Here is a 50,245-nt window from a genome sequence, read left to right as displayed (position 1 = left end):
GGTACTCATAGCTCGTATCTTGTTCATGGCTAATCATCTCTGCAATAATTTCTTTTATAGCATTCTTTACAGAGTCCTTACTTTTAAGATTTTCTTTCGCTATTTTTTCTCTCGTATTTTTGATAATTTCCTGTGTCGTTTCTACTCCTAAATCTGCTAATATTAAGATTTCTTCTAGCTCTTCAAAGAAATCATCATCATATACTCCTGAGTAATTAATCAACTGATCTATCTTACCTGAAAAATTATTTTTTGTCTTTACTAAACTTTCTTTTAATTTTGAAAAAAATCCATCCTTTGCCATTATACATTCACCTCATTCTCTAATATATGGCTCATCTCGACAGAGACAATTTTTGAGACGCCATCTTTATTCATAGATATTCCATATAATCTATCTGCTATTTCCATAGTCCCTTTTCTATGAGTAATGGTAATAAACTGATTTTCTTTTGAAACATTATAAAGATACTTTGAAAACCTATCTACATTGCTGTCATCTAGAGCTGCATCGATTTCGTCAAGTATGCAAAAGGGGGTAGGTTTAATATTGATAATCGCAAATAACAATGCGATAGCAGTAAGAGATTTTTCTCCTCCTGACAAAAGACTTATATTTTTTAATTTTTTGCCTGGGGGTTGTACTTCAATGTCGATACCTGTTTCCATAATATTATTGGAATCTTCTAAAATAAGCTTTGCCGTGCCTCCATTAAAAAGTTTCGTAAAGGTACAATCAAACTCTTTCTTAATCAACTCAAATTGCTCCACAAACTGGCCTTCCATATGAACTGTAATTTCCTCGATAATTTCATGTAAAGAATCTTTTGCCTTCGTCAAATCATCTCTTTGTAAGGTCAAAAACTCATATCTCTCTTTGACTTCCTTATATTGTTCTACTGAATCTACATTTACAGAACCTAAATCTTTTATTTGAGTTTTGTAACTCTTTAAAATCTTCATTTCGGCATTTAAGCTTTCAATCTCGTAATAGTACTCTTTGGCCATAGCATAATTAACTTGATAATCTTCAAAAATATTGTTTTCAAGTTGCTCTAGTTCTGCCGTTTTATTTTCCACCTTGTTGACCATCTTATTATAGCTTTCGTTAATGAGCACATTTTCTTTGTTTAGTTCTTTGATCTTTTCCTGCAAATGGTCAATCTGATGATTTTTGTTTTTCTTTTCTTCTGTATGTGATTCCATACTTTCTCTTAACTGACTTTTTGCTTTTTCCAACTGATTTATTTGCCTATTGGCCTCTTCAATAATCTTTTCTAGCTCTTTGTTATCAAGTATTAACTTATCCATTTCCTCTTTATTTAATAATACTTTGTGAGTATTTTCCTCAAGAGTATGGATAAAATCTTCTCTTTGTGTTTGATAATAATTGTACCTTTCTTCCGCTTTTGCTATAGAAAGCTTGATTTGTAGTATCTTTTCATCAAGTTTATCAATCGTTTCTTGTATTTGATCATCTACCTTAAATTGATTTACATCTCCTAAAGATTCCTTTTCGATTTGAGTAGATGCTAGTATTTTTTTTAAATCTTCAATATTTTCTTCTTCCTTTGCTCTCTGATGGTGAATTTCATCTATTTTAATTTGTAGAGAGGATTTATTTTTTAATTCACTACATACTTTATCCTTAAGCTGTTCACAAATTTGTTTTACAAGTTTTTCTTCTGTATGTAATCTATTTAGCTTTTTCTCTAAAGAAGCCATTTCAACTTTTCCTTGCTCTACAAACTCTTTTACACCATTATGTTCCTTTTCACACCTTTTTATTTTTTCCTGTAAACTTTTCATTGAAAATTCTAAATCCATTACTTCTTGTTTTCGCTGTATAATACTAGTGGTCTTATTTTTGTGGGCTCCACCTACAATGGCTCCTCCAGGAAAAAAGATTTCACCATTAAGAGTTATAATTTTGTACTTGTAAAAAGTAAGCTTACTAATCTTTTTTGCTGCAATTATATCTTCTACAATAAGAACTTTGCCAAGTAGATTATAGACAATATTTTTATACTTTTCATCGAACTCAATCAAATTGCTTCCCAAATCAATGAAGCCTTTTTGAGAGACAATTTTAGGTTCTAATTTAAGAACTTGACCCTTTACGATATTTAATGGTAAAAAGGTTGCCCTTCCCCATTTGTTTGTATTTAATATCTTAATACATTCATGAGCAGTATTTTCATTTTCAACAATAAGGTTATGAACGGTACTGCCAAGTGAAGTTTCAATCGCTAGAGCATATCTTTTAGGGACTTCTAAAATATTCCCAACTACATCGTGTAGATGCTCTGACAAAAACGTATTTTTCTTTTTTTCCCTAAGTAGGTTTTTTACACTGTTTTGATAACCTATAAAATCCTCATTGCTATTCATAAGATTATATCTTGAATGAAGCTTATTATATTGGCTTTCATCGAATTTTAACTCTGAAGATAATGCATGAGATTTCTCTTGAGCTTTAACAAGGCGTTCTTTTTTCTCCTTGTATTGCCTTTTTAAGGAGTTCATATCTTCAGAAAGTTTATCTTGTTTTTTCTTTTCCTCTTCTATAGATACACTTGCTTCCTGGATAGAAATACTGCATTCATCTACTCTTCTCTGCAAATCTGCTAGGTGATCTAAAGTATATTTGTCTTTGTTTTCTAAAAGAGCAAGATTACTAATTGTATCAGAAATTTTCTTATCTATTTTGTCAATCAAATTCTTTTTTTCTATATAAATCTGTTGTTGGGATCTTATCAGCAATTCGTTTTGACTTTTTTCTTCTTGTAAAGAACAAATCTGATTTTTCTGTTCTTTAAGTTCTCCATCAATAGAAAAAATACTACGCTTAATAGATTCTATCTTTTGATTCAAAGTATGATTTAGCTCTTGAATTTCCTTATTTAATTTCTCTAAGGAAGAAATCTTATCTTGATTGTTCTCTATTTTTATAGTAGACATTTGAATATCTGTGTTGCTCTTTTGATAGGCCTCGTTTAGGGCAAGGTAGTGTTCATTGACTTTTTTAAGCTCTTCATCAATAAATTCTACTTCCACTCGAAGTTTTTGATAAGCTGTATCTTTAAGGGATATCTCTTCACTCTTCCTAGATAATTCTTCTTGTATGTGGTTTGCATTCTGCTCTAGCTCTTTTAATGCTCTCTGTAATTCATTTACTCGATGTACAAAGAGATTTAATTCTACTCTTTTCAGCTTTTCCCTTCGTTCAAGATATAAAAAGGCCTTTTCTGATTGCTTTTTTAAAGTAGGAATTTGTTTTTCTAATTCAAAGATAATATCTCCTATTCGATATAGATTATCTTGAGTCTTTTCTAGTTTTCTCTGTGACTCTAACTTTCTGTTTTTAAACTTTACAATTCCAGCTGCTTCCTCAATTAAAAGCCTTCGTTCCTGTGAGTTGCTAGAGACAATATGATCAATCTTACCTTGTCCAATAATAGAATAACCTTCCTTGCCTAAACCTGTGTCAGCAAATAAATCTAGAACATCTTTTAGGCGACAAGGAGATTTATTAATATAATACTCGCTTTCTCCAGATCGATAAAGTCTTCTTGTAACACTTATTTCACTATATTCTATTGGAAATGAACCAGAGTGGTTGTCTATGATTAGTGATACCTCTGCAACGCCTAAAGGTTTTCGAGCTTCCGTCCCAGAAAAAATCACATCTTCCATCTTACTGCCTCGAAGGGTCTTTATTTTCTGCTCTCCTAATACCCACTTAATCGCATCAGAAACATTGCTCTTCCCACTTCCATTTGGTCCAACGATAGCTGTTATTCCATCTTTAAATTCTAAATTTGTTTTATCTGCAAAAGATTTAAATCCAAAAATCTCTAGTCTCTTTAAATGCAAAATATCACCTCCTTCGGCGCCTTTGACGATTTAAGGTCATCAGGTGGTAATCAAAACCATTAAATATGAATGCTGAAAGCGGAAATCAACCTTGCCTATAGGCGAGGTGTGTTTTTCTCGACATTCCACATTCCGCTAAAGGTTTTTTGCTGTCCAACCGATCAACCTTTAATACAAAGCAAAGTCGAAGGATCTCGTTTTATTTACATCTTAAGATACTTCTATACGCGAGATACTTCGACTTCCCTCAGCATGTCTGTCATTTCAAATAATAACCAACTTCCAACTATGCACTTTAAATCTTAAACTCTACATCTTATACTTTAAATTACACACTTTATCCAACTATTAATTTTATCACAAAACTCTTTCTTATTTAAGAAATAACTTTTGTTCTCATACTCAATAATCATATCTTCTATCAAACTACGTTCTTCTAGAAATTTGTATTTTATTTTATATTTATTCTCTAATTTGTTTCTATTTTCGCCTTTGTTTCCACTGATTTTAGAGAAATTCTTTGGGTTGGCCCTTATATAAATTTGAGTGTTTTGTAAATTATGTTCTTGAACCAACTCTTCAATCATATACCAGTAGATTCTACTTTCTACCATTTCGCCAAAAGCACTGTGAAAAGGTCCTGCTATTATATTGTCTTCATAGAGTAGCGATTCTGATGCATGTAAACCCATGCGAATGATATCTGTTCCTATTTGTTTAAAGAGAATATATCCAATCATAGTCCATTCTACTGCTTCATCCAAGGACAAAGGCTTATATAGCCCCTCATCAAACATCTCTTCCATTTCTGTCCCTTCAATGACAATTGTAGGGTAAATTCGAAGAGTACTGGGTTTAAGTGGAAGTAAATCTATGCAAGTCTTAATAAACTTGTCCTTTGTATCTTTAGGGAGACCAGGCATAATCTGAAAACCGTAATCGATTTGTACTGTGATTAGGTTTTTTACAGCTATTTGAATGTCTTTCATCGAGTAATAGCGCTTTGCACAATTTAATACCTCTGGATTTGTAGACTGAATGCCTAGTTCTACATGGTCTACTTTATACTCTTTAAGAAGATTGACTTGATTTTCATCCATATAATCAGGCCTGGTAGAAAGACGTATATATTGTATCTTATTATTATGTTTGTATTCTCTAGCTATTTCAAGATACATTTTTTGTTTTGATTGGGGTATAGCTGTGAAACTCCCTCCATAAAAAGCCAATATAATGCTGTATTTACTTCTATCAATAGTCAAAAGAGATGCTTCAATAATATCTTTAATTTCTTCTATACTAGGTGATTTTATTGAACCAGATATCTTTTTCTGATTGCAGAAAACACAGTCATGAGGACAGCCTTCGTGAGGAATAAAAATAGGTATGACCTTTGTCCTATTTTTCATTCACTTCTCCTAAAAAAATCAGACCATTATACGCCGCATGTTGCTCTGCCTCTTTTTTACTGCTTCCTGCTCCCGAACCAATTACTTTTCCATTTAAGAACAATTCAATATTAAAGATTTTATCGTGTTCAGGACCTTCTTCGCTAATCACTACATAATCGATATCATTAGCTGCATTTTGTTGAATATGCTCTTGCAATTTAGTTTTATAATCAAATACCAACTTCCCTTTAACGGAATCATCAATATTATTTTTTAATTTACATAATATAAACTTCCTTGCTTCTTCTAAACCCCCATCAATGAATATCCCTCCAATAATGGCTTCAAAAGTATTGGCTAGAATAGACTTTCGAGTTCGACCCCCTGTGTTTTCTTCGCCCTTACCCATATAAATATAATTTCCCAATTGAAAATCTGATGCAGCCATGGCAAGTGAATCCGTACAAACGATTTTTGCCCTAAGCTTTGTCATTTCACCTTCTGCTCTATTATTGCAGTTTTCATACAAATAATGACTGACAACTAATTCAAGTACTGCATCTCCAAGAAACTCAAGTCTCTCGTTATTTTTTAGCTTGCTCTTATCGTTAATAAAAGAACTGTGAGTTAGAGCATTTTTCAATATGCTTTGATCTTTAAAATGATAATCAATTACTATTTCAATTTTCTCGTCTTTCATATTTCCCCTCCATTTCATAAGACATTTCTATTTATACTATGCGCATGAATTCTCGTATTTATCCTTGATTAACAATGGTTGAACGTGCATCCGCTTTCCGCACTTTTATAGAAAATAAAAGCCCTATATAGGACTTTTACCTGTTTTTGAAGTACTCAACCACGTCTCCAACTGTCTTAATTTGCTCAATTTCTTCGTCTTCTATTTCTAAATCAAATTCATCTTCAAATGACATGACCATTTCTGCTAAATCAAGAGAGTCCGCCCCTAAGTCTTCAATAAAGCTTGCTTCTAATGTGACTAATGACTCATCAATATCGATTTGATCAAGAATTATTTTTTTTACTGTTTCAAAAACATCCATCTTTCACACCTCCCACTATATAAAAATTACACGATTTACTCCTTAATTTCAACTACTTTATTAGAGATTTTCTTCGTTATTTTTTCTTCTTGGTACTTTATAGCTTGTTTTATAGCACTAGTAATGGCTTTTGCATTAGAACTTCCGTGAGCCTTAATGATTCCACCTTTTACGCCCAGCAAAGGAGCTCCGCCTACTTCGGTGTAATCCATTTTTTTCTTAAATTCTTTCAAAGCAGGTTTTAACAATAGTCCACCAATTTTCGCCCTAGTTGAACTCATAATCGTTTCTTTTAAAGCATCCATTAAGAATTGCCCTACACCTTCTGTAGCCTTTAAAATCATATTGCCAGCAAAGCCATCACATACAATGATGTCTACATCACCTTGGAGGATATCTCTAGCCTCTACATTTCCAACAAAATTGATGTTTGTTTCTTTTAGCAATTGATAAGATTCTTTTGTTAGTTCATTTCCCTTTTTTTCTTCCGTCCCAATATTTGCGAGAGCGACCTTTGGGTTTTTTATCCGTAGCAAATCCTCTGCATAAATACTGGCCATAATGGCAAATTGCTGTAAATAAATTGGTTTACAATCTACATTTGCCCCTGAGTCCAGTAAAAGAGAAAATCCCTTTTTGGTAGGCAACATAACAGTAAGAGCTGGCCTTTGTATCCCCTTAATCCTTCCTACTAAGAGGGTTCCTCCAGCAAGTAAAGCACCAGTGCTTCCAGCAGAAACAAGTACAGAGTCTTCTTCTTCCTTTACTCTTCTTAAGCCTATAACTAATGACGACTGCTTTTTTCTACGTATAGCCAACGCAGGATCTTCATTATTAGTTATAATCTCAGAAGCTGGTATAACTTCAATAAGGTCTTTTTGATACGACTCTTTTTGGAGCAACTCATGGATTTTCTCCTCATCTCCGATGATGGTAATCTTCTTTTTAAATTCTTTGCTTGCATCGACGCATCCTTTTACCACAGCATCGGGTGCGTGATCTCCACCCATTCCGTCTACATAGATATTCATATATTCACCTCTTTTTTTTAGTTGGTCGGTTGGTCAGAAAAAGAGTAAAGGTAAAATCCGTAACTCACCTATGAAGGAGCTACAAGCCCACAACATACCACCTGTTTTTAACCAATTTAAAAAAAGGCAGAGAATATTCCCTGCCTTCTTTATACTTCTAATATTCCCTTATCTTTATACGTTCCACAAGATTTACATACTCTATGAGGTAATTTGGTTTCACCACATTTAGGGCATGTACTCATACCTGGAATACTCAATTTGTAGTGAGTTCTTCTCTTATCTCTTCTAGATTTTGATATTCTATTCTTTGGTACAGCCATTTCTACACCTCCTATTCGTCCCCATTTAATAGATTTTTCAGAACAGACAAACGAGGATCTACCTGCTCTTCCTTGCACTTACAAGAAAGAATATTTAAGTTTGTCCCACATTCTGCACAGAGACCATTACAATTTTCAGTGCACAAAGGTTTTATGGGGAGATTAAGTAAGATATTTTCTCTCAACAGTTCTGTCAAATCTATCGTTTCATTCTGCAAAATTCCTTGATCCTCCACTAGATTATAACTTTCCTGTAGGTGTAAATTTAGTGGACAAATAAATTCTTCAATACATCTGGAACATACAAGATGTACCTGCGCCTTTACTTGAAGATCCACCTTAAGGACATTATCCTCAACGTAAAGAATACCTCCTACCTCAATAGAATCATCTTTTGACTCGGGCAAAAGATGATGCATTTGAGTTTTGATATCAATTTTGTCGCTATTCCCTTTTATAAGATGTGAAATATTAATAATCAAAGAATCACCTCTGAACTCGCAGAGTTAATTATATATTCAATATGATACTTTGTCAAGAGAATCAATTCATTTAATTTTCCGCACTATTTGCCAACAATATCCTTGGTATCTCTTGCTATGGCCATTTCTTCATCTGTTGGAATAACGATTACTTTTACCTTTGATTCTGGAGTAGAAATTATGATTTCTTCGCCACGCATTCCATTTTTGTCATCGTCAATTGCAAGTCCTAAATAAGTTAAACCTTCACATATAGCTTTTCTACTTGTAGCTGAATTTTCGCCTAAACCTGCTGTAAATATAATCGCATCAACACCATTCATAGCTGCTACATAAGATCCAATAGCTGTTTTTACTTTGTATATGAATACAGCTATTGCTAATTTTGCTCTTTCATTTCCACCGTCGCCTGCATTTTCAATATCTCTAAAGTCTGAACTCACACCAGAAATACCTAATACACCTGATTTTTTATTCATGATTGTATCTAAGTCATGTGCAGTAAGGTTTTCTTTATCTTGTAAGAACGTTACAATTGATGGGTCAATGTTTCCACATCTTGTTCCCATTGCTAAACCTTCTAATGGAGTAAAGCCCATTGTAGTATCAACTGACTTTCCATTTTTAACAGCTGTTAAACTAGCTCCATTACCTAAATGGCAAGAAACAAGCTTTAATTCTTCTATTGGCTTGTCTAAAATATGAGCTGCTCTACCAGAAACATATTTGTGAGAAGTACCATGGAAGCCATATTTTCTAACTTTGTATTTTTCGTAATATTCATATGGTAATGCATAGGTATATGCTTCTTTAGGCATTGTTTGATGGAAAGCTGTATCAAATACTGCAACCATAGGTACGCCTGGTAGTAAAGCTTGACATGCAGTGATTCCTAATATATTAGCTGGATTGTGTAGTGGTGCAAGTTCAACGCATTTTTCGATAGCTTCAATTACTTTTTCATCGATTAAAACAGATGATGAATAATACTCGCCACCATGAACGATTCTATGTCCTACGGCATCGATTTCATTAAGAGATTTAATTACACCACAGTTTTCATCTACTAATGATTCCATTACTAGATTTAAAGCTTTTTGATGATCACTTAATTTACCGTTTTTGACTACTTTGTCTTTGCCTACAGGAGTATGACTAAAAATGGAGTCTTCTAAACCGATCTTTTCTGCTAACCCTTTTGCTATTACTTCTTCGTTGTTCATGTTAATAAGTTGGTATTTCAATGAAGAACTACCACAGTTAATGACTAAAATGTTCATAATTTAACATCTCCTACTTTAAATTTCTTACACATCATTTATTATTTTATCATAGATTTTTATAATTTCTACAAAATCACTTTAAAAAAACAAAAATATACGTTATTATTTTTATATTACAATTAAAATTGAGGTGTAATTCTTGAAACTACTCAGTATTGTTGCCGAATATAACCCTTTTCATAACGGACACAAATATCATTTATTGAAATCTCTAGAAAAAAGCCATGCTACGCACTCCATGGCCGTTATGAGTGGCAGTTTTCTACAAAGAGGAGAACCAGCATTAGTGGACAAGTGGATTCGCGCTCAAATTGCTGTAAAGAGCGGACTTGACCTTGTTGCAGAATTACCTTTTGTATACTCCTGTCAAAGCGCTGAAATCTTTGCTTATGGAGCTATTACTACTTTAGATTCTTTAAATGTGGTGGATGCAGTTAGCTTTGGATGTGAAGACCCTGATTTAAACAAAATTTTTCAAGTAGCCAAGATATTAGTAGAGGAACCACAAGAATATAAAGAAGTTCTAAAAGAACAGTTAAAGAGTGGGATTTCCTATCCCAAAGGGCGTCAATACGCTGTTGAAGCCTATTTGCAAGGTTCAGGTGATATTTTATCTAATCCTAATAATATTTTAGCCATTGAATACATGAAGTGGCTTTATTCTCTAAAAAGTTCTATAAAGCCTATAGCCATACAGAGAGTCCACGCAGGTTATCACCACGAAAAATCCGTAAACAACTACGCTGGAGCAACGTATATTCGAAATCAAATCCAAAAGACTAATAGCGTAAAAAATATAGAAAACTTACTGCCAAAAGAGACTACAGAACAATTGTCTATATACGAAAAAACAATGATTTATAATTTCTTAAGCCACTATTATACTCTCATTGTAGGTGATTTGCTTAAAACCTCTAAAGAAGATATGAAAGACACTTTCGATGTAAAAGAAGGACTAGAAAATAGAATTTTAAAAGCTTCTATTGGATCTAGTACTATGGATGAACTTCTCGATCAAATCATCAGCAAAAGATACACAAAAACGAGAATCAAGAGAATTCTTATTAACCAACTGCTGAACCACAAAGAGGAGTATGTTTATAAAGTCTTTAAAAATCCTAACTATACGCCTTATTTAAGAGTTTTAGCCTTTAATGATAAGGGAAAAGAAATCCTCCGTGAAATTCGCGAAAAAAGCAACATTCCAATAATTACAAATTTATCAAAAGACATCAAGTCTCTAAATGAAATCCAAAGATACGCTATAGAAAAGGATGTTTTATCTACCAATTACTATTATCTTATGACGAATCCATCAAAACTTAATGAAGACTACAGGAGAAAGCCAGAAATTATATAAGCATGCAGTATCTACTTTTGTTTTAGGTTCTTAGACAAACCATTGGAATTTTGAAGGATTAAAATCTATCGTGCTGTACTATTACAATATAGTTATGTAAGTCTTTTTTTCAAGCGAATAATTTTAAAATGAGTATAATAGAATAATGTATGATAAGATTAAAAATCAAATTTAATTCGAGCTTTCTATTAATATTCGCTACTGTTTTTATGTTAGCAAATTTGATTGTAGAGCCAGAGCTTGCCATTTCATCAGTAATCGGCGGTATTGAGCTGTGGTTCTACAATGTTATGCCGAGTTTATTTCCCTATATGATTTTTAGTAGCATGTTATTTCAATTAAATGTAGCCTATATCTTTCAACGTTTTTTTAACAAGCCTATGGATAAGATTTTTAATGTTTCAGGTAGCGGAATCTTGCCTATTGTTATGGGCTATATTTCCGGATATCCATTAGGGGCTAAACTAATAGCTGATTTGAGAAAGGAAAATGTAACCTCTTTAGAAGAGAGCTACAAACTACTTGCTATGTGCAGCTCTACAGGACCAGCATTTATTATTGGAATCATCGCTACACAAATGTTTGATAATGCTGCGATTATTCCTGTACTACTTATTGCTAATTATTTAGGAAGCATATTAAACACCCTTTTACTAAAGAGATTATATAAGGAGGATATCTCACTCAATACCTTTAAAAGGTGTCAGACAAAGAATGTTTCGAACATTATCAACACAGCAATTGTAGACTCCACACATAATGTAATCAAAATTTGTGGGTATATGGTCTTTTTTAACTTAGTGATTCACTATCTCGATGCCAGAGACATTTTAGATATATTTACAGACTTCTTTTATAAGTATTTAAATGTCTTTTATTTTAGCCCTGAACTAGTTAAGGGTTTATTTTATGGCTTATTTGAAATCACATTAGGTATCGATGGAATTAGTAAGTGCAGTGATCCTTTAATAACAAAAGTAGCCATCACTGCCCTAGTCACAGCTTGGAGTGGTTTTTCTATTCATATGCAAACGAATTCCTTTCTAGTAGAAACAGATCTTAAATATACTAGATTTTTGCTAGGTAAAATAACACAGTCTATCCTCTCTACTATCCTAGCAGTGATAAGTTATAAACTACTTTATCCAACAGCATTAAGCGTATACAATAGTTTTCATATAGGAAGAGCCTTTGAACACTTTAACTATCCAGCCTACTATTTTCAGTCCATTGTTGCGCTCTCCATCACTACCCTTTTACTCCTGGCCTTCCGCAAAAAAAACAGCGACTAATAAAGCCTAAACGCTTTACTAGTTGCTGTTTTCATATAATACAAAGAGTGCCTCAACTATTTAGTAATCAGTCGCCAAACTAAGGTCATGCCTCATAGGACCTAAAAGAAATACATACAAACCGATTGCTGGTCGCTGTAATTAATTGCCTTTTAATTCATTTCGATTTTCTTCAATTTGCCCTATTACGCTATTGAGATTCATTTGAACTTTTCTCAGAATATTATCTGCATACTCATTTGTAGATTGCCTGATTTCTGTAGAAATTTCTTCTGCTCTTTTTCGAATTTCTTCTGCTTCTAGGTATGCAGATTGAGTGATTTGATTTTCATCTACCATATCTCTAATTTTAGATTCTGCATCATTTATAATTCTCTCTGCATCATTTTGAGCTTCAATTAGAATTTTTTTTCGTTCTTCCCTTACATATTGAGCTTCTTTTAAGTCTTCAGGTAAATTTTGCATAATTTCTTGTACAATTTCTAATACTTGCTCAGGATTTACCATTACTTTTGATGACAATGGCAGACTAGATGCTTCTTGTATAATTCTTTCTAATTCGTTTAGCAATGAAATGATCTTCATTTCTTTCTCCTTTCAATCTTATGGATGATATTTTTATGTACATATTCAGGAACCAAATCCTTCATCTCTCCATTAAACATAGCTAACTCTTTTACCGCACTAGAACTCAAATAAGAGTACTCTACTTTGGTAACTAGAAATATGGTTTCAACATGATTGCATAATTTTTTATTCATTAAAGCCATCTGAAATTCATTTTCAAAATCAGACATAGCTCTTAACCCTCTTATGATGATATTAATTTTTTTGCTACACATATAATTTACAAGTAAACCTTCAAAACTATCTACTTCTACATTGGGCAAATGTTCCACAGATTTAGAAATCAAGTCTAACCTTTCTTCTAAAGAAAACATAGCGTTTTTATTCTTATTTACAAGTACTACTACGATTAGTTTCTCAACCATTTTTGATCCACGTTCAATAATGTCAAGATGTCCATTGGTAATGGGATCAAAGCTGCCTGGATATACAGCTACTTTCATTTATCCACCTTCTCGTTTAAGTTTGTTCTTTATAATAGGACATGATTGTAGTTCCGTAAACTCGTTGATCCACTTTTATAAATTGTCCGATTTGTTCTTTGAGTTCCATCCTGTTGTCGTGTTCTGCAATAATAATTCCATCTTCAGCTAAAAGATTGTTTTCACTTATGATTTCGACTAACCTACTAATAATATTTAAATGATAGGGTGGATCCATAAAAATAATATCTGCTTTTACATTCTTATTTACTAAAGAGGTAAGAGCAGAAGACGCATCAACAGGAAGTACGATACCTTTTTCTCCTAATCGAGCTATTTCAAGATTCCTTCTTATAAGCTTAATGCTTTCCCCGTGATTATCTATAAAATAAGCTTGTCTTGCACCTCGGCTTAAGGCTTCAATGCCTATACCTCCCGTGCCTGCAAAGCAATCAATTATTACAGCATCTCTTACATATGGATTAATAATATTAAATAATGTTTCTTTTATACGATCTGTTGTAGGCCTAACTCTTTCGTCATTAGGCGCCAGTAACTTTTTTCCTTTTGCTGTTCCAGTAATTACTCTCATATCTACTCCATCAATTCATTGAGATTTGATCTAATTTATCTTGAAAGGCAATCAAAACCTTTTTTTTAATATATTCTTGCTCCGTTGAATGTAAAATATACTCAACCATTTCATTAACTTCTAGTAAAATACTCTGATGTTTTGACAAATCAGCCAATTTAAAACTTGGCAATCCATGCTGACGAAAACCAAAATAGTCTCCTGGCCCTCGCAACTCTAAATCCCTCTCGGAAATATAAAATCCATCCGTGCTTTGAATCAATACATCCATTCGTTGTTTCGTCTTGTGACTTTTGCTATCCGTCAGTAAAATGCAGTGGGATTGATGTTCTCCTCTACCTACTCGCCCTCGCAACTGATGGAGCTGAGCAAGGCCAAATCTTTCCGCATTTTCAATCAACATAATAGTAGCATTGGGTACATTAATGCCTACCTCAACGACTGTAGTACAAATGAGAACCTTAATTTTGTTTTCGTAAAAAGCTCTCATGACTTCTTCTTTTTCCTCACCACTCATTTTACCATGAAGCAGGCCTATAGGTATATCCCTAAAAGCCCCATTTCTACATTTTTCGTAAACTTCCTCTGCAGAATTCATCTGATCATTAATTTCAATACTAGGACATAAAATATAGGCTTGTCTGCCCTCTGAAATTTCATTTAAGATCATCTTATAAATGCGGGACCTATAACCGGTATTGACGCTGTAAGTCTTTATGGGCTTTCTCCCCGCCGGAAGGGTATTTATCGTAGAAACTTCCAAATCTCCGTATAGAACTAATGAAGTAGTTCGGGGTATAGGCGTTGCACTCATAACGATAATATGAGGATCTTTACCCTTATTTGACAATTGTTTTCTCTGTCTAACACCAAAGCGGTGCTGTTCATCTGTTATGACTAGACCTAGATTTGAAAATTCTACATCTTCTTGCAATACCCCGTGAGTAGCTACTATAAGATTGTACTCTCCAGTAGCAATCTTATGTAAGTACTCTAACCGCTGTTTTGTGGTCTTAAATTTCGTCATAAGACCTACTCTTGCACCTATATTTAACTTGCTAAACAAATCACTTATGTATTCGTAATGTTGCTCTGCCAAGATTGCAGTAGGAACCATCATGACCCCTTGGTATCCATTTAATAAACATATAAATAACATAATAACTGCAACAATAGTCTTTCCGCTTCCTACATCACCTTGGATTAAGCGATTAATCTGTTTGTTCATACGAATATCTTTATATAGTTCCTCTAAGACTTCCTTTTGAGATAAGGTTAGTTGAAAAGGTAAAATATTTAATAACTCCTGAACTTGATTTATTCTATTATCGTCTAGGAAAAAAGGTAATGGATCCTTCTTTGTTTCTTCTTTCATAGAACGAAAAGCAATTTGAATCTCTAAAAATTCATTAAATATCAAGCGATGCCTTGCTCTAGATAAATCTTCACGATTTTTGGCGTAATGAATTTTCTCATAAGCTTCTTTTAGACCCATGAGCTTGTACTTATTTATAAGTTCTTGAGATAGGTAATCCTCTACTGTAATACTCTTATTAAAGACATTTTTAATCGCTTTTCGAATATCTTTATGTGTTAGACCTTTTGTCAAAGAGTATTTTGGGATAAAACTAAATAAATCTTCTGCATGTAGCTCAAAAATCTCTGGCATTTCCATTTGTATATTATGAAAGGACTTCTTTACTTTGCCGTAAAAATAGTAGGTTTTTCCTACAAATACCGTTCGACCTATATAAGGTGAATTATACCATACTACTTCAAAGCTACCCAAATGATCCCCAGCTCTTGCCTTTGTTATACTTAAATTACTCCTGATTTTGCGAGTAACCAGATTGCTTGTTATTGTAGCTTTTATTAGCGACTTATGATTGTCCATCGCCTCTTCTATAGATATTAATTTCGTTCGATCCTCATAAGAAATGGGATAGTATTCAATTAAATCCCCTATTTTATAAATTCCCAGAGTGCGAAATAATTTTTCTTTTGCATTCCCTATTCCCTTTATATCAATAATGGGATCTCTAAGATTCATCGTAAAACCTTCCACTCTTTCATTTCTATCTGTTTTATTCTACTGATAGTATAAAATAATATAAGCTTTGTCCACCGTAATTGCCTTCTATATCAATATCAGAATACTTTTCTTCTAATTCTTCTATTAGATTATTAACATCTTCTTCTTCTATTTCAGCACCGTAATAAAGAGAAAGAAGAGACGTATCCTCATCAATCATATTCTCGATGAGATTTCTAGTTACCTCAAAAACATTTTGACCCACGGCTGTAATATCTTTTTCTAATATGCCAATAATATCGTCTTTTTTGATTTCTAATGAATTAAAAGAGGTGTCGCGAACAGCATAGGTTACTTGACCTGTTTTAACCTCTTGAATAGCTTCATTCATTTGCGAAGTATTTTCTTCTACATCACCTTCTAAATTGAACGCTAAAAGAGCAGAAATCCCTTGTGGTATGCTCTTAGTTGAAATTACAGTTATAGGCACCTGGCTAATTTCCTTAGCTTGGTTTGCAGCTAAGAGTATATTGCTATTATTTGGCAAAATAAAGATATGCTTTGCATTAATATGTTCGATTTTATTTAAGAAGTCTTGAGTGCTTGGATTCATAGTTTGACCACCTTCAATAACTTCGTCTACACCAAGGCTTTTAAACAATTTTTCAAGACCATCTCCTGCGGCTACGCTAATAAAACCGTACTCTTTTTCCTCTCCTTTTATCTTTTGGGAAGGATTATTAGCCACTTGTTCCCTCATATTGTCAATTTTAATTCTTGTCACTGATCCTATTTCTAAAGCCCAGTTTAAAGCTTTATCTGGTTGATCTGTATGAACATGAACTTTTATCTTTTCTTCATCTCCAACAACGATAACAGAATCCCCTATTGATGCCAAATTTTCTTTTAATGTATTTTCTATAGAAGATTCTTCTATTCCGCTTAATATGATAAACTCGGTACAATAACCGAAGGTAATATCTTCTGCAGACATAATATGATCTTCAAACATTTTACTTGTAGATGGTAGTTCATCTGTTGTTTCCATCGGGATGGATTTCCCAGATAGAATTTCATAAGCGCCTTCAATGATACACAATAATCCCTTACCACCAGAATCCACTACGCCTGCCTCTTTAAGCACTGGCAATTGTTCTGGTGTATTGGCTAAGGCACTTTTCCCTTGTTCAATTACTGCTAATAACATCTCGTCCATGTATTTGTATTTGCTAGCATTTTCTACTGCAAATTCAGCCATTTCACGGGCAACAGTTAATATTGTCCCCTCAATAGGTCTCATAACTGCTTTATAGGACATAGCAGACGCTTCTTTCAGCGCATTGGCCAAGCCGAAGGTATTTAAAGTTTTTCGGTTTTCACAGCCCTTTGCAAAACCTCTAAAAAGTTGTGAGAGGATTACTCCCGAGTTTCCTCTAGCTCCCATCAATGCCCCACTAGAAGCCATCTGTGCAATTTTTGATAAATCCTTTTCAGATGCCCTTTTGAGTTCATCTGCTGCATATTGTATGGTTAGAGACATATTGGTCCCCGTATCTCCATCTGGAACAGGAAAAACATTTAAATCGTCTACAATTTTTTTATTCTTTTCTAGATTTACCGCACCATTGATGACAATGGCTTTAAGCATACTTCCGTCTATTTCTTTAATTTGCATTGTAATCCTCCTTACACCCTGACGCTTTCAACAATGACATTGATTTTATCAATCTTAATGCCTGTTTGTTTTTCTACATAATACTTTACTTTATCAATAATATTTTCTGCAACTACTGATATTTTCACACCGTATTCGATTATAACATATAAATCGATGATAAGCTTATTATCTGTTTGTGTGATTTTAACGCCTTTTCTCAGATTTTCCTTTTTTAAAAGTTCTACAAAACCATCTGTAGTTCTTTTAGAGGCCATGCCAACTAAACCATAGCACTCCATTGCTGCCATACCAGCAATCGTCGCTATGACACTTTCTGAAATGTTTATACAGCCGTGTTCATTATAAATTTTTGCAATCATTCGAATTCCTCCTTAAACCTTTAATCATATTCTAATTTAATTTACAATATTATTCAAGTTATTACGTATAGTAAGGTTTACCTACATTTCTACTACTGCATTAAAATATCTTATCTTTTTTAGTAAATTGTAAAAAAATGATTTAAATGTTTTATTGATATTACATGAATCCTTGTGCTATAATAATAGTGCTTTGAAAGTAAGGCACGGATAAGGAGGTAAGAAATATGTCTAAAGTATGTCATGTTTGTGGCAAAGGTCCAGTAGCAGGCAATCAAGTAAGCCATTCTATTAAACATACAAAGAGAGTTTGGAATCCAAACTTACAAAAAATTAGAGCAATGGTTGACGGTTCTCCAAGGAGAGTTTTGGTTTGCACAAGATGTTTGAGATCTAATAAAGTTCAAAGAGCTATGTAATTAAAGAAACTATTTAAAAAAAGAAAATCTTTTTAGATTTTCTTTTTTTATACAAAAATTTTTAGTCGCTAATCTTTAGTCACTAACATTAGGACGCTCCTTTAGGCTCGTAATAGATCTTTCCTATTAAGGAACAATAGTTAAATAGTAATATAACTGTACAATCTATACTTTTAACTTTACCTCTGCAATAAAAGGGAAGCCCATATTAAATATTCACAGACTTCCCTTTTACTTTATTTATGAATTCAAATATCCCCGAAATGCAATTTATCTATTACCTCGCATCTTTCGTTAACGCAAAAACTTATCAAATAGGTGAAGTTTGTACAATACAAATACTAATAAACCAATGAGACTTATTAATATTAAGTACCATACCCAATCTGGAAGCAACAAAACCAACAGTACTACTACTAGACAGTATACAATATAATTAATATAGCATTTATTTATTCTCATTTTTTTCACCATACAATACCCTTTTACTTTATTGTATTTAAAAAGTGGTGAAATGTTCTTAATCACGAGAAATAATTACCAATAATTCTCCATGTTTAATTTCTACTTTTGCAAAATCTTCTTCTATAATATTGCTGATTCCATAGCTACTCGCCTTCACCATAGAATGATTATCTAACGAATAATATAAACCATTCGTTGTAACCCCTTCTACCCCTTCAGAAAAGGGGATTAAAGATAAGGTACTTCCTTTTCTGTTGTAAAGTTCTATTTTATCATTGATAAGATAAATCTCATTTTTTTCATCAATAATCCGTCCATAGACCTTTTGAGATAATAGCTTTTTTAGTAAAGCAATATTTGCCAAACTATGATCTACTCTGTCTCCAAGACAACCAATCATTGTAATATGGGAGTATCTATGATCTATTAGATAGTCGAGGACGATCTCCGTATCTGTAGCATCTTTTTCAACAGGATATTTTATGATTTCTACACCTCTATCTTGTACATCCTGTAAAAGAGATTCTTCTGTAGAGTCAAAATCCCCAATTGCTATATCAGGGTTCAAATTGAGAAGAAGGGCATTTTTTAACCCTCCATCTGCACAAATAATTAAGTCAAAATGATTTTTTAGTACATGAGAATAATAAAATTCTTCATTTTTAATACTGCCATTTGCAATAACCAAAGCTTTCATATTTTACCTCAGTATTTCTTCGTTGCTTTTATTGAGTGCAACATTTCAATATAACTTGAATAACGAGACGAAGCAATCTCACCATTTTCAACGGCTTCCTTAATAGCACAATTTGGCTCCCTGTCATGAACACAAGAATTGAATTTACATTGACCTAAAAGATCAGAAAATTCAGGGAAAGATTCCATTAATTCTTCTAGTTCAATTTCTTGAGCTCCATTAATATTGCTAAAACCTGGAGTATCTGCAATATAGGTATTCTCTTCAAGTTCAAAAAGCTCTACATGACGGGTTGTGTGTTTTCCCCTCTCTATTTTACTGCTAATTTCCCCTGTTTCAGCTTTATTTTGAGGCATAAGGCTATTTAATAGAGAAGACTTGCCCACACCTGAAGCTCCAGAAAAAACATTAATATTACCTCGTAGCATGTCTTTTAACTCCTGTAAACCTGTTTGCTCTTTTACACTGGTAAAAAGAATTTTATAATTGGTATTAATAAAGTGTTCCCTAATTTCTTCTTTTTGTTCCTCATTAATTAATTCGCTTTTATTAAAACATAGTACATTTTTAATATCTAGGTGCTCTGAATACACTAAAATATTGTTGACGAAATGAAGGTTTATCGCCGGTTGTACTACAGCAGATACGACAATATTTTGAGTAATATTACTAATAGGAGGGCGTATTAAGACATTTTTTCTTGGGTATATTTCCTCAATAGCACCTTTTTCATTTTGATCTATAGTAATCTCTACATAATCACCTATATATGGTTTATGCTTATCTTTACGAAAAATGCCCCTTGCCTTGCATTCATATATCTTTTCTTCACTTTTTACATAATAAAACCCGCCAATACCTTTAATAATAATCCCATTCATCTTTTACCTCTTTTTCAAAAACTAATGTTTTCAGCATTGTAAATCGTATTGTTAATTTGAACTTGATAAGACTGTACGCCAATGCCTTTAAGCTCTACAGTTATGGTTTCATTGGATAAATGCGCCTTTTCGTATTGAAGAGTAGATACATTTTTATCATCTATTAAAAATACTTTTACTCGCACTTGCTGGGGCTCTTCTTTATCCTTATCTTTGCCTTTACCATTCTCATCTTCATCTTCATCCGCACCATATAAATAAGACGCGATATTAATACTGATTGATTTTGATTTTACTAATCCCTTGCTGATTGTGAGATTTACGACAGATTTTTTTTGTAATTCTACTCCAGCTTTCGGATCTTGATTTATGACGATATTTTTTTCGTATTTATTGCTGACTTCCTCTTTGATGCTTCCTAAAGTAAGACCTCCGGACAAGAGAATTTCTTTTGCTTCATCTATAGTCTTTCCTACAAGGTCGTTTAATACTGCTGAGTCTTTGCCTTGACTGACATAAAGCTTTATTTCTGCCCCTTCTTTCACTAAAGTCCCAGGAGCTGGAGATTGCTCGTATATCATGCCCTTTTCGTAATCTTCATTGTACTTTCGCTCTATTTCATTGATTACAAAGCCCGTGTTTTCAAGGATCTGTATTCCTTCTACTTCATACTGCTTCGTTACATCAGGCAGTTTTACTTGTTTTACTCCATCACTAATATATAGTACTACTTCTTGACCTTCTTTTAACATCGTGCCTGCCACAGGATCTTGTTCAATTACATGGTCGATTGATACACTAGAACTGTTTTCTCTTTCTAATCTGTAATCGAGCTTATATCCTTGCAATACATCAATTGCTTCTTCCATAGTTTGATTACTTAAGTCTGGAACTTTGACTTCTTCCACATCAAAAGCATTGACCAAAACAAATACCATAATCCCTAGTATAATTGGAATTAATACTATGGCCATTAGTTGTTTCTTTCCCCATTTAAACTTTTCTTTCTTAGGTGTTTCCTTAATATCCTGAGACTTTTTCTCCTCTAATTGTGCATCTCCAATAATCGGCGTTTTTTTGGTTTCATCGGATAAATCAGGCTCATCCATAAATCTGGTAGTAGGATTATTTTGAATGGTTATCAAATCTATTATTAACTCTCTAGCATTGTGATAACGATCCATGGAACTTTTTTTTACGAGCTTGTAAACAATATCTATTAATCCTTCAGGCACATCTTGAATACCCTCTGGAAATCGAATTTCTTCTTGAATATGCTTAATTGCTACAGAAACAGAATTGTCGCTGTCAAAAGGTACCTCCCCTGTAAGCATTTCATATAAGACAATTCCTAAAGAATATAAGTCTGATTTGGCATCTACAAAACCACCCCTAGCCTGCTCTGGTGATATATAATGTACAGAACCCATAGTTTCTTCCACTAAAGTTATTGTAGCACTAGATATGGCTCTTGCAATTCCAAAATCTGTTACCTTTGGTATCATATCTTCATTTAATAAGATATTATGAGGTTTAATGTCTCTGTGTATAATATTGTTCTTATGAGCGTGATCTAAAGCAAAGGCAATTTGTTTAATCAAAAACAAAGCTTCTTTCCAAGGTAATTTCCCTTGCTCCTTAATATAAGCTTTTAAGGTTTTTCCATTAACATATTCCATTACGATATAGTGATTATTATCCTGTACGCCTACATCAAAAACATTTACAATATTATTGTGAGAGAGGCTTGCTGCAGCTTGAGATTCTCTTTTGAATTTATTGATAAATTGCTCATTATCATTAAATTCATTTTTTAATATTTTAACAGCAACTAGTCTATTAAGAAGTTTATCCTTAGCCTTATATACAACAGCCATCCCACCTATGCCAATGACTTCCATCAACTCGTATCGATTTCCTAATAGCTTAGCTGTCATAGGACCACCTCCGGTTTATAGACTATTACAGTGATATTATCATGACCGCCATACTCATTTGCCTTTTGAACCAATACCTCTACTGCCTCTTCACAATTGTGCTTATTGATAATGTCTTTTATCTCTTCAGCTTCTACTTCATTGGTAAGGCCGTCTGTGCAAAGTAAGATGGCATCTCCACTTTTTAACTCACATTGATAGTAATCTACTTCAATTTCTTCATCCGTCCCAATGGCTCTAGTAATAACATTTTTGTTGGGATATGTTTGGGCTTCCTCTCTAGAAATCTCTCCTTGAGAAATAAGTTGCTCTACTAAAGAGTGGTCTCTAGTAAGCTGTAAAATTTCTTTTTCATTTATGATATAAGCTCTGCTGTCTCCTACATGAAAAATATGAACTTGTTGATTCGCTATAATCGATAAACAAAGGGTTGTTCCCATTTTGCTCAAATTCACATCATTACTACCCATTTCATAGATGATTTTGTTGATTTTTTTAATAATCTCTATTACCTCTTGCTCTTGAATTCGTTCTTCATCTATTATATTGGTATTATCAAATTTATCTTTTATTTCTTTTACTAAAGTACTGCTGGCAATTTCACCTGCATTATGTCCACCAAGACCATCTGCTACAGCCAATATGATTACTTTTGCACTAGATTTCTCTAATACGAGGTAGGCATCTTGGTTTTTGGCTCTTAAATTGCCAATATGGCTTTTATAACCAATGTCCATTATTTCACCCCTTAGGTTTTTCAGTATGATTTCTACGCAATTGACCACATGCCGCGTTAATACTCGAGCCTAATTCTCTTCGAATAGTCGTGGGTACACCGATATCATTTAAATAACGGCTGAACCTTATTATATTATCTTTCGAACTTTTTATAAAGTCTCTTTCTTTAATTTCATTTACAGGTATTAAATTCACATGACAATTGAGACCTTTTAATAGAGCTTCTAGTTCCTTCGCATGCTCTATTTTATCATTTACGCCATTGACCATTGAGTATTCAAAGCTTATTCGCCTTCCTGTCTTTTCAATATAAAATTTACAGGCTTTGATTAATTGTTCTAAGGGATATTTTTTGTTTATTGGCATCATTTTTGACCTAATAAAATCATTTGAACCATGTAACGAAATCGATAAATTAATCTGCAAATTTTCTTTTGCTAAATCATATATTTTAGGTACAATACCACAGGTGGAAAGTGAGAGATGTCTTTGACCAATATTTATTCCATTTGAATTATTGACATTATAGATAAATTTTAAAACCTCATCATAATTATCTAAAGGCTCTCCACTGCCCATTAAAACCACATTTGAGATTCGGATTTGAAAATGATTTTCTACAACCATAATTTGATCGATGATCTCACCACTAGTCAAACTCCTCACGATACCCTCTAAAGTGGACGCACAAAATGTACAGCCCATTTTGCAGCCTACCTGGGTGGAAACACATAAGGCGTAGCCGTATTTATATTTCATCAAAACCCCCTCAATGGTGTTTTGATCGTTTAAAGAGAATAAAAACTTATGGGTTTCATCTTTTTCATCTATTAATATTTTTTCAATCTTAATATGTTCAATCGTGTATTTTTCTTTTAATTTTTCTCTTGTATCTTTTGGCAAATTGGTCATATGATCAATAGATGGAGTTCTATGCTTGTATACCCATTCATAAATCTGCTTTCCTCGAAATTTCGCTTCCCCCAGCTCTCTTACTACTTCGTATAATTGATCTTGAGTCAATCCGATAAGATTTGTCATAATCTGTTCCTTTCTAATTTACCTTACTATAGAATACCAAAAAATCATCAATTTCTCCACTAAAACTACAAATATTGTCGAATTGTAAAGAATCTGCGGTGCTTTAGTTGTATGTTGTATGTTGTACGTAAAACCTTTTGAGTTATTAGCTACTAAGGTATCAATATCTAATGCGTTAAATTGGACCTAGTAGTTGCTTAAGTTATCCTGAGGAGCTTGCGAAAGATCCCTACTGCTAAACAACGAAGCGCAATAACTTAAGCTCCTATTAAGCAAAAAAGCGCCATTATGGCGCTTATCAAGTTCTCTTTTGAATTTTTGACATAAAGAATCCATCCCATTGGTCTTCTTTTGGGAAGGTTTGTACAAAGTGCTCATTTAGTAAAATTGTTTCATCAATTCCTTTTAAACTTAATAAAGATGCACTCTGATTATTGTCAATTAAACCATTTACTACTTCTTCATTTTCTCGCCTATTGATAGTACAAGTACTGTATACTAAAATACCACCAGGCTTTAAATAATCAAAGGCATTTTTTATTAAGCTCTTTTGAATCTGTATTATAGCTTTAATATCCTCTTCACTGAGATTCCATTTAATATCTGGTTTTCGCCTTAAAATCCCTAGTCCTGAACAAGGTGCATCTAAAAGTATTTTGTCATACTTTTCCTCGTCTTCAGGATAAAACTTGAGCCCATCTTTTAATTCCAACCGAACATTTTTTAAGCCTAATCTTTTACAATTCTCATCTATGAGCTTAAGCTTGTGATCGTAAATATCTCGAGCAGTCAGCCCAGGAGTATCTTTTATCATTTCCCCTATATGAGTAGTTTTCCCACCTGGAGCACTACACATATCTAAGATTTCTTCACCATGTTTGGGATCTAATAAGTCTACTGTCATCATGGCTGCCTCATCTTGTATGATAAACAGTCCTTCTTGATAACTAGGATTTTTGCTTATATCTGAAAACTGATTTATGATAATAGAATAGTCCCTGAGTTTCCCATCTTCTACACCAATGCCCTCTATAGCCAAAGATTCTTTGAGTTCTTCTTTTGTGGTCTTTAGCCTATTAACGCGAGCAGTTATAGGCGCATTTTTCATGGATTCCTCAAAAAAATTTTCTACTACTTCCATAGGATACTGCTCTTTAAGCATATTCACAAGCCAAATAGGTGCAGAGTATTTAATCGTCATTTTTTCATCTCCTTCAAAATGATGTTGGAGAATCTCCTCTTTATTTCTAAGGATAGAGCGAAGTACGCCATTGACAAACTTATCCGATTTACCCTTAGAGTACTTTTTACTCAAATTGACGCTTTCATTTACTGCTGCAAAATGAGGCACCTTGTCTAAAAAAAATACTTGATAAACCCCAATGCGAAGGATTTCTAAAAGCATTGGGGCAATTTTTTTTAATTTAATCTTACTGTAATTAGAAATAACCCAATCACAGTAACTCCTATGCTTAATCACTCCGTAAACCAGTGTATTAACAAAGGGTTTATCTATTGAAGACAATTTAGAGTCCTTCAAACTCTTTTTTAAAGCGATATTTACAAAGGCTTTGTTGTGATTGATTTCATATAACGTTTTTACTGCTAATTCTCTTGGATAATCTACTTTATAACCCATAAATTAATCTCTAGATCCTTTCAATGCAAGCATTCGTAATAATTGTAAAAAAGACATGATTGTGGCAGCTACATAAGTTAAAGCCGCTGCATTTAAAACTCTTCTTGCCCCTGGACCATCTTCGTCATAAAGAATAACATTTTGATCTAATTGAGCAATAGCGCGCCGACTAGCGTTAAATTCTACAGGCAAGGTGATAATATTAAATAGAATCGCTCCTGTAAAAAATACAATACCTAATTCCATAAGCCCTGTAAAATTAAAGAACAAGCCTATTATAAACAAATACCATGCAGAATTTGATGCAAATGCGGCTACAGGTGCAATAGCGCTACGAAGTTTAAGTGGGGCATAACCTCTATTGTGTTGAATAGCGTGACCTACCTCGTGAGCTGCAATGCTTACAGACGCTACACTTCTGCCATTGTATACTTCATGAGATAATCTCAGGACTTTCTTTCTTGGATCATAGTGGTCGGATAATTTTCCGCCTACTAGTTCTACAGAAACATCTGTTATTCCATTGTTGAGTAATAATTTCCTAGCCGCTTCCCCACCAGTTATTCCTCTACTATTGGCAACTCTCAAATACTTGTTGTAAGTAGACGACACATTCCACTGAGCAAAAGCTGCTAAAATCAATCCAGGAATGAGTATAATCATTGTATAGTCAAAAAAATACGGAAAAATCATTCTAACACCTTCCTTTTGCGTATATACGGTAATCTTATACTTATTCTATACGATATTTCTTAAATCATGCTTAATTTAAGGTGGTAAGGTGGTCAGCAAAACCGTAAAAGACAACAACACTCTAGGTTAGCTCTGTGGGTCAAATGAGAACTTTTTACTTAATAAAACAGCAAGAACGGAATCTTGCCTCTCAATAAAGTAAGAAACGGTGCTTTACACCGCTTGTCCATAAAAGCTACTCCTGATGCCTAGTATGGATTGCTGATTGTTGTCTACTGGTAGCTATTGTATTTCCACTTTCCACTTAGTTTAGAATTGTTCCCATATTAATTGTGTTTCCTTTTAAATAATCATCTACATGCATTTTCTTTTTATTGGGGAATTGGATTTCTTCTAGGAATAGTCCTCCATCTCCTGTTTTTACTAGGAGTCCTCTGCCTTTTACGTATTTTATGATGGTACCTGGAGTGATATCAGAAGACAGTTCTTCTGTGTATCTTTTGGAAGTATGGATTTTTAACCTTTTTCCTTCGTGATTGGTAGAGGCTACAGGCCATGGATTGGTGCCTCTGATAAGATTAAAGATCTCTTCTGAGCTCTTATCCCAGCAAATTTTTCCAGTATTTTTTGTCAGCATCGGTGCATAAGAGCTCTTTTCTTCTTCTTGTTTTGTTCTAGATTCTATTTTCTTTTCTACATAATCTAATGTTTTTAAAATTAGACTCGAACCTAAATCCGCTAATATATCGTAAAGCTCTCCAGCAGTCATATCCTCTTCTATCTTTACTTTTTCCTGGTAAATGATATCTCCTGTATCCATACCCTCGTCCATATACATTGTAGTCACACCAGATTCTTTTTCACCTTTTATTATGGCCCAATTTATAGGTGCAGAACCCCTATAAGCTGGCAATAATGAGGCATGAATATTAATACAACCGTACTTTGGAAACTCAATGAGCTCCCTAGGTAAAAGCTGTCCATATGCCACTGCAATGATTACATCTGGTTGAAGCGCCTTAACTTGATTTACAGCCTCTTTATCTTTAATTCTATTTGGTTGTAAAATAGGGATATTATTCTCTAAAGCCAACTCCTTTACGGAAGAATAAATAACCTTATTGCCCCTGCCTTTAGGCTTGTCAGGCTGTGTGACTACAGCTACTACTTCATGGTCTGATTCTAATATTGATTTTAAAGGTACACGAGCAAAATCAGGAGTACCCATAAATACGATTTTCATACTACGATCACCTCTATAGTTGTTTTATATTAATTGTTACGTTAAGGTTTATTGCTAATGTAGCAGAAAGTAGAATGTGGAAATTTAGTTTACAATTTGTCTATAAACAACACTCCATCTAAATGCTCTACTTCATGGCATATAGCTCTTGCTAGTAGTTCATTACCTACTAGTTCTTGTTTTTTTCCTTGTAAATCTAGATATTGCGCTTTTACCTCATTCGGTCTTTCTACTTCTTCTGTTACATCAGGTACGCTTAAACAACCTTCTGGACCTACTTGTGAACCATTGGTCTCCAGAATTTCTGGATTAATCATAACAATTGGACCTTCTCCAACATCGATTACGACGATCCTTCTAAGTATTCCCACCTGAGGTCCTGCTAAACCTACTCCCTCTGCGTGATACATCGTGTCTAACATATCTCTTGCCAATTCTTTTATGCGAAGATTTACTTCTGTTATCTCCCTCGCTTGTTTGCGTAGTATTGGATCTCCTTCAGTTCTAATATTTCTTAGTGCCATAGCGTCCTCCTATAGTATATTGTTTGGATTAATATCAATGATTAATGTTGATTGTAGTTCAATAATTTCTTTTTCTTTACTTAATTTATTCAAAATAGAATTATACTGCAAAATATAATTGGTCTTAATAATAAAGTACCACCTGTATTTTTTATTGATTTTCTTAATAGGAGAGGCTGTAGGTCGATACATTTCCCTCAAAAGCTCTTCTCCTTCTTCCTCCTGGACTAGCTTGTACAATTTGTCATAGTATTTTAGGCAATCTCGTGAAACTTCCACTTCATCTTCATTGGTAAAACCTATATATATAATATCGGAAAATGGAGGATATTTCATCATCTTTCGATAAGATATCTCCTGATCATAAAAGCCCTTATAATCGTATGCTTGAGACAATGTAATGGCGTAATGATCCGGCTCGTAAGTTTGGACGATGACTTCTCCTAATTTATCTCCTCTGCCTGCTCTACCTGCTACTTGAGTAATTAATTGAAAGGTTCTCTCACTAGCCTTGTAATCTGGTATATTCAAAGTAGAATCCGCTAAGATTACACCTACTAATGTAACATTTTTAAAATCAAAGCCCTTTGTAACCATTTGAGTTCCAAGAAGGATATCTGCTTTGCCTTTTTGAAATAAGTCAATAGTTTCTTCATAAGCTCCTTTTCGTTGCATAGAATCCGTATCCATCCTCAGTATTCTCGCCTGTGGATAGTACTTTCTTAGTTGCATCTCAAGCTTTTGCGTACCAGAGCCCGTGTATTTGATTTTGTCGCTATTGCATTTAGGACAAATAGTCGGTACATGTTCTTTATGTCCGCAATAATGACAAGCCATTTGCTTTATATTATGATGATATGTCATACTGATTTCACAATTAGGGCAGTTTACTGCATATCCACAATTTCTACAAAATACAAATGTAGAATAACCTCTCTTATTCAAAAATAAAATAGTCTGTTCTCCGCGTTTTAAATTTTGCAAAATGCCATTATGAAGCTTCCGGCTAATCACTGTTTTATTCCCAGCGTATAGCTCTTCTTTCATATCAATAATATGAATCTCAGGCATAGGAATAGACTTAACCCTTTCTGGCAGCTCTAATAAATTTACATGTCCATATAAAGCTTCATAATAAGATGAAACACTTGGCGTTGCACTCCCTAAGACGATATGACATCCATGAATATCTTGAAGTTTTTTTGCCACTTCATGGGTATTATATCGAGGACGGTTGTTAGACTTAAAGGTGTTTTCATGTTCTTCATCTAGTATAATTAAACCTAAATCGTCCATAGGAGCAAATACAGCCGAACGTGCGCCTAAGACAATGCGAACTGTTTTATTTTTGATGGCATTCCATTGATCAATTTTCTCTCCATCGCTTAGATGGCTATGAATGATTCCTATATTCTCCTTAAATCGCCCCATAATTCGTCCAATAATTTGAGAGGTAAGAGATATTTCAGGAACAAGGTAAATACAGCTCTTCCCCCTCTTTATCGTTTCCTCTATATACCTTAAATAAACCTCCGTCTTTCCACTTCCCGTAACTCCATGAAGTAAAAAAGTACTAGGTTTTTCATAGCTATTAAATAAATCAAAAGCTTCTTGTTGATGTCTATTTAAAGTATTAGCAGGATACTGATATTCTCGATCTTTATAAGGATTTCGTATATTGATTTCTTTTGACTCCGTGATTAAGCCCTTTTTTATAAGGACATTTAAATTTGCTGTTGTACAAGTTGTTTTCTCCTTAAGCTCTTTAAAACTTACGGGAATTTCTTCTAAACAGCTTAATATCTCTCTTTGTTTTGTAGCATTGCTCTTGATTTGAGCTAAATAGTCTTCTCTATTGCAGTATTTTCCAGAAAGCTTATAATACTTCAACTCTTGCAATGCATTGGCCATGTAATAGGTATTTCTACCATTCTCTTTTTTCTTTTTTATATGTAAATTGCTTGGAACAAAGCAGTTTACAGCTTCCATAAATAGACAATGGTAACTCTTTTGCAGCCAATAACACATTTTTATCTGCCAATCATTTAGTTTTGGGTAGTCTTCAATAACTCCTTCAATATTCTTTAGCCTTTTGTGTTCGCTACTCTCTTTAATGCCTATAACTAAACCATCAATTTTACTATTTTTTACCCCAAAGGGAATAACCACCCTAAGACCTATTTCCATAGGCTCTAAAAAATCAGGTATATAATAATCAAAAGAATAGTCAATATTCCTGTTTATTTGATTGATATAAACTTCTGCTACTCTCATAGATTACCGCCTTTAGTAAAAATCATTTGATTCATCTCTAGTCCGCGACATGCACTCTCACCTTAGAATCTCCTACATCGATTCTGAGGTCGTGCTGTTCGTCAAATAAAAACTTCGTTTTGGCTAGGCTCACTCGTTCACGTAAAAAAATTGCAAGAGCATATGCTATTGCAATCATTTTTCAATTATTGTTCAACCATTACTTGCTATACCAGTCACCTTTGGTGACTTAAAAGATTTATATAGAGCTTAGAACTAATGCGCTAAAGGCGTATTAGTACTTGTACTCTATTAAATCTCTAGCAACTTCTTCTGTTGCAATAGACACTGGGTTTTCGTTGTTGATTTTGACTTCTGGGGTCAATCCCTCTACTAAATGACGTGCTCTCTTTGCTGTTACTAGGATTAAAGAATATTTATTATCTACCTTTTGTAATAAATCATTTATTGCTGGATATCTCATATTATGACCTCCCTATAATTTCATCAATCTTACTTTCTAATCGATTAGAACGACATTTTTCTGCTGTTATAATCGACGCAATTTTATCTGCTGCTACATGAACTTCATCATTGATAACGATATAACTGTAATTCTTAGCATTTCGAATTTCATCATATGCACAGTTCATACGTTTGTTAAGTTGTTCTTCGCTTTCTGTTCCTCGTTCCGTAATCCTTTTTCGAAGCTCAGAAAAGGAGGGCGGAACAACGAAAATATAGATGCCTTCTGGATAATTAGATCGGACTTGAGCAGCACCTTGAATATCTATTTCAAGTATTACGTCAATACCTTCATCCATCATATCTATAACGGATTGGGATGGAGTACCATAGTAATTATCATAAACTTTTGCGTATTCTAAAAATTCATCATTACCGATCATATCAAGGAAACTTTCTTTGGTAATAAAGTAGTAGTTTTTACCTTCTGTTTCTCCTGGTCTTGGATTTCTTGTAGTAGCTGAAACAGAAACAGCTAGATTGGGGTATTTACTTAACAATTTTTTACATACTGTCCCCTTCCCCGCACCTGAAGGTCCTGAAATGACGATAAGTAAGCCTTTTTCTTTAATGTAAAAATTTCTTTCCATTTTTCCCCCTAATTATTCGATGTTCTGTACTTGTTCTCTCATTTTTTCTAGTTCACTCTTCATATCTACAACACAATTTGATATTTCAATATCATTTGCTTTAGAACCTATAGTATTGATTTCTCTATTCATCTCTTGAATAAGAAAATCTAGCTTTCTTCCAACTGGTTCTACTTCTTCTATAATTTTATAAAAGCGATGAATATGACTTTTCAATCTGGTAATCTCTTCATCAATGCTGACGCGATCAGCAAAAATAGCCACTTCACTTAACAACCTACTCTCATCAACCTCTATAGAATTAGTATATTCTTTTATCTTGTCTTCTAAACGGACTCTGTAGTCTTGACTTACTATAGGAGCTCTTTTTTCAGCAATAGACAAGTTTTGATTAATATATGCTAAACGCATTTCAAAATCTTTTTTTAAAGTATCGCCTTCTCTTTCTCTACTATCTACCAGGGCAGATGTAGCACATTTTAATGCTGGAGATACCTTTTGCCAAAGAATATCTAAATCTACTTCATTTTCTGTAGCGGTTATTACATCAGGAAATCTAGAAACTAAACTCAAAGAAACTTCACCTGTAATTTCTAAAAAACTGTTCTTTAATGCTTTTAGGCTCTTTACATACTCTTCAGCAAGCTTGCTGTTTAAAGAAAGAGACTTATCTCCAATAGCACCTCTGTTTAGTTTAATACTTATTTCAACTCTACCTCTAGAAACGCTTTCACTAACGTATTTGCGGATATTTTCTTCAAGCATAGCAATCTGTCTAGGAGTTTTTATAAAAAAGTCCTTATACCTGTGATTTATACTCTTCATTTCGACTATGATTTCAAATTCTTCATCTCGATATTCGCCTCTGCCGAAGCCTGTCATACTTTTCATAAAACCCTCCTAAGTAAATAAACAACTATTATAAAGTGATTTCTCCATCAAATACTTTAATGGCTTCACCAGTCATATATATATCATCTTTGACTTTTATATGCAAGTCTCCACCTGGTAGAGTTGCCCTTATTTCTTGATTTATGAACCCCCTAAGGACTCCTACAGTTGCACTAGCACATGCACCTGTTCCACAAGCCATAGTAAGACCAGCGCCTCTTTCCCATGTAATCACTTTAATATGGTCATGGTCAATAATCTCTACAAAGTTTACATTCGTTTTGCTGATGAATAATGGGTGATTCTCAAAAAATACACCTATCTCTTTTATGGGATAATTTTGTACATCCTCTACAAAAATCACCACATGAGGATTACCCATTGAAAGAGCAGCGTAAGAAATTTCTTGACCATTATAAGATAATCTCTCATTTAATGCATTCTCCTGATCTAAATGGATCGGAATTTTGCTACATTCAAAAATGGGTGCACCCATATTGACTTGCACTTTCATCACTTCGTCTTCTTTTATCTCTAAATAAGTAATTTTTAGCCCAGCAAGAGTTTCCACATAAAGAGGATTTTCTCTTACTATATTATTATCATAAACGTATTTAGCAAAACAGCGAATGCCATTTCCACACATCTCCACTTCTGTGCCATCCGAGTTATAAAAACTCATCTTAATATGATGTGTTTGAGAGGGATTGATTATGATTAAACCGTCTGCGCCAATACCGAACTTTCGATCACATAAAAAGGTGATTTGCTCTTTCGTTAAGGATAGGGCTTCTTTTAAGTTTTCTAAAACGATGAAATCATTACCTAATCCGTGCATTTTCGTAAACTTCATAATAAACAAATCCTTTTTTGATAAAATAACTTTAGTTCTACGTTTTATGTTGTACGTTCTAAGTAAAAACTTTTAGATACGAGCCAATCTGCTGCAGATTGCCTCGACCGCTTCGCGGTCGAGGTCGTTGCACTTGCTCATAGAAATTAATTCATTTTCTCGTGCAAGCACGGAAAATGCTTTAATTTTTGCGAGCCAATCTGCTAATACGAATATTATACCATAAATCTATAAATAAACATCACTTTGACTTTATTTTATATGCCGCAAATCACCTCGACCGCTTGTGCGGTCGAGGTCGTTGCACTTGCTCATAAAAATGAAAATACTTCCTCGTGCAAGCACGGAAAATATTTTCATTTCTGCGAGCCAATCTGCTAATACGCACATTATACCACAATAAAAATTATTGACATAGGTTTTTTTAGTGTATAATGTTTGAAAGAAGAACGAAGAAATGTAAAGGATGATTATAATGCCATTTGACGGAATTACTACTTTTTCGGTAGTTCAAGAACTAAGAGATAAATTGATCCACGGAAAAATCAATAAAATATACCAACCCGAATCTGATGAGATACTATTAAATATAAATAATAGAGGAAACAAGTACAGCTTGCTTATTTCTGCTAATAACAATAACCCTAGGATTCACTTGACAGCGCATACTAAGGGCAATCCTTTAGCGCCTCCTATGTTTTGTATGCTTCTGCGTAAAAACATTCAAAATTCTACTATTTTAGAGATCAATCAATTGGGTTTAGACCGAATTGTTGAAATACGTCTTCGCACCAAAAACGAATTGGGAGATACTGTCACTAAGAGATTAGTAGTCGAGATTATGGGCAGACATAGCAATGTTACACTCATTAATGAACCTGAGGAGGTTATCGTAGACAGCATTAAAAGAGTAGGTAAAAATATTAGCACCTTTAGAGAAGTATTGCCTGGCAGAGTATACAAAGCACCTCCACAGGACAAAAATGAGCCAATTAATGTAAAAAGAGAACCGTTTCTTTCTCTTTTACATGGCTATGCTCAAAACAAAACCCTTTATAAATTTATTATAGATACCTTTATAGGTGTTAGCCCGCCATTATCTCATGAAATATGCCATCGAGCGAAAATAAACAGCGATAGACCTCTATCCGAATTAACAGATGAAAATGAAGATTCCCTATACAATGTATTTAATAATCTTTACAGTCATTTAGAAGATCATTTGCAACCTTTTATGTACACCAATAAAAACAAGAGCAAAGTCTATGATTTTTCTGCTATTGATTACACCTACTACGAGCTCTACCATAAGACGGACTACGCTTCAATATCTGGCCTTTTAGAGGAGTATTATTACTTAAGGGATTCTCTCTCTCGAATTCAAAATAGATCCTCGAGCATGGTGCAAATGCTAAATAATAAACTAGAAAGAGACTATCACAAATTAGACAAGCAAATTAAAGAATTTCAAGATGCGGAAGATGCTGAAATCTATAGAAAATACGGTGAGCTTATTACAAGTCAAATATATTTATTAGAAGGAGGGCAAAAATCTGCTGTTTTATCTGATTATTACACAGGAGAAGAAATCGAAATCCCCCTTTCTGTTCAATTATCACCATCGGAAAATGCTCAAAAATACTTTAAAAAATACAATAAAGGCAAAAGAGCAAAAGAATACTTAAAAGAGCAAATGTCTATTACAAAAGAAGAGATTTATTACCTTGAAAGCCAAATTGACAATATACGAAAATGTACTGAAATAGAAGAGTTTAATGAGATCAAAGAAGATTTGATTGAAAATGGATACTTAAAAGCTCAAGGTCGAAAAAAGTCGAACAAAAAAGAAATCACTGTATCCCAACCTATGAAGTATATCTACGAGGGAGTAGAAATTTACGTAGGAAAGAACAACAAACAAAATGAATATTTGACCACAAAATTTGCAGCAAAGACAGACTTGTGGCTACATGTAAAAGACATGCCTGGCTCTCATGTCATTGTAAAAAAAGATGCAGATAAAGTAGATGACAAACTCCTCTATACAGCAGCCCTTCTAGCCGCCTACTACAGCAAAGGCAAAGAATCCAGTAATATTCCTATAGACTACACAGCTGTAAAATACGTAAAAAAACCTAAGGGGGCTAAGACAGGTATGGTCATTTATACAGATCAGAAGACTCTGTATGTAACGCCGAAAGAGGATGAAGTGCTTAAGATTGATCGGGTAGACTAGGTGGTAAGGTGGTCAAATATGCGACTTACGTCGCAGTGAACAATGAACTTGGAACAATGAAAAACAAACAATTTAGAAGAGTAATAAAACACGCATATTTGCACTGTTCAATTTTTATTGTTCGTTGTTCATTGTTCATTGAAGGGTTTTCCCTTCCAACCTTCCAACTTTCTGCTATATAACGTAGAACTTAGAACGTAGAACTGTTACCGCCTAGCTCCTGCAACACCTTCTCAAAGTACTCAGGTATAGGGCAGCTAAATTCCACATACTCTCCTGTCTCTGGGTGGGTAAAGCCTATGGTGGAGGCGTGGAGGAGCTGACCTTTTGAGTAGAGTTTTTGTCTCTTTAAACCGTAAGTAAGATCTCCTACAACTGGATGGCCAATATAGCTCATATGAACTCTTATTTGATGGGTTCTACCTGTCTCTAGCTTACATTCTATAAGTGTATACTTGCTAAATCGTTTTAATACCTTAAAATGGGTTTTAGCATCTTTCGCATTTCGATCTGTAACGGTCATTTTTTTTCGGTCTTTTATATGCCTTCCTATAGGTGCGTCTACAATACCTGTTTCCTCTTGAATAATTCCCTCTACTAATGCGGTGTATTTTCGCGTAATAGTGTGTTCCTTAAGTTGTACACTCAAAGATTTATGAGCCAAATCACTTTTGGCTACGACCAAAAGGCCTGATGTGTCTTTATCTATTCGGTGTACAATTCCTGGACGAAGGACCCCATTGATATCAGAAAGCTTATCAATATGGTAAAGCAGAGCATTAACAAGGGTATCTTTGTAATTACCTGGAGCAGGGTGAACGACCATACCTTGAGGTTTGTTCACAACCAGGACATGATTATCCTCATATACAATATCAATAGGAATGTTTTGTGGTTCGATTTCTAATAACTCTGGCTCTGGAAGATTTATTAAGACCTCATCTTTTCCCTGCAGCTTATAACTAGCTTTTACTTCTTTGCCATTAACCGTAATTTTACTGTCGTCTATTAGCTTTTTGATATAGGTTCTCGATAGTTGTGAAATATTATCACTTATATACTGATCGATTCGCATACCTTCATCTGATTCTTCTACAATTAACTCAATTTTCTCTTCCATAATACCTCACACATATTTTTTTATGACTATTTTATTTCTTCCTTTTTTTGTGGTACCAGTAAACTCCTCTAAAATAAATCGACCTTTTCCTTTTACGGAAAATAAATCACCAATCTTAGCTATTTGAGAAGATTTTGTCTTCTCTTCATGATTAATCTTTACCCTGCCACCTTTTATCAGATCTGTGGCAGCTTCTCTAGAAATCCCACAAGCACTACTGATAATCGCGTCTAAGCGAAAGGAAGCGATACTTATATTGCCAAATTCAAACTCTGGTTCTTTTACTTCTATTTGACTTATAGGGAGCACTTCAAATTGTATCTTGCGATTACTCAATCTATCAAAATTTACAGCAATAAACTCTGCAATATGCTCCTTAACTACTATTTGAATACACTTTTCATCAATAATAATATCCCCAATAATTTCCCTGGCAATACCTAAACTCATCACCGCGCCTAAAACCATTCTGTGGTGAACTTCAAAATCCACTTCACATTTACATAAAGCTATCGGCCAAGGTATTTCTCCCCCTATCTCTTCTGCAAGCAAGCATAACATCTTTCGCTCGCAAAATTCATGCCCTCCAAAAAAAGAAAAATCTATAGGCTCGTGTTTTAATTCCCCTTCGATACGTCCCTGCTGAGAAGGATCACAAAAATCAAAAAAAGCTAAGCCATCAGATAATCTTTTTGCCTGATAACTTATCTTTTTTACCATAATATCTGTGTTATTATACTTTTGGCTCATAGAAAAATCATCCCCAGTATCAAGCGATAAACCGGTTCCACGATAAAGTCAATGAGTATTATGGCTAATAACGGTGAGAAGTCCATAGGGCCAAAAAGGGTAATTTTTCTTAAAGGCTCTAAAATAGGTTCTGTCATACTGTATATAATCTGAACAATAGGATTATCTCTGTTAGGCCGAATCCAACTAAATATCACATTTACAAATATTAATAAAGATATTAATTGAAACAGGACACTTCCTGCCCGTAACAATGTATAATACATTTAAACACTCCTACTTATCAAATTTCCAGTTTAACAAATCGCTCGTCGCAGAAGAATCAATATTCTCAGCAATAACATCAACCGTGTTCGGTGCAAGAATAAATACGTTTTCACTGATTTTTTGTATGGTACCATCTAATGCGTAAACTGCCCCATTTAAAAAGTCAAAAATCTTTCTACCTTCTTCAAAGTCTGCCTTTTCTAGATTAGCAACTATTGTTTTATTCCTTTTTAAGTTGTCACAAATGACAGGTGCATCATTGAAAAGTACAGGTTCTACTACTAACACTTTTGAATTTTTTTCTGCAGTTGTGGCAGTCGTCATGGCAATCCCCTTATCCTTCTTTGCTTTTGATTTATAAACTGGTCTCTCCTCTACTTCTTCCTCTTCGTATTCTTCTTCAAATTCATCATCTTCGTATTCATCTTCTATTTCTAAACCTAAAAGATTTTTTACTTTTCCCCAAGAATCCTTAGCCATAATATGTAGCCTCCTCTTATATTATACAAAAATACCTCGTCCTATTCTAACTAGGTTAGAACCTTCTTCTATTGCAACCGGACAATCATTTGTCATCCCCATAGACAAAGTCTCAATATTCACATTTTTAAATGCATCTTGATTATCTTTTATTTTATCATATATTTCGCGCATTTTTCTAAAAATGTGACGAGTTTCTTCAATATTTTCAGTAAAAGGTGCCATCGTCATAAAGCCTGCAACAGAGATATTGCTTTCATGGGAGATTTTCTGAAGAAAAGATTCTACTTCTTCTACCGCTATGCCAAACTTGCTATCTTCCATCGATACATTTACCTGAATTAAGATTCTCATGATTAGTTCATGTTTTTTTGCTTGAGTATTGATTTCTTTAGCTAGCTTTACAGAATCTACCGAGTGAATTAAATCTACTTTATCTATAATGTACTTTACTTTATTGGTCTGTAGATGTCCAATTAAATGCCACCTAATATCTCCTTTAATCTTGTCGTATTTATCCAGTAGTTCTTGAACTCGATTTTCACCTAAGTCCTTTATCCCATAGTCTACAACTCTTTGAATTTCCTCTATACTTCTATGCTTTGTAACCGCTACTAGTGTTACATTTTGAGGTATTTCTTTCAAAATTCGATCTAAATTTTTTTCTATATTCATTTTCTTCACCTACGGATTTATGATTAATGTTGCGCCTTCCTTGATGTCTTTATTGTCTGTTTTGTCTAAAAATACGTCTTTACCTTTTTTACGATTGATTTTAACCTCTATATATTCTTTTAAAGACCCCTTACTCATAATAATAATATTATCTTTCCCATCTTTTTGAACAATAGACTTTTTAGGGATAATATATCCCGTGTCAGAATAAGTCACAAGATCAATATCTACTTGCCTCTGAGTATAAAAGTCAGGTGGAAGCTGCTCTTTTAATTGAATTAAGAGCAGCTTTTCTTGTCCATATTCTACGATATCGATGGCATGCCCTTTATAGTTATCTTCATTATAGTGAAAAGAAATCATAGGCATAGCTCTTAAATCTCCAAACTGATTGTTTAAATGATGATAATATGTATTCAGATCTTTAGTCTTAATAGACTCCATGATTTGTTCTTTTACTTTTAACACTTGTTCTTCTTGTCTTAAAAATACTTCTTTAGGCAATATAATAGAGAGATACATATACGTATCGTCTATTATTTTGACAGTTTGTTTATAATTAGAATCATCGTTGCCATTATAATTCTCTAATTCTCTTATGTATTCAGGTGTCAAATACTGCAAGATATTTGCATTTAATAAACTTTCATAGCCATCAGATTGAAAATAAATATACCCTGGGAAGCTGATATTTAATTTTTTAGCTGTAATTTTTGACCCTGTGGTATCGTTTTGAGAACTATACTCTTTTTTTAGTTCAAGGAGGCTTTCTTCATCAGCTCCTAGGTATTGAAAGGACTTTAATATATAGCTTTTTTTCTTGGTTAATTGGTCTTTTTCTGAATTCAATACTTTTAGCTTCTTCTCATTACCAAAATTCTCTGCCCATTTGATATCACTATTAAGCTTTTCAATCTCTTTGTCAATCTTTTCAATATCGTTAGAAAATAAATTCTCCTTTTGATAGGCTTTATTATCTATAAGCCAATTAATGATGTCGATTTCCCTATTAAAGTAATCACTAAAGGAAATACTACTAGAATTAGAGAGCGTTTGATTTAGGCCCACCCTTTGACCCTCTTTAACTTCAAAATCAATCTGTTGATCTAAATGAGCCACTTCTTCGTTTCGTATAACGAGAGCCTGAGTTTCATAGGATTCAGAATATTGTCTTGCATATAGTAACTCAACTTTTTTGCTATTGTGATTGACCCATAATAAAATCACTATGGTCACAATAGCCAATCCCATCCAAACCGTGTTTTGAGATTTTTTCTTTTTATTCGACATAATTTCACCTGTTCTATAAGGAAAATGTAACTTTTTACAAAAAATGTTTTGATTTCTGCGAGCCAATCTGCACAGATTGCCTCGACTGCTTTGCAGTCTCAGTCGTTTGGCACTTGCTCATAGAAATCAATTCATTTTCTCGTGCAAGCACGGAAAATGTTTTGATTTCTGCGAGCCAATCTGCTTTTCGAACATTATAACATATAAAAAAGAACTTGTACAAGGAAAGTACCCCAGTCTAACAATAGTTAAAAGATAATTAAACAATTGTTTGGATGATTAAGAAGATATTTAATTTATTCCCTTTTTAAAGTGATCAAGACTAGTTCGGGTGGATTATTAATTCGTATTGGAATTATGCTATTGCCTAGACCTCTACTTACGACCATTGAAGTTGAGTTTTTACTATATATCCCTTCTGTATACTTTGGAATAAAACCTTGGTTTGGAGCTACTAAAGCACCTATAAGTGGAAGTATAACTTGACCACCGTGCGCATGACCACTAAGAACAAGATCTACCCCGGAATCTTTATATACATTAAATAGTTCAGGTCTATGAGAAAGCAAAATATTAAAATCTGTTTTAACATTTTTGTATAATTTTTTAATACTCTCTATCATATATTTTTGATTATCATTCCAAAGATAAGTACTTTCACTTTGAACTATAGCAGGATCCGCTACCCCCATTAAACCTACTTCGTCTCCTTTATTGGATAATGTTGTATAAGAATTATCAAGAAAATGAACATCTAGCTTTTTCATTTCTTTCATTAGCTCGTTATACTTATCTGATAATTGCTCGTGATTTCCCGTAGCATAATAGGTAGGTACCATAATAGATAATCGTTTAACTAGTTCTGTAGCTGTTTTAATATTGGTATTTCTTCTATCAATTAAATCACCGGTGATTACAATAATATCAGGATTACTCTCTTCAACTAATTTATCTAATAACCCATGAAAGTTTTTATTATGTAAGTCAGATATTTGAAGAATTCTATAACCATTAAAACCTTCTGGTATTTTAGCATTCTTGTACTCGTATTTTGTCACCCTGACATAGTTGTTTTGCCATAGGGCGTATATGATAAAGATTACAATTAAAGCAATCACAAATCCATATATCCTTTTATTTATTTTTATCATAACTTCCCCCATCTACTTATAATCTGCTCTTAGCTACGTTTAAGCACTGCTTTAGCTTGACCCATATCACTTTATTTTTAATGCTTTACGAATTAATGTGTTATATTAAATAACTCTATAAAACCTTATGGGGAAGAACTTCAAAATTTGAGTTCTTCCCCTTTTAATTTGTGGTGATATATTTAGAATATTTTACTTAACAAGAAATATATCACAGATATCCATCTCTAATCCCAACCTCTTGTATAGGGTTCAAAGCAGTCTAAACAAAGCTTTTGCCCATTCATCATTCGAATTTTATGGTCTGCAGCCCCTTCTTGGCATTTATCACATATAATTGTTTGAAAACCACGAGCCTTTTCAGGTACTTGTATTTTTGGATATGTAATTTTAAATACATCTCTATAATTAGCGAGCAGTAAAAATTCTCTTCTTTGTTTTTGATCCATATCTTTATGAAATGGATTAAGTATTAATCGAACGCTTTTGTTCTCCTTTCGATTTAAGAAAGTAAATGCCATTTTCCCAGTTGCCTTGTATATAAGATTTCCTTTGCCCATAGTACATCCTGTAATTACCTGAACGGCATCTACCCCACAGGCATCGTTTTCAGTGATACATAGAAGCTCTTCATCTTGAGAAAAGTTTAATCCCAACTCTTCTATTGCTCCTAAGGCTGCCTTAAATCCAATAGCAAGACCTCCGCATTCATGCCCATGAAAATCAACACATTTTTCCCATAGTTCTTTATTCATTTATATTCCTCCTCGCATAAATAAAAGCTCACAAAAATTACCGCTTATGCTAATAACCCTTCGTGAGCGAATGAAACTTTTTTAAACGTATTTATATTGCTATATTTACCCATTATATCTTGATTAATTTATAAAATCAATCCAACATTCAACAATCTGTCACCATGAAGCAATGTACTTTTACCACTTAAATCCTGAATTACATTTTTGTATTAACAATCATTCAGAAGTTTACAAGATTCTTTTTATCTTGAAAACTATCTTGTTCAAGCACTTTTTTCTCTTGAGGAATGACCACATCTACATTATCAATAGTGTGAATCTTTACTGCTATTCCATAAACGTGTTCAATGCTTTTAGCTGTAATGATACTCTTATCTCCATAATTATAAATCTGTCTATCCTTTAGAAGTACAAACTTATCACAGTACCTTAGGGCTAGATTTAAATCATGGATAACAATTATAACAGCAATTTCACTATCTATACATACTTGTTTAATCAGCCTCATTACTTCATATTGATTGCACAAGTCTAAATTACTCGTCGGTTCATCAAGGAGTAAAACCTTTGGTTCTTGGGCAAGGGCTCTTGCTATCATGACCTTTTGTTGCTCGCCACCACTAAGTTCATCTACAAATTTTGCAGCCATATCCCTAAGATTTAATTTATCAAGGGCAGCTTCTACAATACCTTCATCCTCTGTTTTAGCCCCCCATTTAATATAAGGTTTTCGACCAAGCATTACCATATCGTACACAGTCAATCGACTGCTTTGTGTTCTTTGAGCGACAAAAGCCATATTTTGAGCCACTTTATTTAAAGACATATCTAAAATACTGTTATCGTCGATATAAACAATTCCTTTTTGTGGAGATAAAATACGATTAAGACATTTAAGCAAAGTACTCTTTCCTGCCCCATTATTACCTAGTATGCCAAGGCATTCACTAGGACGTGCTTCAAAAGCGATATCTTTTAAAATCGGGCTAGAGCACTTATAATCAAAATCCAAATCTTTAACGATCATCATTTTTTATTGCCCCCTTTAAATATTAAATAAATAAATAATGGTGCGCCTAAGAAGGATGTAATTGCACCAATAGGCAAAATAACTGGCGACATAATACCTCGTGCCCCCAGATCTCCTAACAAAAGTAAAACTCCTCCCATAAGTGCTGAGCAAGGCAAAAGATAAACATGATTATTTCCTATAAATCTTCGAACAATATGTGGAGCAATAAGACCAATAAAGTTAATAAGACCCACATAGGAAACAATAACCGAAGCCGTTAAAGAACATATGATCATATTTACAATTCTCTCTCGATTGACATTAACACCAAGACTAATAGCTGTCTGTTCTCCACTTTCTAATGCATTGTAGTCCCACCGTTTCAACATAAAAAACAAACATGCCAAAAGCACAACCACTGCCATAATGTAAATTTCTTTCCAGCCAGTACGTCCAAGATCACCAAAAGTCCAAAAGACTACCGAGGTTAATTGTTCTTCACTTGCAAAGTATTGTAAAAGCGTCGCCCCTCCTTGGAACATAGCGCTGAGGGCTACACCCACTAATATCATGGATTCAGGTGTAATCTTCTTAATTCTCGATAAGCCTAAAACAAGCGCAGAAACGCCCATACTACAAATAAAAGCGCACAAACTAATAAGCAGGGAATTAGAAAAGTTAATTCCAGTATTTCCTTGTGTCCCTGCACTTAGTACAATAATAGCAAAGGAGGCGCCAAAGGTAGCTCCTTGAGAAATACCCAGCGTTGAAGCAGAGGCCATAGGGTTGTGAAGAACAGCCTGTAATACACATCCCGTAATACCTAGTCCACACCCACCTAAAATAGCCGTTATCACTCTGGGAAGACGCATGTTTTGAACTACTGTATTCATCTTAGCATCTGCTTTCCCAAAGATTGCTTTCGCAATTTCTACTAAAGACGTTTCATAGGAGCCTGCTCGCAATGCGAGCAAGGCACTTAGAATTAGTGCTAAAGCGAGAAAACATAAAAAGAAAATACTTCTTGTCTTATACTTTTCATAAGCTAGAATATTCGTTTGCTTTTGCTCTACTACCAATTACTTTCACCTATCTTTATTTCCCTAAATTCATACCCATTTTCTCTTAATGTGTCATAGTACTTTGTTCCTAACATCATCTCAAAAATCTCATCTGCTTTTTTTGCTGGATCTATATCTTTAAATTGTTCAGGAAAAATCATCTTTCCAGCATAATAGGTATCAGCTAGAGCCATCTCTGCATTAACTGCATTAAAGCGGAAAGGGATCTGTGAATATACTCGATCCTCTTTTACTGCAGTTAAAGAATTATAATAATCTGCGTTCTTTGCGTAATCTTCATTAATTAATTCTTTGCCACTAAAATCTAAGAATATGATATCTGGGTCCCACTGTAGTACTTTTTCCATATCAATATTAAAGGGACCTTTCTGGCCAGTTTCCTCTGCTAAGTTTTTTGCTCCTACAGCTTCAAAAGGAGCATAGTTAGCCTCTGTTCCATCAAATCCATGGGCACCTTTGAAAGAAACACCTCCTACGTAAACAGTAGGCTTATCTTCCTCTTTAATGTCTTTTACTCGATTGTTAAGATCTTCTTCTATCCCTTTAAAATAGGTAATAAGCTCTTCGGCACGATCTTTTTTATCATATACTTCGCCCATCAATTCAAGAGTATTATAGCAACCTTCATCAAATACAGTATCAATCAAAGGAATGACTATCACAGGTATACCAGTCTTTTTCTGATAAGCATCTGCCCCTACTTTATCAAATGTAGATGCCATAATTACATCTGGACTTAATTTTACAATCTCTTCATCGTAGGTTTCTCCATTGTTCCCAGTAGCCGGCAAAGTCGTAAAAAAATCTTTGTTCACATAATTAAATGGTTTTTCAAGTGCTGGTTCGTGTTCGTGTTCTTCAATGCCCAGGACTAAGTCCGTAGCCTGCATATATGTAGTAAAACGGAGTGTCCCAACGCCAACGCAAACTATAGATTCTACATGTTGGGGTATCTCGACATTTCTACCTGTAGCATCTGTTACAATGCGAAGGCTGTCCTCCACTGTAGATTGGCTTGTTTCCTTTGAAGGTTCTCTATTTTCTTTAGAAGTACAACCTACAAAAACAAATAGTACTAATAAAACAATGGCTATCATTCGCTTCATTATCATCATCCTTCTTTATACTTCCCAATACATAGTGGCAATAGTTGTATTTACTTTTTCTTCAATATGACCATCTTTAGCAATGGACATTAAGTACTTATCAATTTGATCTTCTTCGTCACTAGTCAACTCTCTATAGGATTTCATTCGATTTACATAGAGTTTACTGGCTTCATCAACAGTTCTTTTCTGATCCCAAATTCGGGGTTCATATATTAATTTTGGCAAGATGCCTTGTAACCACAACAATGCAAATGCGTAGAGAATATCCTTATCTCCAGTTTCCATTTTTCTTTCAATAGAAAGCATCTTTCTTATTTCATCAGAAACAGGGTCTGTACGTTTAATAGGCTTTGCTAGGACGCAATAGCCTCTACTTGCTTGATGAAGCTTTTCAAAAGTCTCTGCACTACGCACACCAGGTGTCATATTAGCAATGACGAGGTCAAATTTCCCCATATAATCTATTTGTTTTAAATCTAATTCATGCCAATTACAAACATGAAATTCAGCATTTTCAATTCCCATTTCCTCTTTTTTAATCTTGGCTTTTTCAATCATTTTTGACGATAAATCTAAACCGACTACATTTTGACACTTCTTCGCTAGTGCTAAAGAATATTTCCCCGCTCCACAGCCTACATCCAGTACCGTATATTCAGGTTGAAGCATTTCGTTTTCTTCTAGTAATTTTAAAAGAGTACTGTTCGAGCTTGAAGGCAACTCGAATTCCCCAAATTTTGTAGCCATTGAGTCCCACATCTCTATGCTGGCAGCTACATCTCTTTCCTCATAAGTCCATATTTTTCTTATATCTTCTAGTTGCACTTTTACATTCCTCCTCACAAAAATAAAAGCCCACAAAAAATTATCGTTTCACCGATAACCCTTCGTGGGCAAATTAATTTTTTTATAAGTCTTCATAACTTATAACTACTTTATATTTGTTAATTATAGCTCAAGTACGTTGCGAAGGCAACAATGTTATGACATTTTATCCTTAAAAAATCGAAATTCATACCTAGTTATTTTTATTTTTTCCTTTTCATAAGTTACAATATTGTCAAACATTTTATACAAAAGCTTTCTTACCATATATCGCTCTTCATCTGTAAAGTCTTTGGCAAAATTCGATTTAAGTCCTTAAAGATATCATGATTTAATTTTTCTTTCTACACACCAAAAACGGAACATATTTCATATTACTCAGTTCCCATATGCTCATATGCTTTTTTCATTCAATTGTCGTGCTTTTACACGAGGGTCCGTAATATTTCATTAACCGTTTCAGTGAATTCAGAAGAGTCAATAGTTTCCCCCATTAGATTGTTGAGAGCTATTCCCTCTGATTGTTTTAAAATACCGCCTATACGAATACCTTTATCCTCTAATTTTTCCGTTAATATTTTTTCTTGTTTATCCCCTATCTTGTTTAACACTACCACAAAAGGCTTGTCTTTTTCTTCTGCGAATTCTTTTATTCTTTCGGCTAAAGTTACCGATTCATTAGAAGGCTCTATGACCATTACTACCTTGTCTGCTCCTTCTAAGAGACCTCTACCAAAGTGTTCCACTCCTGCTTCTGTATCGACGATTACCCATTCATCTTCAGTTACCGTCAATTGGTTAAGAAACTTTCGTGCAGTTGCTCCCATAGGGCAGGCGCATCCTTCGCTAACCTGTTGAATTTTACCTACACTTAACAATCCTAAATTTCCCTTCCAAGATACAATCTTCTCAGGTAACATATCTAAGGTAATTCTATTGTTGCTTGAAAGGTTTTTGCTATCTTTCCCCATATTCGCTTTAAATTCTTCCCTGCCACCTAGATAATCTAATAAACCCATTTCAGCACTTGACATATTGAGCATTTTATCCAAAGTTCGATTGGATTCATCAGTATCAACAACTAATGTTCTTTTACCTTCTGCTGCTAAAGTTTGCGATAGCAAAGACGTCAATGTGCTTTTACCACTTCCACCTTTACCACTTAGTATAATTTTTGGCATCTTACATTCTCTCCTTTATTTTATATAGATATTATATTAATCTTCTTATCCTCGACAACCACTATAGTACTTGCATTCTCTATACCCTTGCCTACATTTTGCTAATATGGTATGACAATTTTCATATCCCTACGTTCTACAATCTCCACATCTACTCCATAAACATCGCTTATCGTTCTTGATGTTACTGTTTCAATGTCGCCATAAGAGTAAACTTTAGAATTCTTTAAATAGAGAAATTTATCACAATATCTAAGGGCTAAATTTAAATCGTGTAACACAATGACTACAGCAATTTCTTTTTCTTTCGTTATCTTCTGAATTAATTTTAATACCTCCAGCTGATTGTGTAAATCGAGACAGCTAGTAGGCGAGAACGTCACATATGGTTTTCTTCCCAATAATATAGCATCGTAGGCGGATATTTGATTCACTTCATTTTTTTGAGCAACATAAGCTGTTTTTTGGGCAATTTGTAAACCACTGAGCTTTAGGATATTGACCTGATTTACAACCACTGTACCTTTATGAGGTGAAATAATCTTGTTCAGGCATTTGAGCATGGTGCTTTTCCCTGCACCATTGTTACCCAAAATAGCGACGCATTCACCATTTAAAACATCAAATGATACTTCTTGCAAAATCTTTTTATCTGTACCATAACTAAATTCTAATCCACTAACTTTTAGCATGGGATCCAGCTCCTTTATATATTAAATACAGAAATAGCGGTGCACCTAAGAAAGAGGTGATTGCACCAATGGGCAATATCACTGGTGAAATAATCAATAGTGCAAAAATATCACTCATTATCAATAGTAAAGCACCCATAAAAGCAGACGCAGGTAATAGATACCGATAATCATTTCCTATAAAACGACGAACTATGTGTGGCGCGATTAAACCGATGAAATTAATCGTTCCTACAAATGATACAATTATCGCAGTATTAAGAGATGCAATAACCATACTTGTTAAACGTACCCTTGAAACATGCACTCCTAAACCCCTTGCAGTATCTTCTCCTGATTCTAGTGAATTGTAATTCCAACTATTGAATAAAAAATAGGCGAATGATAGACTCGTTACAAAAACAACAATGCCTACTTCCTTCATATTCACCCTTCCCAAATCGCCAAAAGTCCAAAACACAATCGCTGACATCTGGGTGTCAGTTGAAAAATACTGCAATAAAGTAGTAGCTCCTGAAAATAGAGAACTTAAAGCAACACCAGCTAAAATCATCATTGGTGGCGTTGTCTTGCGATACTACTTTTAATTTTTTAATTTTTATATCATTTTTACGCTAAAATAATCTAACAATGACTTAAAATAGTAAATTGAACTGTGTCCCCTTTTAATTAAGAAGTATCTTGAGGTTGTTGCCTATATATCTCTGCTATTGCATTTAATCTCATCTCATTTAACTTAAAGATTCTAGTTTGAGATTGTAGTTTCATTTATTGTTATAATTCATCAATACTTAGTTGATACGTCTAACACTGTTTCTCCTTTATTCATGGTAATTTCACTAAAATTATTCTAGATCTCTTATTGATTTTGATTTTACTCAATTAATGCTATTTTTCTTCCATCAATTTCTACAAGTTTCGTTTCTATATCATATACTTCTTTTAATATTTCTTCTGTTACAGTTGAACAATCGCCAAAACTGTATACAAGTCCATCTTTCAAAAATAAAAATTTGTCGCAATATCGAAGAGCGAGATTTATGTCGTGAATAACGATCAAAACAGTAATGTTTTGCTCTCTTGCCATCTTCTTCACTAATTTCATCATTTCATGCTGATTTTTAGGGTCAAGATTGCTCGTTGGTTCATCTAATAATAGCAAATTAGGTTGTTGAACCAATGCCCTTGCCAACATTACCTTCTGTACTTCACCACCACTTAACTTGTTAACGTATTTTAATCTAAATGAAGTCATTCCCACTAATTCCAGCATTCTATCGCAAATTTTCAAATCTTCATCAGAAGTACTCCACTTAATGTATGGTTTACGCCCCAATAATACTGAATCATAGACTGTATAATGGCTCAATTCATTTTTTTGTGCCACGTAGGAAATATTTTGTGCGATTTCATTACGACTCATCTTAAATATGTCCTTGCCATTAATGTTGAGATTACCAGTACTAGGCGTCTTTATTCTATTTAAACATGTGATTAATGTACTCTTACCAGCTCCGTTATTTCCAAGGACCGCTATAAACTCTTTATCGTGAATATCAAAACTTATGTTTTTTAATATTTCATTTTTATCATATGAAAAAGAAATATTGCGCACTTCTATCACTTAAATCCCTCCCTCTTGTAAATCAAATACAAAAACAGAGGAGCTCCTAAGAAAGACGTTAATGCACCGATTGGAAGGATACTTGGAGATGCGATCGTGCGAGATACTAACTCTGCCAGAACTAATATAATTGCTCCCATAATGGCTGAAGCTATAATTAGAAAGCGATGATCATTTCCAACAAATTTCCTTACAATATGAGGCGAAACTAAACCGATAAAACTTATGCTACCTACAAAAGCAACGGAAATTGCCGCTATAAGGGTACAAAACACCATACTTATAAGTATTAGACAATCAACATCAATACCGAGGCTTTTTGCTGTTTCTACTCCTGCTTCCATAGCATTATAATTCCATCTATTATAGAAAAAGTATATAAATGCGATGAAAGATATAAGAAATATTACCCTTATCTGATTCCACCCAGCTCTACCTAGATCTCCGAATGTCCAATATACTACTGAAGCTACTTTTACATCATCTGCAAAGTACTGCACTAATGTGGTTCCCCCAGCAAAAAGAGAACTAAGTGCAACGCCAGCTAAAATCAGCGCAACTGGCGTTACCTTTGTAAACCTCGATAATCCAAGAATGACACCTGTAGTCAATATTCCTCCTAGAAAAGCAAAAATCGTTACAAGGTAAGGATTTGAAATAGATACTGCTGCTGCCGTACTAGCATTGATCTGTACGCCAGCATCTAAAAATACAATTGCAAACGCAGCACCAAAAGAAGCCCCTTGAGTCACGTGGTCGTCCCAGGGCTCCACAAACCCGGTCGTCCCGAGG

The 50,245-nt window shown here is 34.0% G+C and carries 49 protein-coding genes and 1 pseudogene; 4 read left to right on the top strand and 46 right to left on the bottom strand.

What is annotated here, in order from left to right; all coding sequences use genetic code 11:
- The 9 genes from Q7P22_RS02285 to Q7P22_RS02245 form a co-directional block, all read right to left on the bottom strand.
- Nucleotides 1–304: signal recognition particle receptor subunit alpha (locus Q7P22_RS02285; protein ID WP_303860124.1), on the bottom strand; the 304-nt coding region annotated here is incomplete at its 3' end.
- Complete coding sequence (gene smc / locus Q7P22_RS02280; RefSeq protein ID WP_303860121.1) at nucleotides 304–3,876, bottom strand: chromosome segregation protein SMC; 3,573 nt, start codon at nucleotides 3,874–3,876, stop codon at nucleotides 304–306. The genes Q7P22_RS02285 and smc, both read right to left, overlap by 1 nt.
- Before the next feature lie 323 nt (nucleotides 3,877–4,199).
- Nucleotides 4,200–5,285, bottom strand: a complete 1,086-nt coding sequence (locus tag Q7P22_RS02275; RefSeq protein ID WP_303860119.1) for an elongator complex protein 3 — start codon at nucleotides 5,283–5,285, stop codon at nucleotides 4,200–4,202.
- Nucleotides 5,275–5,967 carry a ribonuclease III gene (rnc, locus tag Q7P22_RS02270; RefSeq protein ID WP_303860118.1) on the bottom strand — a complete coding sequence of 231 codons (693 nt, stop codon included), beginning with the start codon at nucleotides 5,965–5,967 and terminating at the stop codon, nucleotides 5,275–5,277. The genes Q7P22_RS02275 and rnc overlap by 11 nt, the downstream gene beginning before the upstream one ends.
- A gap of 136 nt (nucleotides 5,968–6,103) precedes the next feature.
- Nucleotides 6,104–6,331, bottom strand: coding sequence for an acyl carrier protein (acpP, locus tag Q7P22_RS02265; protein WP_303860116.1), 228 nt, complete (start codon nucleotides 6,329–6,331; stop codon nucleotides 6,104–6,106).
- Between the two features lie 35 nt (nucleotides 6,332–6,366).
- Nucleotides 6,367–7,362 (bottom strand): phosphate acyltransferase PlsX, encoded by a 996-nt coding sequence (gene plsX / locus Q7P22_RS02260; RefSeq protein ID WP_303860114.1) that lies wholly within the window; start codon nucleotides 7,360–7,362, stop codon nucleotides 6,367–6,369.
- Between the two features lie 149 nt (nucleotides 7,363–7,511).
- Entirely contained in the window at nucleotides 7,512–7,685 is a 174-nt protein-coding gene (rpmF, locus tag Q7P22_RS02255) for a 50S ribosomal protein L32 (RefSeq protein WP_113919715.1), read from the bottom strand.
- 11 nt (nucleotides 7,686–7,696) lie between these two features.
- Complete coding sequence (locus tag Q7P22_RS02250; RefSeq protein ID WP_303860109.1) at nucleotides 7,697–8,167, bottom strand: DUF177 domain-containing protein; 471 nt, start codon at nucleotides 8,165–8,167, stop codon at nucleotides 7,697–7,699.
- Between the two features lie 83 nt (nucleotides 8,168–8,250).
- Nucleotides 8,251–9,447 (bottom strand): acetate/propionate family kinase, encoded by a 1,197-nt coding sequence (locus tag Q7P22_RS02245; protein WP_303860107.1) that lies wholly within the window; start codon nucleotides 9,445–9,447, stop codon nucleotides 8,251–8,253.
- 142 nt (nucleotides 9,448–9,589) lie between these two features.
- Between Q7P22_RS02245 and Q7P22_RS02240 the strand changes: the two genes are divergently transcribed.
- Together Q7P22_RS02240 and Q7P22_RS02235 are read left to right on the top strand one after the other, a co-directional pair.
- Nucleotides 9,590–10,810: a nucleotidyltransferase gene (locus tag Q7P22_RS02240; protein WP_303860105.1), complete on the top strand. Its 1,221-nt coding sequence runs from the start codon at nucleotides 9,590–9,592 to the stop codon at nucleotides 10,808–10,810.
- Nucleotides 10,811–11,019: 209 nt separating this feature from the next.
- The gene (locus Q7P22_RS02235) at nucleotides 11,020–12,102 is read left to right on the top strand and encodes a hypothetical protein (RefSeq protein ID WP_303860103.1); all 1,083 of its coding nucleotides are present in this window, start codon (nucleotides 11,020–11,022) and stop codon (nucleotides 12,100–12,102) included.
- Nucleotides 12,103–12,243: 141 nt separating this feature from the next.
- Here Q7P22_RS02235 and Q7P22_RS02230 read toward each other — a convergent pair whose 3' ends face one another.
- Genes Q7P22_RS02230 through Q7P22_RS02205 form a run of 6 tightly spaced genes read right to left on the bottom strand, consistent with a single transcriptional unit; the run spans nucleotide 12,244 to nucleotide 17,812 of the window.
- Nucleotides 12,244–12,687, bottom strand: a complete 444-nt coding sequence (locus Q7P22_RS02230) for an ATPase (protein ID WP_303860101.1) — start codon at nucleotides 12,685–12,687, stop codon at nucleotides 12,244–12,246.
- Nucleotides 12,684–13,172 carry a pantetheine-phosphate adenylyltransferase gene (gene coaD, locus Q7P22_RS02225; protein WP_303860099.1) on the bottom strand — a complete coding sequence of 163 codons (489 nt, stop codon included), beginning with the start codon at nucleotides 13,170–13,172 and terminating at the stop codon, nucleotides 12,684–12,686. Before coaD ends, Q7P22_RS02230 begins: the two co-directional genes overlap by 4 nt.
- Nucleotides 13,173–13,188: 16 nt before the next feature.
- On the bottom strand, nucleotides 13,189–13,743 hold the full coding sequence (gene rsmD / locus Q7P22_RS02220) for a 16S rRNA (guanine(966)-N(2))-methyltransferase RsmD (RefSeq protein WP_303860097.1): 555 nt from the start codon (nucleotides 13,741–13,743) through the stop codon (nucleotides 13,189–13,191).
- A gap of 10 nt (nucleotides 13,744–13,753) precedes the next feature.
- On the bottom strand, nucleotides 13,754–15,793 hold the full coding sequence (gene recG / locus Q7P22_RS02215) for an ATP-dependent DNA helicase RecG (RefSeq protein WP_303860095.1): 2,040 nt from the start codon (nucleotides 15,791–15,793) through the stop codon (nucleotides 13,754–13,756).
- 34 nt (nucleotides 15,794–15,827) lie between these two features.
- Nucleotides 15,828–17,450, bottom strand: coding sequence for a DAK2 domain-containing protein (locus tag Q7P22_RS02210; protein WP_303860093.1), 1,623 nt, complete (start codon nucleotides 17,448–17,450; stop codon nucleotides 15,828–15,830).
- 11 nt (nucleotides 17,451–17,461) lie between these two features.
- On the bottom strand, nucleotides 17,462–17,812 hold the full coding sequence (locus Q7P22_RS02205) for an Asp23/Gls24 family envelope stress response protein (protein WP_303860092.1): 351 nt from the start codon (nucleotides 17,810–17,812) through the stop codon (nucleotides 17,462–17,464).
- Nucleotides 17,813–18,039: 227 nt separating this feature from the next.
- On the opposite strand from Q7P22_RS02205, the gene rpmB reads away from it, so the two are divergent.
- Nucleotides 18,040–18,231, top strand: a complete 192-nt coding sequence (gene rpmB / locus Q7P22_RS02200) for a 50S ribosomal protein L28 (RefSeq protein ID WP_303860090.1) — start codon at nucleotides 18,040–18,042, stop codon at nucleotides 18,229–18,231.
- 520 nt (nucleotides 18,232–18,751) lie between these two features.
- On the opposite strand, the gene Q7P22_RS02195 is transcribed toward rpmB, so the two are convergent.
- The 14 genes from Q7P22_RS02195 to dapF form a co-directional block, all read right to left on the bottom strand.
- A complete protein-coding gene (locus Q7P22_RS02195; protein ID WP_303860088.1) occupies nucleotides 18,752–19,393 on the bottom strand; it encodes a thiamine diphosphokinase in 642 nt (213 codons plus the stop codon).
- 8 nt (nucleotides 19,394–19,401) lie between these two features.
- Nucleotides 19,402–20,274, bottom strand: a complete 873-nt coding sequence (rsgA, locus tag Q7P22_RS02190; protein WP_303860087.1) for a ribosome small subunit-dependent GTPase A — start codon at nucleotides 20,272–20,274, stop codon at nucleotides 19,402–19,404.
- 14 nt (nucleotides 20,275–20,288) lie between these two features.
- Nucleotides 20,289–22,211, bottom strand: coding sequence for a Stk1 family PASTA domain-containing Ser/Thr kinase (gene pknB, locus Q7P22_RS02185; protein ID WP_303860085.1), 1,923 nt, complete (start codon nucleotides 22,209–22,211; stop codon nucleotides 20,289–20,291).
- Entirely contained in the window at nucleotides 22,208–22,948 is a 741-nt protein-coding gene (locus Q7P22_RS02180; protein WP_303860083.1) for a Stp1/IreP family PP2C-type Ser/Thr phosphatase, read from the bottom strand. The genes pknB and Q7P22_RS02180 overlap by 4 nt, the downstream gene beginning before the upstream one ends.
- 4 nt (nucleotides 22,949–22,952) lie before the next feature.
- Nucleotides 22,953–23,990, bottom strand: coding sequence for a 23S rRNA (adenine(2503)-C(2))-methyltransferase RlmN (gene rlmN, locus Q7P22_RS02175; protein WP_303860081.1), 1,038 nt, complete (start codon nucleotides 23,988–23,990; stop codon nucleotides 22,953–22,955).
- Between the two features lie 298 nt (nucleotides 23,991–24,288).
- The gene (rsmB, locus tag Q7P22_RS02170; RefSeq protein WP_303860079.1) at nucleotides 24,289–25,629 is read right to left on the bottom strand and encodes a 16S rRNA (cytosine(967)-C(5))-methyltransferase RsmB; all 1,341 of its coding nucleotides are present in this window, start codon (nucleotides 25,627–25,629) and stop codon (nucleotides 24,289–24,291) included.
- Between the two features lie 3 nt (nucleotides 25,630–25,632).
- Nucleotides 25,633–26,322, bottom strand: a complete 690-nt coding sequence (locus Q7P22_RS02165; protein ID WP_303860077.1) for a zinc metallopeptidase — start codon at nucleotides 26,320–26,322, stop codon at nucleotides 25,633–25,635.
- Nucleotides 26,323–26,626: 304 nt separating this feature from the next.
- Nucleotides 26,627–27,565, bottom strand: coding sequence for a methionyl-tRNA formyltransferase (gene fmt, locus Q7P22_RS02160; RefSeq protein WP_303860075.1), 939 nt, complete (start codon nucleotides 27,563–27,565; stop codon nucleotides 26,627–26,629).
- Nucleotides 27,566–27,654: 89 nt separating this feature from the next.
- A complete protein-coding gene (gene def / locus Q7P22_RS02155; protein WP_303860073.1) occupies nucleotides 27,655–28,089 on the bottom strand; it encodes a peptide deformylase in 435 nt (144 codons plus the stop codon).
- Between the two features lie 9 nt (nucleotides 28,090–28,098).
- Nucleotides 28,099–30,363 (bottom strand): primosomal protein N', encoded by a 2,265-nt coding sequence (gene priA, locus Q7P22_RS02150; RefSeq protein ID WP_303860071.1) that lies wholly within the window; start codon nucleotides 30,361–30,363, stop codon nucleotides 28,099–28,101.
- Between the two features lie 274 nt (nucleotides 30,364–30,637).
- The gene (rpoZ, locus tag Q7P22_RS02145) at nucleotides 30,638–30,826 is read right to left on the bottom strand and encodes a DNA-directed RNA polymerase subunit omega (protein ID WP_303860069.1); all 189 of its coding nucleotides are present in this window, start codon (nucleotides 30,824–30,826) and stop codon (nucleotides 30,638–30,640) included.
- A 1-nt stretch (nucleotide 30,827) separates the two neighbouring features.
- On the bottom strand, nucleotides 30,828–31,457 hold the full coding sequence (gene gmk, locus Q7P22_RS02140; RefSeq protein WP_303860066.1) for a guanylate kinase: 630 nt from the start codon (nucleotides 31,455–31,457) through the stop codon (nucleotides 30,828–30,830).
- A 12-nt stretch (nucleotides 31,458–31,469) separates the two neighbouring features.
- Entirely contained in the window at nucleotides 31,470–32,348 is an 879-nt protein-coding gene (locus tag Q7P22_RS02135) for a YicC/YloC family endoribonuclease (protein WP_303860065.1), read from the bottom strand.
- Nucleotides 32,349–32,376: 28 nt separating this feature from the next.
- A complete protein-coding gene (gene dapF / locus Q7P22_RS02130; RefSeq protein ID WP_303860063.1) occupies nucleotides 32,377–33,201 on the bottom strand; it encodes a diaminopimelate epimerase in 825 nt (274 codons plus the stop codon).
- Nucleotides 33,202–33,676: 475 nt separating this feature from the next.
- Here dapF and Q7P22_RS02125 point away from each other — a divergent pair, with 475 nt between their 5' ends.
- A complete protein-coding gene (locus Q7P22_RS02125) occupies nucleotides 33,677–35,437 on the top strand; it encodes an NFACT family protein (RefSeq protein ID WP_303860061.1) in 1,761 nt (586 codons plus the stop codon).
- 190 nt (nucleotides 35,438–35,627) lie between these two features.
- On the opposite strand, the gene Q7P22_RS02120 is transcribed toward Q7P22_RS02125, so the two are convergent.
- The 17 genes and pseudogenes from Q7P22_RS02120 to Q7P22_RS02040 all read right to left on the bottom strand — a co-directional run.
- Nucleotides 35,628–36,557, bottom strand: a complete 930-nt coding sequence (locus Q7P22_RS02120; protein WP_303860059.1) for an RluA family pseudouridine synthase — start codon at nucleotides 36,555–36,557, stop codon at nucleotides 35,628–35,630.
- A 6-nt stretch (nucleotides 36,558–36,563) separates the two neighbouring features.
- Entirely contained in the window at nucleotides 36,564–37,307 is a 744-nt protein-coding gene (locus Q7P22_RS02115; RefSeq protein ID WP_303860057.1) for a YlmH/Sll1252 family protein, read from the bottom strand.
- Entirely contained in the window at nucleotides 37,304–37,573 is a 270-nt protein-coding gene (locus Q7P22_RS02110; protein WP_303860055.1) for a YggT family protein, read from the bottom strand. Before Q7P22_RS02110 ends, Q7P22_RS02115 begins: the two co-directional genes overlap by 4 nt.
- A gap of 10 nt (nucleotides 37,574–37,583) precedes the next feature.
- Nucleotides 37,584–38,054 (bottom strand): cell division protein SepF, encoded by a 471-nt coding sequence (locus tag Q7P22_RS02105; RefSeq protein ID WP_303860053.1) that lies wholly within the window; start codon nucleotides 38,052–38,054, stop codon nucleotides 37,584–37,586.
- Nucleotides 38,055–38,075: 21 nt separating this feature from the next.
- Complete coding sequence (locus Q7P22_RS02100) at nucleotides 38,076–38,729, bottom strand: YggS family pyridoxal phosphate-dependent enzyme (protein ID WP_303860051.1); 654 nt, start codon at nucleotides 38,727–38,729, stop codon at nucleotides 38,076–38,078.
- Between the two features lie 9 nt (nucleotides 38,730–38,738).
- Complete coding sequence (locus Q7P22_RS02095) at nucleotides 38,739–40,019, bottom strand: HlyD family efflux transporter periplasmic adaptor subunit (RefSeq protein ID WP_303860049.1); 1,281 nt, start codon at nucleotides 40,017–40,019, stop codon at nucleotides 38,739–38,741.
- Between the two features lie 296 nt (nucleotides 40,020–40,315).
- Nucleotides 40,316–41,170 carry a metallophosphoesterase gene (locus tag Q7P22_RS02090; RefSeq protein WP_303860047.1) on the bottom strand — a complete coding sequence of 285 codons (855 nt, stop codon included), beginning with the start codon at nucleotides 41,168–41,170 and terminating at the stop codon, nucleotides 40,316–40,318.
- 227 nt (nucleotides 41,171–41,397) lie between these two features.
- Entirely contained in the window at nucleotides 41,398–41,925 is a 528-nt protein-coding gene (locus Q7P22_RS02085; RefSeq protein ID WP_303860044.1) for an FmdE family protein, read from the bottom strand.
- A gap of 223 nt (nucleotides 41,926–42,148) precedes the next feature.
- A complete protein-coding gene (locus tag Q7P22_RS02080; RefSeq protein WP_303860042.1) occupies nucleotides 42,149–42,958 on the bottom strand; it encodes an ABC transporter ATP-binding protein in 810 nt (269 codons plus the stop codon).
- The gene (locus Q7P22_RS02075) at nucleotides 42,955–44,019 is read right to left on the bottom strand and encodes an iron ABC transporter permease (protein WP_303860040.1); all 1,065 of its coding nucleotides are present in this window, start codon (nucleotides 44,017–44,019) and stop codon (nucleotides 42,955–42,957) included. Before Q7P22_RS02075 ends, Q7P22_RS02080 begins: the two co-directional genes overlap by 4 nt.
- On the bottom strand, nucleotides 44,013–45,128 hold the full coding sequence (locus Q7P22_RS02070) for an iron ABC transporter substrate-binding protein (protein ID WP_303860039.1): 1,116 nt from the start codon (nucleotides 45,126–45,128) through the stop codon (nucleotides 44,013–44,015). Before Q7P22_RS02070 ends, Q7P22_RS02075 begins: the two co-directional genes overlap by 7 nt.
- 15 nt (nucleotides 45,129–45,143) lie before the next feature.
- On the bottom strand, nucleotides 45,144–45,956 hold the full coding sequence (locus Q7P22_RS02065; RefSeq protein ID WP_303860037.1) for a class I SAM-dependent methyltransferase: 813 nt from the start codon (nucleotides 45,954–45,956) through the stop codon (nucleotides 45,144–45,146).
- A 425-nt stretch (nucleotides 45,957–46,381) separates the two neighbouring features.
- Nucleotides 46,382–47,137: an AAA family ATPase gene (locus Q7P22_RS02060; protein ID WP_303860035.1), complete on the bottom strand. Its 756-nt coding sequence runs from the start codon at nucleotides 47,135–47,137 to the stop codon at nucleotides 46,382–46,384.
- 101 nt (nucleotides 47,138–47,238) lie between these two features.
- Nucleotides 47,239–47,829: an ABC transporter ATP-binding protein gene (locus Q7P22_RS02055; RefSeq protein WP_303860033.1), complete on the bottom strand. Its 591-nt coding sequence runs from the start codon at nucleotides 47,827–47,829 to the stop codon at nucleotides 47,239–47,241.
- Nucleotides 47,816–48,388, bottom strand: a pseudogene (locus Q7P22_RS02050) (FecCD family ABC transporter permease); the annotation flags it as partial. The gene Q7P22_RS02055 and the pseudogene Q7P22_RS02050, both read right to left, overlap by 14 nt.
- A 315-nt stretch (nucleotides 48,389–48,703) precedes the next feature.
- Nucleotides 48,704–49,453, bottom strand: a complete 750-nt coding sequence (locus tag Q7P22_RS02045; protein WP_303860031.1) for an ABC transporter ATP-binding protein — start codon at nucleotides 49,451–49,453, stop codon at nucleotides 48,704–48,706.
- Nucleotides 49,450–50,245: iron ABC transporter permease (locus Q7P22_RS02040; protein WP_303860029.1), on the bottom strand; the 796-nt coding region annotated here is incomplete at its 5' end. The genes Q7P22_RS02045 and Q7P22_RS02040, both read right to left, overlap by 4 nt.

This window comes from Alkalibaculum bacchi (assembly GCF_937875145.1).
Lineage (GTDB): Bacteria > Bacillota > Clostridia > Eubacteriales > Alkalibacteraceae > Alkalibaculum > Alkalibaculum bacchi_A.
Note: the sequence above shows the minus strand (reverse complement) of the source record. Positions and strands in the feature narration are given on the sequence as shown.

Coding starts and splice junctions, on each gene's coding strand:
- Q7P22_RS02275 (WP_303860119.1), bottom strand. CDS start 5,285: ATGAAAAATAGGACAAAGGTCATACCTATTTTTATTCCTCACGAAGGC.
- rnc (WP_303860118.1), bottom strand. CDS start 5,967: ATGAAAGACGAGAAAATTGAAATAGTAATTGATTATCATTTTAAAGAT.
- acpP (WP_303860116.1), bottom strand. CDS start 6,331: ATGGATGTTTTTGAAACAGTAAAAAAAATAATTCTTGATCAAATCGAT.
- plsX (WP_303860114.1), bottom strand. CDS start 7,362: ATGAATATCTATGTAGACGGAATGGGTGGAGATCACGCACCCGATGCT.
- rpmF (WP_113919715.1), bottom strand. CDS start 7,685: ATGGCTGTACCAAAGAATAGAATATCAAAATCTAGAAGAGATAAGAGA.
- Q7P22_RS02245 (WP_303860107.1), bottom strand. CDS start 9,447: ATGAACATTTTAGTCATTAACTGTGGTAGTTCTTCATTGAAATACCAA.
- Q7P22_RS02235 (WP_303860103.1), top strand. CDS start 11,020: ATGTTAGCAAATTTGATTGTAGAGCCAGAGCTTGCCATTTCATCAGTA.
- Q7P22_RS02230 (WP_303860101.1), bottom strand. CDS start 12,687: ATGAAGATCATTTCATTGCTAAACGAATTAGAAAGAATTATACAAGAA.
- coaD (WP_303860099.1), bottom strand. CDS start 13,172: ATGAAAGTAGCTGTATATCCAGGCAGCTTTGATCCCATTACCAATGGA.
- rsmD (WP_303860097.1), bottom strand. CDS start 13,743: ATGAGAGTAATTACTGGAACAGCAAAAGGAAAAAAGTTACTGGCGCCT.
- recG (WP_303860095.1), bottom strand. CDS start 15,793: ATGAATCTTAGAGATCCCATTATTGATATAAAGGGAATAGGGAATGCA.
- Q7P22_RS02210 (WP_303860093.1), bottom strand. CDS start 17,450: ATGCAAATTAAAGAAATAGACGGAAGTATGCTTAAAGCCATTGTCATC.
- Q7P22_RS02205 (WP_303860092.1), bottom strand. CDS start 17,812: ATGATTGCAAAAATTTATAATGAACACGGCTGTATAAACATTTCAGAA.
- rpmB (WP_303860090.1), top strand. CDS start 18,040: ATGTCTAAAGTATGTCATGTTTGTGGCAAAGGTCCAGTAGCAGGCAAT.
- Q7P22_RS02195 (WP_303860088.1), bottom strand. CDS start 19,393: ATGAAAGCTTTGGTTATTGCAAATGGCAGTATTAAAAATGAAGAATTT.
- rsgA (WP_303860087.1), bottom strand. CDS start 20,274: ATGAATGGGATTATTATTAAAGGTATTGGCGGGTTTTATTATGTAAAA.
- pknB (WP_303860085.1), bottom strand. CDS start 22,211: ATGACAGCTAAGCTATTAGGAAATCGATACGAGTTGATGGAAGTCATT.
- Q7P22_RS02180 (WP_303860083.1), bottom strand. CDS start 22,948: ATGGACATTGGTTATAAAAGCCATATTGGCAATTTAAGAGCCAAAAAC.
- rlmN (WP_303860081.1), bottom strand. CDS start 23,990: ATGACAAATCTTATCGGATTGACTCAAGATCAATTATACGAAGTAGTA.
- rsmB (WP_303860079.1), bottom strand. CDS start 25,629: ATGGGTTATAAAGTAGATTATCCAAGAGAATTAGCAGTAAAAACGTTA.
- Q7P22_RS02165 (WP_303860077.1), bottom strand. CDS start 26,322: ATGATTTTTCCGTATTTTTTTGACTATACAATGATTATACTCATTCCT.
- fmt (WP_303860075.1), bottom strand. CDS start 27,565: ATGAAAATCGTATTTATGGGTACTCCTGATTTTGCTCGTGTACCTTTA.
- def (WP_303860073.1), bottom strand. CDS start 28,089: ATGGCACTAAGAAATATTAGAACTGAAGGAGATCCAATACTACGCAAA.
- priA (WP_303860071.1), bottom strand. CDS start 30,363: ATGAGAGTAGCAGAAGTTTATATCAATCAAATAAACAGGAATATTGAC.
- rpoZ (WP_303860069.1), bottom strand. CDS start 30,826: ATGAGATATCCAGCAATAAATGATTTATTACAAAAGGTAGATAATAAA.
- gmk (WP_303860066.1), bottom strand. CDS start 31,457: ATGGAAAGAAATTTTTACATTAAAGAAAAAGGCTTACTTATCGTCATT.
- Q7P22_RS02135 (WP_303860065.1), bottom strand. CDS start 32,348: ATGAAAAGTATGACAGGCTTCGGCAGAGGCGAATATCGAGATGAAGAA.
- dapF (WP_303860063.1), bottom strand. CDS start 33,201: ATGAAGTTTACGAAAATGCACGGATTAGGTAATGATTTCATCGTTTTA.
- Q7P22_RS02125 (WP_303860061.1), top strand. CDS start 33,677: ATGCCATTTGACGGAATTACTACTTTTTCGGTAGTTCAAGAACTAAGA.
- Q7P22_RS02120 (WP_303860059.1), bottom strand. CDS start 36,557: ATGGAAGAGAAAATTGAGTTAATTGTAGAAGAATCAGATGAAGGTATG.
- Q7P22_RS02115 (WP_303860057.1), bottom strand. CDS start 37,307: ATGAGCCAAAAGTATAATAACACAGATATTATGGTAAAAAAGATAAGT.
- Q7P22_RS02110 (WP_303860055.1), bottom strand. CDS start 37,573: ATGTATTATACATTGTTACGGGCAGGAAGTGTCCTGTTTCAATTAATA.
- Q7P22_RS02105 (WP_303860053.1), bottom strand. CDS start 38,054: ATGGCTAAGGATTCTTGGGGAAAAGTAAAAAATCTTTTAGGTTTAGAA.
- Q7P22_RS02100 (WP_303860051.1), bottom strand. CDS start 38,729: ATGAATATAGAAAAAAATTTAGATCGAATTTTGAAAGAAATACCTCAA.
- Q7P22_RS02095 (WP_303860049.1), bottom strand. CDS start 40,019: ATGTCGAATAAAAAGAAAAAATCTCAAAACACGGTTTGGATGGGATTG.
- Q7P22_RS02090 (WP_303860047.1), bottom strand. CDS start 41,170: ATGATAAAAATAAATAAAAGGATATATGGATTTGTGATTGCTTTAATT.
- Q7P22_RS02085 (WP_303860044.1), bottom strand. CDS start 41,925: ATGAATAAAGAACTATGGGAAAAATGTGTTGATTTTCATGGGCATGAA.
- Q7P22_RS02080 (WP_303860042.1), bottom strand. CDS start 42,958: ATGATGATCGTTAAAGATTTGGATTTTGATTATAAGTGCTCTAGCCCG.
- Q7P22_RS02070 (WP_303860039.1), bottom strand. CDS start 45,128: ATGAAGCGAATGATAGCCATTGTTTTATTAGTACTATTTGTTTTTGTA.
- Q7P22_RS02060 (WP_303860035.1), bottom strand. CDS start 47,137: ATGCCAAAAATTATACTAAGTGGTAAAGGTGGAAGTGGTAAAAGCACA.
- Q7P22_RS02055 (WP_303860033.1), bottom strand. CDS start 47,829: ATGCTAAAAGTTAGTGGATTAGAATTTAGTTATGGTACAGATAAAAAG.